This is a genomic window from Ferrimonas sp. YFM, from assembly GCF_030296015.1.
GTDB lineage: Bacteria > Pseudomonadota > Gammaproteobacteria > Enterobacterales > Shewanellaceae > Ferrimonas.
On sequence record NZ_AP027368.1, the window covers coordinates 3,897,140 to 3,953,618 of the forward strand.

The following is a 56,479-nucleotide window of genomic DNA, read 5'->3' on the forward strand; positions in this document are numbered from 1 at the left end:
AACCTGGGGCCAGCGCGCCAGGCAAGGGAAAAACCGCACTCGGTGGCCAGTCGTTGCATCCGCGCTCCAGTCTCGGTGCCCAGGTAGCTGTCGTCGGCCACCAACGCCTGAACGTCTCTGTCCAGCCGCACCTCACCATGAACCTGAGCCTCAATGTAGTGGTCCAGACTGCGCACCGCGGGTTGCTCAAGCTGCCACTTGAGAGGCTGGGACAGAGCCATCGTCAGATGATCCAGCAGACGGGGCGGCCGAGCTGGCCACCCCAGGGCGCTGTCGCTTTCGAAGCTCTCCTCCAGCATGGCCGCCAGCACGTCGTCCACCAGATTCAGGGTGCCGCGCTCCAGCGGCGAGCGGTAGGAGTCCCGGTAGCTGAAACTGCAGCGGGCCAGCACCGCAGGCTTAAGTCGGAAATAGCAGCTGCCAAACCTGGGACTGGGGCCATCGGCCCCACGCACCAGGTCCAGGGCGCCATACTTGGGCCGCTCACCGCCCTCTCGGCAGTGGTGACCGAACAGGGCATTTTCCCAGTTGTCCCTTGGCCCACCGGGTTCAGGGGACAGGTGGCCGTTGGACAGGCCGGTGTCGAACTGACTGAGGTAACATCCACGCTGCGCCATCCCGGCGATCACCGTCTGCCCTTGGGGATCGGGACGATCCGGATGAAAATGCAGCGCGACGGCCCCCTGCAAACGGAGCCGCTCTTTTAGCCGCTCCACCTCATCAGGCAGTCGATTGCTCATGGCCAGCACCTGGGCGATGCGGTCCCTTGCCTGGGCCTGCCTGGGCCTGGCATGGCGCTCAACCGCCTCCAACGCGGGGTAGGCTTCCATGGGTTCTCCTTAACACCTCTCTCCCCCTACCTTGGCAGCATTCATTGAGGATTGAAATGGAGCCAAGGGGAAAGAAAGAGGTTTCGGCATGAAAATAAGTCAATTGCCATTGAATTTTTAATCAATTAAATCAACTAACTGACTAAGGAACCGAACAATCCAAAAGGAAGCTCAATGAAACCGATACTGATCGCATTGACCATCACCGGCCTCACCGCCTGCAGCGGCATCCGGGTCACCACCAACGCCGGCCCCTATCTAGAGAGCCGGGTGCTTGCCCATGACGTAGAGGAGTACAGCCGCGAGGAGTTGGAGCGGCATCAATACCGTTTCCTCGGCACGGTGGACACCGAAGCCTGCCAGGAGGAGAGGACAGATTCGGCGCCGTCGGAGAAGGGGCTGAAAAACGTGTTGCGCAGCGAGGTCGCCAAACTGGGCGGCAACGCCATCAGCTACAATGGCTGTGAATCGAAGCGCGATTACTACGGCTGCCGCATCTGGCTGCGCTGTGAAGCCCTGGGCTATGAGGTTCAGGACTAGAGCGCGAGTCCGACAACACGTACAATGCCCGGGCCCCCAACTTTGGAGAACCTCATGTCCCTGGATGACGCACCACAGGAGATAAAACTGGCTGTGGACCTGATCTATCTGCTGGAAAGCAATGAGATCGACCCGGAGGTGGCGCTCAAGGCCCTGGCCATCGTGGAGAAGGACCTGCGCAGCAAGCTGCCCGCAGAGCCCGCCGCCTCAGCCCCCTAGACGGCCTTCTCCCGAAGGCCTTGACTCACAGCCCCAGTACCCGCTCCAGCCAGTTGCGCTCCCGTCCCGCCCCGTCACAGCCGCTGGGGTTGGGCCAGCTGCCAGCATCCGCTGGCAAGGCCCTGGCACCATGGCAATCTTCGGCCACCGCCACGCCACGCTCGTTGAAGTAACCCTGCAGAGTACCCTCCGGCGGGGTCAGCACCAGTGACAGGGGATCCCGCTGAGTCAGGTAGCGACGATAAAGCGGCAGGGCGGCACTGGAACCATAGAGGTTGGCCGCTCCATTGTCATCGCGCCCCACCCAGGTGATCACCACATCCCGGTCATCGAAGCCGGCAAACCAGGCATCACGGCCGTTGGAGCTGGTGCCGGTCTTACCCGCCAGGGTCACCCCGGGGAACGCCTTGGCCAGGCGTCGGCCTGTCCCCCGGGCCACCACCTGAGTCAACAGGTGATCCACCAGATAGGAGGCCTGCTCGGACAACGCCTGACGGCTGCGCTCCCGGTGTTCCGCCAGAGGCGCATTGTCCTGATCCAGCACATGACGCACCGTGTGCAGCTGTTGATAACGGCCGCCGTTGGCCAGAGTCTGATAGATCTGGGCCAGCTCCAGCGGGGATCCCTCCATCGAACCCAGCAACATGGAGGGCACCGGGTTGATGGGCTCCTGCCAGCCGGCTTCCATCAGGCTGCTCTCCACCGCCTCCAGCCCCAGATTCATCCCCAGGTTCACCGTGGGCACGTTGTAGGAGCGCACCAGGCCTTCGGACAGGGGCACCTGGCCCCGATACTGCTTGTCGTCGTTCTTGGGTGACCAGGTGGAGCCGCCACTGCTCTTCAGGGTGATGGGCTCATCCTTCACCGGCGTAGCCAGGTTGAAGCGCTGGGGCTGGGCCAGGGCGGTCAGATAGACAAAGGGTTTCACCAGAGAGCCGATGGGACGCCGGGCATCCCGGGCCCGGTTGAACCCCTTAAACTCGGGATTGCGATCGCCGACCATCGCCAGTACGCCTCCCTGATAGCGGTCCACCACCACCATGGCGCTCTGCAGGCTGTCATCCTGGCGGTCCCGGCTGAGCTGGTCCATCCCCTTACTCACCGCCTGTTCCGCCGCCTTCTGGGCCAGGGGATCCAGGGTGGTGTACACCTTGAGCCCGGATCGTTTCAGGGTTTGCGGGCCGTAACGGTTGGCCAGCTCGAAACGCACCTGCTGCATGAAGGCGGGCACCCGATGGCGTTGCCGCGACTTGGCATCGCGCACCCCCAATCCCTGGCCTGCGGCCTGCTGATACTGGCTGCTGGAGATCAGCCCCTCCTCCAGCATCAGTTTGAGCACCAGATCCCGCCGCTGAGCCACCCGCTCGGGAAAGCGCCAGGGGTTGTAGTAACTGGGTCCCTTGATCATCGCCACCAGGGTGGCTTGCTGGCCAATGGTCAGCTCCTCAATGGGACGATGGAAGTAAAAGCGCGACGCCAGCCCGACACCGTGCACCCCAATGCTGCCATCCTGGCCCATGTACACCTCGTTAAGGTAGGCCTCGAGGATGGTGTCCTTGTCGTAGCGGTAGTCGATGATCAGGGCCATCAGCGCTTCCCGAACTTTACGCCACAGGGAGCGCTCCCGGGTGAGGAAGAAGTTCTTCGCCAGCTGCTGGGTCAGGGTGGAGCCACCTTGAACGGTTCGGCCCGCCTTGAGGTTGACCACCAAGGCCCGGGCGATGGCCAGGGGGGCCACACCATGGTGGTGGTAGAAATCTCTGTCTTCGGTACGCAGCAGGGCATTCACCAGGCTCTCAGGGATCTGCTCCCTGGGAATAAACAACCTGTCCTCCCGGTCGCCGGCGACAATGCGGTCCAGCAGCAAGGCTTCCAGATGAACGAATCCCAGATCCCGGCCATCGCTGGAGCGCTGCAATCGGGTGATGCGGTTGTCGCTGAAGCGGATCATCACCTTCTGGGCCGGTTCAAAACCGCCCGGACCATCGTAGGCCCGTTTGAACAGCTCCACCCTGTCGCTGGCCACGGCAAACTCCCCTTCTTGTCTGGGGTTGCCTGTGTTGCGATAACCCAGCAGCGACAGCTCCTGCTTGAGCTGGGCATGGGTAATGGGCGCACCGGGGTAGATGGCCATGGGACGGGCGTAGATCTGCGCCGGCAGGTGCCAGCGCTGCCCCTCGAACTTATCGGCAATCACCTTATCCAGATAGACACAATACGCGGCGGTGAGGCCACTCAAGGCCAACAGGCCTACCAGGGCGAAGCCCAGCAGGCGACGCCCCCAACGGCGCGGCTGAGGCGCCCGCTTGCGGGCCGGAGCTTTGCGGGTCGTACCCTTTCGTTGTGTCGGGCGGCGGGTTGTGCGACTGGGCTGTTTGGCCATCTACTGCTGTTGCATCCTCTTTTTGGTCACTCGGGTCGCCTGGGCGTTGGCGGGGTCATCGGGCCACAGGTGTTTGGGGTAGCGCCCCTTCATCTCTTTCTTCACCTCATTCCAGGCCCCTTTCCAGAAAGCGGCCAGATCTTCGGTCACCTGCAGCGGCCTGTGCGCCGGCGAGAGCAGCTCCAGGGTCACCGGCAGCTGCCCACGGGCCAACCTGGGGGTGGCTGCCTCACCATACATCTCCTGGACCCGAACCGCTAACTTCACCCCTTGTGCATGGTATTCAAGCTTCAGACGACTGCCGGTGGGAGCCTGCCAGTGGGTCGGCAGAAGATCATCCAGCTGTTGCTGCTGAGTCCACTCCAGGCTGGCCTGAAGGATCCCTTTGAGATCCAGCTTCTTCAGCTGAGCCACCCGCGTCAAGCCAGTCAGATAGGGCCCCAGCCACTGCTCCAGTCCGTCCATCAGCGCCGGATCGCTGAGATCCGGCCAATCCAATTCAGGGCAGAGCCGGCGGGCGTGGTGCAGCCTCAGGCGCCACTGCTCAATGGACTCACTCCATGGCAGCAGCCCCAGTCCCTGGCGACGAACCGCCTCCAGCAGGGCCTGGCAGTAATCTTCATCGCTGATGTCAGTCAGTGGCTCTCTTTTCAGGGTCAGACTGCCCAGCATCTGTCTCTTCTCTGCCACCAGCTCGCCGGTTTTGCTGTCCAGGTGCTGGGCGCGTTTGCTGGCAACCAGGTGGGGCAATGCCCGGGTCAGCAACGACAGCTCCACCTCCGCGGCGAGATGAATCAGGGCATCCCCCTGCCCCTGGCGCTCAGACAACTGGGCCGCCACCAGCAGGGTATGGCGTCCCTGCCAGGGGTCATCCTGGGGAAGGACGGCACCACTGCCGCCGCTGAGTTGATAGCGGCCATCTTTGCCCCGGGCCTGAGCAATACGATCCGGGTAGGCCAGGGCCAGCAGCAAACCGGCATGGTCGCCGGAGGCGGGGGCCTCTTTGCAACCCAGCTGATTGCGCCACTTTTGCGCCTGCTGTTTGGCAGGGCCGGCCAGCTTACCCAGGCGCAGCTCGATATCCACCCCCACGCGACGTCCACGAAGGGGATCCGCTTCCTCGAGCAAGGCCGCCAGCTCGCACGCCAGAGCCTGCAACCCGCAGACGCCGAGACTCAGCTCCAGCTCCGCCGCCTTGAGCAGCATATGGCCGAGGCGGGGATCGCTGCCGAGGCGATGCACCTGGCGCCCCATGGGGGTCAGCTGATGCTGTTCATCCACCAGTTCAAGTTGCGCCAGCAGAGTCCAGGCGCCGTCCATGGCCGCCTTGGGAGGTTCGGTCAGCCAGCTCAGGTCCGTCGCCTGCCGGCAGCCCCAGGCCGCCAGCTCCAGCGCCAGATGGGTCAGATCCGCCGTGGTGATCTCCGGGGCATCGCTCTCTCCCAACCCCTGCTGCATCCCCTCGCTCCACAGACGCACCCCGTGGCCAGGCATCAGTCGTCCGGCCCGGCCGCTGCGCTGAGCCGCAGAGCCCTGGCTGATGCGCACCGTCTCCAGTCGGGTCAATCCACTGCGCAGGTTGTACCTGGCCTGACGCTGCCAGCCACCATCCACCACCACGGAGATGCCATCGATGGTCAGGCTGGACTCGGCGATGTTGGTGGCCAACACCACCTTACGGGTGCCCGCTGGGGGCGGGGCGATGGCCTCATCCTGCTCCCTGGGAGAGAGCTGGCCATAAAGGGGACAGAGCCTGACCCCATCCGCCAGCCCGTGTTGCAGCAGCTCCTGGGCCCGGCGAATCTCGCCCTGACCGGGGAAAAACGCGAGAATGTTGCCCTCTCTCTGGGTCAGTTGCCGACGAATCTGGGCCACGGCGTGATTGACCCAGGGTTCCCCCTGAGGCACCGGCTGATACTCCAGGGATACCGGATAGCTGCGGCCCTCACTGCTCACCTTCACCGCGTCGCCCAGGCACTGCTCAAAATTCTGCCCCTCCAGGGTGGCGGACATCAGCATCAGGGTCAGATCCTCACGAAGCCCTCCCTGAACCTCCAGGGCCAGGGCCAGGGCCAGATCCGTGGCCAGGTGACGCTCATGCACTTCGTCAAACAGCACCAGCGCCACCCCCTCCAGTTCGGGATCGCTCTGGATCTGCCGGGTCAGGACGCCTTCGGTAACGATCTCCAGCCGGGTTCGGGCACTGACTTTGGTCTCCCCGCGGACTCGCAGCCCCACCGTTTCCCCCACCTTCTCCCCCAGCTGCGCCGCCAGGTAACGGGCAATGGCCCGGGCAGCGATACGCCGCGGCTCCAGCAGAAGAATGCGCCCCTCCACCTCGGGCCAGCCAAGCATGGCTAAGGGCAGAGCCGTGGACTTACCGGCGCCTGTGGGGGCCTGAAGGATGACTTGATTGTGGGAGGCCAGGGCCTGGCGCAGCGGGCCAAACACCTCCTCGATGGGCAGAGCGGACAAGGGGACAGCGTTCCTCAAAAGAATAGAAACCGACAGTGTACCGCCGGGGTGCAGCGGGGCCAAGGGGGTGGTCGCTTTCACCAATCACCGGGAATATACTGAGCTTAAAGGAGTTCAATGAAAGAGAGCCATGGCCGAACGACTGTTTTTCGCCCTGCCCGTCAGCATCAGCAACCAGATGGCACTGATCAAACACCAGGCCCACCTGGGGCAACTGGGCAGAGTGGTGCCCGCCACCAACTTTCACCTGACCCTGGCCTTTCTGGGCCAGGTGACCCAGAAGCAGAAAGAAGGGCTTATTGACCGCTGGCAGGAGCTGGAGGTGCCCAGGCTGAGTCTGACCCTGGACCGCTACCTGCATTTTCCCAAGGCAGGGGTTGTCTGCCTCGGCTGCGATCAGTCCCCCATCGCCCTAAACCGGCTGGCGGGGCAACTGAGGCGGGATGCTGCCCAGCATGGGCTGCACAGCCACAGGGCGCCATTTCGCCCTCATGTCACCCTGTTCCGCGGTGTGCATGAGGTCACCGAACTGCCTGAACCTGCCCCGGTCACCCTGGAGCTCAACGAGGTGCAGCTGATGCGCTCTCACAGGGAGATGGGCAAGCTGGTCTACAGCCCTCTGGTACGCTGGCACGCTCGGTAAAAAAATCGATGATCTCTCATCGCCCAACCGGCCTCTCTTGAGCCGGTTCACAGCCCTCATATATTTCTTTACACATGTGAACCGCATAACAGAATCAAATACTTAATTTCAGGAGTATGGTTTTAGGAGGGCCTAGCCCGAAGACGGAGCCATCAAGATGAGCATCCTGTTTCCCCTGATGGGCAACACCATGGTGATACTGGGCATCACCATGCTTGCCATCGCCTCCTTTAAGGTCGGAGATCTGCTACAGCGTCTTCCCAATCAACAGCTGCACCGCAGCTGGCAATTTCTGCGCCTGCTTATCTTGTTGTTTATCCTCGGCTATACCGGCTTCAGCCTGATGAACTGGAACAGTTATGTCGACTGGACCCATATGCTGGTGCCCGTGGTGTTCTTCGGCGGTGCCATCTTCGTGTTGCTGGTGTGCTCCCTCTCCCTGAAGACCACCCGAGTGGTTCAGCAGGTCTACAGCCTGCAGAAGCAGGCAATCACCGATCCGCTGATGGGGATCTTCAACCGTCGCTATCTGGACCGACGCCTGGGGGAAGAGGTGTTGTTGTGCCGGGATAGCCATCGTCCCCTGACCCTGATGATGCTGGACATCGACCACTTCAAGCGGGTCAATGACACCTATGGGCATCCGGTCGGAGACTTGGTGCTCAAGGCCCTGGGCCAGACCCTGATTCGTCATACCCGCAATTCAGACGTGGTCGCCCGTTACGGTGGCGAAGAGATCGCGGTGCTGCTGCCCGGCACCAGTGGTGCAGAAGCCAGGGTGCTGGCAGACCGGCTGCACCAGGAGATTGGCAAATTGCGCGTCCCCTTACCCGAGCAGGGGAGCCAACCCAGGCCACCGCTGCGGTTCAGCGTCAGTATTGGGGTGGCCGGCTGCAATGCGGGCAACGCGGATGCCGGACACCTGCTGCAGGCCGCTGACCTGGCCCTCTACCAGGCCAAGGAGACCGGCCGGGACAGGGTCGCCTGTTGCCCGGATCTCAGGCTGGCGGTGGCCAGCGCCAACTGAAACACCCCCGCATAAAAAAACGCCCCGCAGTTGCGGGGCGTTGTCATTGTCCTGCCGGGGCAGAATTACTTAAGCAGCTTGGCCAGAGTCAGCATGCCCACACCGGTGGCGCCTTCGGCCCACAGGCCATTGGCGGAGTCTGCGTAGCAGGCGGACAGGTCGAAGTGCAGCCAGCCCTGTTCAGGCTCACCGGCGAATCGGCTCAGGAAGCCCGCCGCATTGGAGGCACCACCGAAGCCACCGCCCTTCTGCGCCTTGGAGTTGGCGGTGTCTGCGAAGGCAGAGGGGCACTTGCCCTGATGGAACTTGGCCAGGGGCAGACGCCACAGACCCTCATCCACCTCGGCAGCGGCGGCCATGGCATCGGCACAGGCGCCATCATGGAGACCGAACAGGGCGTTATAGTCATCACCCACCGCCACCATGGCGGCACCGGTCAAGGTGGCCGCATCGATGATGCGCTTGGCACCGGCCTCATTGGCGGCCATCAGGCCGTCGGCCAGCACCAGGCGACCCTCGGCATCGGTGTTGACGATCTCAACACTGGTGCCGTTTTTGTAAGTGAGGACGTCACCCAGCTTGTAGGCGTGACCGGAGATCAGGTTCTCGGCGCAGCAGAGGAACAGTTTCACTCTCTCGTTCAGGCCGGAGCTGATGGCCAGGTGCAGGGCACCGGCCACGGTGGCGGCACCGCCCATGTCGCACTTCATCGCCACCATGGAGGCGCTGGGCTTGAGGCTGTAGCCACCGGAATCGAAGGTAATGCCCTTGCCCACCAACGCCACTTCAACCGGGGCATCGGCTTCGCCAGTGGGGTTGTAGTCCAGCTCCAGCAGAACCGGAGGGCGCTCGGAGCCGCGGCCCACGCCATGGATGCCCACCCAACCGGCGGTCAGCAGGGCTTCGCCCACCCACTGCTTGGATTTCACCCTGTCCGGGGCCAGGGCGGTGATCTTCTCGGCCACTCTGTCCGCCAGGGCTTCCGGGCTGAGATCTTCCGGCGTCATGTTCACCAGCTCACGCAACCAGTTGGCGGATTGCCACTGGCGCTGCAGCTGCTCGGCCTCGCCGGCCCAGCGAATCTCGCCATCGAGCTTGGCGGTCTGGAAGCCGTTGGCGAAGTGCCACTGCAGGGCGGGAGTCCAGCCTTCGCCACACAGCTCAGCCCGGCGGATTCCCTGGCCGGTTAGCTTGCGGGCGGCCCCCTGAACCTGACGCCCCAGGTCATCGTCACCCAGGTGGATGCGGGCGGTGTCACCCTCGAAGCTCAGAGAGGCTTCCCCCCAGTGGGCGGGGGCGCTGTCCTGGGTCAGGACCACTTTCATAAAGTTGCTCATGCGTTGTTCCCTTGCATTTTGTTATCCGACGCAGTGTATCATTGTGGCTCAACCGGCGTAACTGTCGGTCATTTCTTGAGGTCTAAAGGACTAAGCCATGAGTCAAACCGCCGTCGTCATCGGCGCCACCGGAGTGGTGGGCCGGGCCCTGGTCGACCAACTGAGTCGTCAGCCCAATATCCAGCAGGTTCGCACCCTGACCCGACGCCCGGCCCCCCATTCCAGCCCCAAGGTGGACAACCGGGTGATCGATTTCGACCACCTCAGCCAGTACGCCGACCTGATGAAGGGGGATCTGCTGTTCTCCTGCCTGGGCACCACCAGAAAACAGGCGGGCTCCATCGACGCACAGCGAAAGGTGGATTACAGCTACCAATGGCGGGTGGCGGAACTGGCCGCAGAACAGGGGGTCGGTCATTACCTGCTGGTCTCCTCCAGCGGCGCCGACCCGAAATCCAAATCCCCCTACCTGAAGATGAAGGGAGAACTGGAGCAGCGGGTGCGCTCCCTGCCCTTTAACCGCATCAGCGTCTTCCAGCCCTCCCTGCTGCTGGGCCAGCGCAGCGATTTTCGGGCCGGGGAGGCGCTGGCGGCCCTGGTGATGCCCACCCTCTGCCTGCTGCCCGGACTGCGCCGATTCCGCCCGATACGGGGCGAGCAGGTGGCGGCCAAAATGGTGGCGGTCAGCCAGAGCCCCGGCCACCCCGTTGAGACCTTTCGCCTAGACGAGATATTTGATTATGAAGTTTGATGCCCCCTTGAAGCCCGCCACCCTGATCAAAAGGTACAAACGATTTTTGGCGGACGTGGAGCTGGCTGACGGCAGCGTCTTTACCCTGCACTGCGCCAATACCGGTGCCATGACAGGTTGTGCCACTCCGGGCGACACCGTCTGGTACAGCACCTCGGACAACCCCAAGCGCAAATACCCCTGCAGCTGGGAGCTCACCGAAACGGCCGCAGGCCACTTCATCGGCATCAATACCGCCAGCGCCAATACCCTGGCTCAGGAAGCGGTGGAGGGAGGACTGATCCCTGAGTTGACGGGATACGCCAGCTTGAGACGAGAGGTTCGCTACGGCGTGGAGAACAGCCGGATCGATCTGCTGTTGGAAGATGAACGTAAACCTTCTTGTTACATTGAGGTCAAAAGTTGCACCCTGTTGCATCAGGGCCGGGGCTACTTCCCCGATGCGGTGACCGCCCGGGGCCAGAAGCACCTGAGGGAGCTGATGGAGATGCTAGACCAAGGTCATAGAGCCGCCCTGTTGTTTTTGGTGCAACATACAGGCATAGCCCAGGTTTCCCCGGCAGATCATATTGATCCCGCCTACGCCAGGTTGTGCAGAGAAGCCGCCGACAGGGGTGTCGAATTTTACGCCGTGGGGACTGAGATCTCGCCCGATGGCATAACTGTGATGAAGCCACTGCCCGTGCTTCTCACCCTGTGACTAATGCTTGTCAGCGTTACTGAATGGTGTTATACGGGTAAAAAGGAACTGGAGCAGTACAGATTTTCAGACGCTGTTTGCTTTAGCAAAAGCGTTCTGCTATAGATACCGCCCACTTTTTCTGAGGAACGCCTCGCGCTTGGAAATGACAGGAGACGCGTGATGCCGGACGGCAAAGCGAAAAAGATCGGTGTACTTGCCTACGCCAATGTGGAACCTTACCGCGAAGAAGCTGGTGAGGAGTACATGAACGAGAAGCAGCTGGCGCACTTCAAAGCCATTCTTGAAGGTTGGCGCACCATGCTGCGTGAAGAGGTAGACCGCACGCTGAACCACATGCAGGATGAAGCCGCCAACTTCCCTGACCCTGTGGACCGCGCCGCCCAGGAAGAGGAGTTCAGCCTCGAACTTCGCACCCGGGACCGTGAGCGTAAGTTGATCAAGAAGATCGAGAAGACCCTCATCAAGGTTCAGGAAGATGACTTCGGCTTCTGTGAATCCTGCGGTGTCGAGATCGGCATCCGTCGACTGGAGGCGCGTCCCACCGCTGACCTCTGCATCGACTGTAAGACACTAGCCGAAATCAAAGAGAAACAGATGGCTGGCTAAGCCGACAGATGAAACGGGAGCTCAGGCTCCCGTTTTCCATTCCAGAGCACCATGACAGACTATATCGGGCGCTTCGCCCCCTCCCCCTCCGGCCCCCTTCACTTTGGCTCCCTGGTTGCTGCCCTGGGCAGCTGGTTGCGTGCCCGCAGCCAGAACGGCCAATGGTTGCTGCGCATGGAGGACATCGATCCCCCCCGGGAAATGGCGGGCGCCGCCGACGACATACTGCGCACCCTGGAACGCTTCTCCCTGACCTGGGATGGCGACGTGCTCTACCAGAGCCAGCGTCATCAGGCGTATGATGCCGCGCTGACCTGGCTGCAGCAGCAGGGACTGGCCTACTACTGCAACTGCCCCCGCAAGCGCATCAAGGCTCTGGGCGGCGTCTATGACGGCCACTGCCGGGACCGCGTTCTCGATGGTCAGGACTGCGCCATCCGCCTGGTCAATGACCGGGGCGTCGCCCGTTTCGTCGATGGCTTGCTGGGCCCCATAGTCACCGACGCCAGCTTTGCCGAGGAGGATTTCATCATCCACCGCCGTGACGGCCTCTACGCCTACCAGTTGGCAGTGGTGGTGGACGACGCCTTTCAGGGGATCACCGAGGTGGTGCGGGGCAATGACCTGCTGGAAACCACGGTTCGCCAGCAGACCCTGCAGCAGGCTCTGGGGCTACCCATTCCGGCTTACCTGCACCTGCCTCTGGCGGTGTGGTCCGACGGAAACAAACTCTCAAAGCAGAATCATGCGCCCCCCATAGGCGAGACCGCACCGGAGCTGGCACTGAGCCGGGCCCTGGCGTTTCTGGGGCTGACGCCGCCGCCGGAGTTGTGGCAAGCGCCCTGCCCCACACAACTGGCCTGGGCTGTGAGCTGCTTTGAGCTCTCCTCTCTGCCGAGGGAGAGGAAGATCCTGTTACAGGAAAGCTGACGCCGGCCACCATACCCACAATAGAGCTGCGGCTTATCATTTCGGCAGCGATGGGGTATCATGGCGCGCCGATAATACCTTCAACCCTTACAGCCTGAAATTCAGTCGAGGTGTACCATTCTTAAGCGTCTGACCAAACTGGCAAAAAAACTTGTTAGTCGGGAACAAGAGATCCAGTTAGAACCCGAGCTGCAGATCTACCCCAGAAAAACCCATGGGGTATCACGCTCAGACATCAGCGAAAACGCCCTGAAGGTGCTCTACAGGCTGCATAAGGCGGGGTATGACGCCTACCTGGTGGGTGGCGGTGTCCGCGACCTGCTGCTGCGTCACCAGCCCAAAGATTTCGATGTGGCCACCAACGCCACCCCGGAGCAGGTTCGTCGCCTGTTCCGCAACTGCCGACTCGTGGGCCGCCGGTTCCGCCTGGCCCACATCCTCTTCGGTCGTGACGTCATCGAGGTGGCCACCCTGCGCGGTCACCACGAGGAGGAGAGCAAGCACGCCAAGAAGGACGACAGCGGCCGCCTGCTGCGCGACAACGTCTACGGCTCCATCGATGAAGATGCCGAGCGCCGTGACTTTACCGTCAACGGTCTCTACTACGACATCAGCGATTTCAGCATCCGTGACTACTTCGGTGGCATGGAAGATCTCAAAGCCCGCCGCCTGAAACTGATTGGCGATCCGGTAAAACGCTACAGCGAGGATCCTGTGCGCATGCTTCGCGCGGTGCGCTTTGCCACCAAGCTGGAGTTCGACCTGGACCCCAGTGTAGAGAAGCCGATCCACAAGATGGCTCACCTGCTGAGCGACATCCCGGCCGCCCGCCTGTTCGAGGAAACCCTCAAGCTGTTCATGTCCGGCAAAGGCCTAGAGAACTTCCGCATGATGCGTGAGTTTGACCTGTTTGCCCCGCTGTTCCCCATGCAGGACAAGATGATGAACGGTGAAGAGGGCGACAAGGTGGTGAGCCTGGTGGAGGCGGTGCTGCGCAACACCGACGACCGGGTCAACGCCGACAAGCCGGTGACTCCAGCCTTCCTGTATGCGGCCATGCTCTGGTACCCCATGCAATCCATGATGGCCAAGCGCACCAGCAAGGGCGTGAGCCACTACGACGCCATGATGGCCGCCTGCGGTGAGGTGGTCAGCGCCCAGAGCAAGACCATCTCCATGCCACGACGCTTCTCCAGTCCGGCCCAGGAGATCTGGCAGATGCAGTCCCGCCTGGAGAAACGCGCCGGCGCCCGCGCCTTCCGAGCCTTCGAACACCCCCGCTTCCGCGCCGCCTATGACTTCCTGGTGCTGCGTGGCGAGGCCGAGGGCGGCGATGTGGCCGAACTGGCCCGCTGGTGGACCAAATTTGTGGAGTCCGACGATCAGGCCCGCCGCCTGATGGTGCGCAACCTGGGCTCAGAGGGTGGCCAGCGCCGCCGTCGCCGTCCACGCCGGCGCAAGCCCGCAGGCCAAAGCAAGCCGGACGCCTGATGATCACCCGCGCCATTGTCGCCCTGGGCAGCAACCTGGGCGACTCCCCAACCATCCTGGCAGAGGCACTGCAGGCGATTCACCGCCTGCCAGCCACCCAGGTGGTGCGCGCCTCCTCCCTCTACACCAGTCCCCCCATGGCGGGGATGCAACAACCGGATTACTGCAACGCCGTGGCGGCCATCGACACCGAACTGGCCCCCCTGGCACTGCTGGACGCCCTGCAGGCCATCGAACTGGCCCAGGGGCGAGAAAGGCACGAGCGCTGGGGCGCCCGTACCCTGGACCTGGATCTGATCGGTTTCGGCGATCAGTGCATCGACAGCGAACGGCTGACCGTCCCCCATTATGGTGTGGCGGAGCGGGCCTTCGTGCTGCTGCCCCTGTTTGAGATCGATCCCGGCTACCAGTTTGCCGACGGCCGTCAGCTGACCACACTGCTGGTCGCCTGTCCCCCCCAGACCCTTTACAGAAAACCGGATTCTCTCCTGTTTTCAAGCGGTGACAGCCCGGCTTAAGAGCCTTCTCATTTGCAAGCCGGCCGTCATTAGAATATAAACTCCGATCCAACATCGAGCATTTGATGAGCAATCTGATGAAAGCGATCACCACTGCCACCCTCAAAAAGTGGAAGCAAGAGGGGAAAAAATTTGCTTCCTTGACCGCCTACGACGCCAGCTTTGCGGCGACGTTTGAATCCCAGGGCGTACCCGTCATGCTGGTGGGCGACAGCCTGGGCATGGTTCTGCAGGGACACAAAGACACCCTGCCGGTCACCGTGGAGCAGATCGCCTATCACACCCGTTGTGTCCATGCCGGCGCCCAGAAAGCGCTGATCATCGCCGACATGCCCTTTATGAGTTACGCCACCAAAGAGCAAGCCTTCGAGAGTGCCGCCGCCCTGATGCAGGCCGGTGCCCAGATGGTAAAACTCGAGGGCGGCGAGTGGCTGCTGGACACTGTCCGGGGCCTGACCGAACGGGGCATTCCTGTGTGTGCCCACCTGGGCCTGACCCCGCAGTCGGTGCACCAGTTTGGGGGCTTCAAGGTCCAGGGCCGCGACAGTGAGCAGGCCCGCCAGATCCTGGAACAGGCCCAAGGCCTGGAAGCCGCCGGCGCCAGCCTGCTGGTACTGGAGTGCATCCCCAGCACCCTGGCCCGCCACATCACCGAAAACCTCAGCATCCCGGTCATCGGCATCGGTGCGGGCCCGGATACCGACGCCCAGATCCTGGTGATGCATGACGTCCTGGGGATCACCAGCGGGTACATTCCCAAGTTCTCCAAGAACTACATCAAGGAGCACGGCACCATTCAGGCGGCGGCCGCAGCCTTTGTCCGTGAGGTGGAGGAGGGGATCTTCCCTGCCAAGGAACACGGCTTCGAGTAAGGAGAAACCATGCAAACCATCAGTGACATCCATCGGCTGCATCAGCAGCTGAAGCAGTGGCGAAGCCAGGGGCAGACCATCGCCTTCGTGCCCACCATGGGCAACCTGCACAGTGGTCACCTTTTGCTCGTGAAAGAAGCCAAGCAGCGTGCGGACCGTGTGGTGGTCAGCATCTTCGTCAACCCGATGCAGTTCGGGGCCGGGGAAGATCTGGACGCCTACCCACGCACCCTGGAACAGGATCAGGCCTCCCTGGTGGACCTGGGCGCCGATCTGCTGTTCACCCCCACACCGGATCTGCTCTACCCCAAGGGGCTGGAGAACCAGACCTTTGTGGAGGTGCCCGGCATCTCCATGCTCTACTGCGGTGAAAGCCGTCCCGGTCACTTCCGGGGGGTTGCCACCGTGGTGTGCAAACTGTTCAACCTGGTGCAGCCGGACCTGGCTCTCTTTGGTATGAAGGATTATCAGCAGTTGGCTGTCATCCGCACCATGGTACGAGATCTCAATATGCCCATTGAGATCCTGGGCATCGAAACCGTTCGTGACAACGACGGACTGGCCCTGAGCTCCCGCAACGGCTACCTGAGCGCCGACGAGCGCCAACTGGCCCCGGAGCTGAAACGTACCCTGGACTGGATGGCTGAAAAACTGAAAGAAAAGAATGATCTTCGTGCACTGGAACAGCAGGCGGCCGAGCGTCTGAACAGTGCCGGATTCAGCACCGATTACATCCATATCTGCCACGCCCACAGCCTGGAAAAGGCCGGTTCCGACGACAGGGAACTGGTGATTCTGGCAGCCGCCCAACTGGGCCGGGCGCGGCTCATCGACAACCTGCGGGTGGATCTGGCCGACTGATTTGGCTATAGTGCTCAGGTTAAAAAGGTGTAACAACCTGACTCAAAAGCCCAGCGACGCTAGGGGAACAGGCTTTCCCGGGCGTCGTTGTGCCACTTGAGCTGGCCGACGAGCCATCGCCCGAGAGGCGAAGTAGACGGTTCGCCCTCAGGGGCTGGATCTTACCCAGAAGTAATTAGGGAATAACTAGATGCAACGTATCATGTTGAAGGGGAAGCTGCACCAGGCTCGCGTTACCCACGCGGAGCTGGAGTATGAAGGCTCCTGCGCCATTGATCAGGATCTGTTGGACGCCGCCGGCATTCTCGAGTACGAGAAGATTGAGATTTACAACATCGACAACGGTGAGCGGTTCAGCACTTACGCCATCAGTGGCGAGCGTGGCTCCAAGATCATCTCCGTAAACGGCGCTGCCGCCCACAAGGCGAAGCCCCAGGATCGGGTGATCATCTGTGCCTACGTGGTCATGGACGATGAGGAAGCGAAAGCGCACAAGCCTCAGCTGGTTTACCTGAACCAGGACAACGACATCAAGGGTACTGCCAACGTCATTCCGACCCAGGCAGCCTGATCCACAGGATCATACCTTGTCAGGAAAGCGTCGCCTCGTGCGGCGCTTTTTTGTGGGCTTCTGCCAGGAGATTTGAGCGAAGCCATGGGTTGAGGCATCAGGCAGCGGCCACTCAGTTGACGACAGGCGCAGCGCTCCTGCGTCGAAGCCGGACGACGCACGGTGGGTTTGCGGAAGCAGTGCTCCCCAGGTGTCTCAGCGACCTAGAGCACCGCCAACCAGAGGATCGCCCCTTCCGAGGCCATCACCAGGCTCATACCGACACCAATCACCAACCACTTCTGCTGCACTCTGCTCATTACGCTGCTCCTTCGGGTAACCGCTCCAATACAGGAGGGGATTGCGAAAGCCATGCCAGAACTGTGTCTATGTAAAATCATAGACTTAAACAGAGTGATAACAAGTGCAACGGACTGATATTAGTGAATAAGGCTAACTTTTAGCGGGATTCGCAGGCAGCAGCAAACTCTGCTGCCAGGGCAGAGAAAACTCTTTCAAGTCTGCCCTCAATTGGTGAAGGGGCTGTCCGCTGAGTCGATACTTACGCTCGAAGGGAGTCAGATCCTCACCATCGAACTCCAGGCTATTCACTGTCGCGTCGATGCCGGCGATGGCCAGGGCCTGGGCAAACTCCTGCAGGTAGAGAGGCCAATTGGATCGCATCTCCAGTTTGCCCCCCAACATCAGCAGGTAGGGAAACACCGCCGCCCCATGCCAGCGACGCTGCAGGTGAGCGGACTTGGGCCAGGGATTGGGGTAGAGCAGGTAGTGATGGCTCAGGCGCCAGTTATCCGCCACCGCCAGCCGCCAGAAGTCATTCAGGTCTACACGGGCCAGCAGGTAGTTATCCGCCTCCTGACGATACCCTTCATGCTTGCCCAGACGGTGGGCGGACTTATCCATGCCGATCACCACCGCCTCCGGGTGGCGCCTGGCCAGGTTGGCGGTGCTCTCCCCTACCCCGCAGCAGGAGTCGAAGATCAGCGGCCGGCCATCGGCACGCACCCACTGCCGTATCCGGTAAAAGGTCTCAAGGGTGGCGTCGTGGAACGGCTTCTGGAAGGGCCTGGCCAGGTGCTTGTGCACCAGGGAGTCCAGGCGGTCATGAACACCGGTCTGGTTGGAGACGATGATGCGGGAGTTGGCGTCGTGCATAGCAGGTTCCGAAACAGGCTATAAGGGCAGCGGCCAGGCCGCTGCCATCGGGGATCAGTGGCGCAGGCCGGTGCCCTTGTTGATCAGGTGATAGGCGACAGCGAAGAACAGGGCCACGAAGGTGAGGATCACCGCAAACGCGCTGCCCAGGCCGATGTCGCTGCTTCCCAGGAAGCCGTAACGGAAGGCGTTGATCATGTAGACGATGGGGTTGAGCTTGGAGACCCCCTGCCAAAACTCCGGCAGCATGCTGATGGAGTAGAACACCCCGCCCAGGTAGGTCAGCGGCGTCAGCACGAAGGTGGGGATGATGCTGATGTCATCGAAGCTGTTGGCGAAGATGGCGTTGAGCAATCCTGCCAGGGAGAAGAGCACCGAGGAGAGTAGCACCACGGAGACCAGCACCCAGGGGTTGTGCACCTGAATGTCCACAAACAACAGGGCCACTGCGGTGACAATCGCCCCGACAATCAGCCCCCGGGTCACGCCGCCGCCGACGTAGCCAAGAATGATCAGCACATTGGGCACAGGGGCCACCAGCAGCTCCTCGATGTTGCGCTGGAACTTGGCGCTGTAGAAGGAGCTGGCCACATTGGAGTAGGAGTTGGTGATCACCGCCATCATGATCAGGCCGGGCATGATGAACTCCATGTAGCTGAAGCCCCCCATCTGGCCGATGCGGCTGCCCACCAGATTACCGAAGATCAGGAAGTAGAGGGTCATGGTGATCGCCGGCGGCACCAGAGTCTGCACCCAGATGCGGGTAAAGCGGTTGATCTCCTTGCGCAGCAGGCTGCTGAACGCGATGTAATAGGGGTGACTCACGCCTGGGTCTCCTTACGGCCATTTTCCACCAGGGAGACAAACAGCTCCTCCAGCCGGTTGGCCCGGTTTCTCATGGACAACACTTCAATCTTCTGTTCGGTCAGCTTGGCAAACACCGCATTGAGCCCATCCTCCTTGGCCACATCCACCTCCAGGGTGTGATCGTCCAGGCGACGGTGGGAAAACGGCGCCAGGTCGGCCTGGGGGCTGCCCGGGGCCAGATCCAGGATAAAGGTCTCCACACTGAGCTTGGCCAGCAACGCCTTCATGGAGGTGCACTCCACCAATTCACCCTTGTCGATGATGCCGATGTTGCGACACAGCATCTCCGCCTCTTCCAGGTAGTGGGTGGTGAGGATGATGGTCACCCCCTGGCCGTTGATGCGGCGCAAAAACTCCCACATGGAGCGGCGGATCTCGATGTCCACCCCGGCGGTGGGCTCATCCAGGATCAGCAGCTTGGGATGGTGCATCAGCGCCCGGGCGATCATCAGTCGGCGCTTCATCCCCCCGGAGAGGTTACGGGCCGGCGTATCACGCTTGTCCCACAGCTCCAGCTGATCCAGGTACTCCTTGGCCCGCTCCTCGGCCAGGGCACGGGGCACGCCGTAGTAACCCGCCTGATTGATGACAATCTGCTTCACCGTCTCGAACTGATTGAAGTTGAACTCCTGAGGCACCAGGCCGATGTGGCGCTTGGCCGCTTCCAGTTCACTGTCCAGCGGATGACCGAACACCTTCACCGAGCCGGAGCTCGTGTTCACCAGGGAGCTGATGATGCCGATGGTGGTGGACTTGCCGGCACCGTTGGGGCCGAGCAGGGCAAAAAAGTCCCCCGCCTCCACGGACAGGTCGATCCCCTTCAGGGCGTTCACCCCACCGGGATAGGTCTTCTTCAGGTCGGTAATTTCGAGTGCGGGCACGCGCGAGGTCATGATTGGCTCCAAGCTGATAAGGCGGCCATTATACCCCCGCTACCAAAAGATAAAAGCGATTACGCAGTGCGGCTTTGTCGGTAAAACTCACCGGCGGATGAGGCGGGAAACACAAAGGGCGCCCCGAGGCGCCCTTGCTGTCAATCGCGGTCCGGGATCACTCCTCGGAGGGGATCACCTTGGCGATGTAGGGCAGCTGGCGGTAGGCCTCGGCGTAATCCAGACCATAGCCCACCACGAACTCGTCGGGGATGGCCACACCCACGTACTTCACCTCCACGTCGACGACACGGCGGCTTGGCTTGTCCAGGAAGGAGGCGATGGCCAGGGAGGCGGGCTCACGGGAGTTCAGCAGTGCCAGCACCTTGGACAGGGTGCGACCGGTGTCGATGATGTCTTCCACCACCAGCACGTGACGATTCTTGATGGAGCGGGCCAGATCCATGACGATCTTCACGTCGCCACTGGACTCGGTGCCCTCGCCGTAGGAGGAAGCGGTCATGAAGTCCAGGTGAACATTGCCGTCCAGGCGGCGCACCAGATCCGACATCACGATGACGGAGCCTTTCAGCAGGCCCACCACCAGCAGGGAGTCCACACCGGCGTAGTCACGGTTGATCTGCTCGGCCATCTTATCCAGGGCTTGGTTGATCTCCGCCTCGGAGATCATCACTTCCAGGGTATGTTTCATAATTATTCTCTGTTTGGTTCTGTAGGGGTGCCATAGCCCCAGCGGGGCAACAGCTGATGTTCAATATCCAGATGATCCAGAATCCTTGCCACCATAAAGTCCACCAGATCCTCGATGGACTTGGGCTGATTATAGAAACCCGGGGCCGCCGGCATGATGGTGGCCCCAAGCTGACTCAGCTTGAGCATGTGTTCCAGGTGAATGGCGTGGAACGGCGTTTCACGGGGCACCAGAATCAGCTGGCCCCGCTCTTTCAGTACCACGTCTGCGGCCCGCTCGATGAGGTTGTTGCTCATGCCGGTGGCCACTGCGGCCAGGGTTCCGGTAGAGCAGGGGCAGATAACCATTTGCCGGGGAGCGGCGGATCCGGACGCCACCGGTGAAAACCACTCCTCCTTGCCAAACACCTGCAACTGCTCTTCGCTGACGCCGAAATGGGCCCGGAGCAGGTCACCACAGGCTTTGGGGTTACCCGGCAAGGCAAACTTCTGCTCCTCAACGAACACCACCCGGGCGGCCGCGGAGATCATCACAAATACCTTGCGGCCGGATTGTAGCAAACACTCCAGCAACCGCAGCCCGTAGGGCGCGCCGGAGGCGCCGGTAAAAGCCAAAGTGATAGTTTGATCACATTTTTTCATTACAGCGCCTCCAGTGCGCTCAGCAACTTGCCGTGGATGCCGCCAAAACCGCCATTACTCATCACCACTATGGTGTCTCCCGCCCGGACATCTTCCATCAGTGTAGCCACCAGGGCGTCAACACTGGGACTGAGGGTAACCGGTACCGGCGCCTGCTTCATCGCCGCGGCCATGTCCCACTCAAGCCCGTCCGGCTGCAGCAGGAAGGCTTCATCGGCGTCCTTGAGGGCGTCCGCCAGAGTATCCTGGTGCACCCCGGCCTTCATGGTGTTGGAGCGGGGCTCGAGCACCGCCAGCACCCGACCATAGCCCACCTTGGCGCGCATTCCCGCCAGGCTGGTGGCCACGGCCGTAGGGTGATGGGCAAAATCGTCATACACCCGAACGCCATTGGCCTCTCCCTTGAGCTCCATGCGCCGCTTGGGCCCCTGGAACCGACCCAGGGATGCGATGCCGTCGGCGGGGCGCACCCCGACGTGGCGGGCAGCCGCCAGGGCCCCCAGGGCGTTACTGATGTTGTGATCGCCAATGAGATCCCAATTCACCTCCCCCTGAAGCTCTCCGTCCAGCCACACCTGAAAGCGGCTGCCGTCGTCGGTGAGCATCACCGCCTTCCAGCCAGCTTCGCCCACAACAACCTGTTCGCTCCAGCAGCCCATCTGGATCACCTGGGCCAGATTGGCATCCTGCTGAGGCCAGATCACCTGGCCACTGCCGGGTACGGTGCGCATCAGGTGATGGAACTGACGCTGAATGTCCGCCACAGAGCCGAAGATGTCGGCGTGGTCGAACTCCAGGTTGTTCATCACCAGGGTGCGGGGGCGGTAATGGACAAACTTGGAGCGTTTGTCGAAAAACGCGGTGTCGTATTCGTCCGCTTCCACCACGAAGAAGGGGGTGTCACCCAGGCGGGCGGAAACGCCGAACTCCCGTGGCACACCGCCAATCAGAAACCCCGGGGCCAGATCATTGTCCTCCAGCAGCCAGGCCAGCATGGAGGCGGTGGTGGTTTTGCCATGGGTCCCGGCCACCGCCAGCACCCAGCGCTCGGGCAGGATGAACTCCGACAGGAACTGAGGGCCACTGGTGTACCTCAGCCCTCTGTCCAGCACCGCTTCCACGCAGGGGTTGCCCCGGCTCATGGCATTGCCGATCACCACGATGTCTGGCTGGGGCTCCAGTTGCTCCGGCTCAAAGCCTTGAATCAGCTCGATCCCCTGCTCTTCGAGCTGAGTGCTCATGGGTGGATAGACGTTGGCGTCACTGCCGGTGACGGTGTGGCCGAGACTGCGGGCCAGCAGGGCGATGCCGCCCATGAAGGTGCCGCAGATCCCCAGAATATGAACGTGCATGGTGAGATCCCGATATCAAACTGGCGTCAGTGTACCTTCTGCGCCTCCATGGCGGCAAAAACAATCAGTTATGGCCACCAAGATGCAAAAACATCAAAACGTCTAGACGTCTAGATTGACAGAATTGGGGAGATCCGACACAATGCGGCCATTGCCCACTCGACATGGGGTGTCGAGTTCACGCCGCAGACCAGGATGGCCGCAGGTTGCAAGAGATAAGAGAAAGCATGAGTCAGTCCCAAACCCTTACCGCCACCCAGCCCCAGAGCAGCTCCGTCGTTGCCCTGCTGCCGCTGTTGCTGTTCCTGGCCACCTTCGTGGGTGCCGGCCTGTATCACCAGAGCCAGGGGGCAGACTTCGCCTTCTACCAGCTCTCCCCGGTGATCGCCATCCTGCCCGCCATCGTCCTGGCCTTTGCCCTGGCTCGTCAGGCCATCGACAAGAGCCTGGATCAGTTCATTGCCGGCATTGCCGACAACAACATCATCGCCATGTGCCTGATCTACCTGCTGGCCGGCGCCTTTGCCTCCGTAGCCAAGGCCACCGGTGGTGTGGACGCCACCGTGGCCCTGGGCCTGACCCTGATCCCCGCCTCCCTGCTGCTGCCCGGCTTCTTCCTGATTGCCGGTTTCATCGCCACCTCCATGGGAACCTCCATGGGCACCATCGGCGCCCTGGCGCCCGTGGCCTATGGCATCGCTCAGCAGGCAGGCATCGATCCTGCCCTGATGGCCGGTGCGGTGATCTCCGGTGCCATGTTTGGTGACAACCTCTCCATCATCTCCGACACCACCATCGCCGCCACCCGTACCCAGGGGTGTGAGATGAAGGACAAGTTCCGTGAGAACATCCGCGTTTCCGCGCCTGCCGCCGCCATCACCTTCGTGCTGTTCCTGGTACTGGGTTCCGGCCAAAGCGCCGTAGAAGCAGGCAGCTATGACCTGATCAAGGTCCTGCCCTACCTGACCATCCTGGTGCTGGCAGTAGCTGGTGTGAACGTATTCCTGGTGCTGCCCGCCGGCATCCTGCTGGCCGGCGTCAGCGCCATCGCAGGCAGTGACTACAGCGCCATGCAACTGGGTAAGGATGTGTACGCCGGCTTTACCGGCATGCAGGAGATCTTCCTGCTCTCCATGCTGGTAGGAGGCCTGGCGGCTCTGATGAAGCAGCAGGGTGGCCTCAACTGGCTGGCCAACAACGCCGCCGCCGCCATCGCCCGCTTCAGCAAGAAGGAGCAGTCTCCCCGCGCCGCCGAGCTGGGCATGGCAGGAATCGTCTCCGCCACCAACCTGTGCACCGCCAACAACACGGTCTCCATCATCATCACCGGCTCCGTGGCCAAGGATCTGGCCGAGCGCCACGGGGTGCGCAAGCGTCGTGCCGCTTCCATGCTGGACATCTTCTCCTGCATCACCCAGGGCCTGATCCCCTGGGGTGCCCAGGCGCTGCTGACCGGCGCCACCTTCAAGCTCTCCCCTCTGGTGGTGGTGTCCAACGCCTGGTACTGCCTGGTGTTGGCTGCGGTGGCCGTTGTCATGGTGAGCCTGCGCAAGGCATAATAACCCCTTCAGTTACCTGTTAAAAAAGCCGGGGCACTGCCCCGGCTTTTTCGATCTGCAACAGCGGGAGAGATCTGTGAACCCCACCAACCACGGCCTGAAACGCTTCGGCATCGCCATGGCCCTGTACCTGACTGCCTTCTTCGTCGCCTTCGCCCCCTATGTCTTCGTTCAGACTCCCGAGGAGGTGGCCAATATGATGGGTGGCGCCGGCGGCTGGGCAATGATTGCCGCCCTGGTGGTGGCGATGATCGGTTTTCTGGTGAACCTGATGGGCATTGGCAGCAGCCTCAACGCCCTGCGTAAGGGCGCGGGTAGCAGCGGCGTGTTCTCCCTGCTGGCCAACCTGCTGCCCGTGGTGCTGATTGGGCTGATCCTCTACAGCAACCGCATGCTGATGTTCTAAGGATGGACAGCACAACACTGGCGCTGCTTTATGGTTTTACCGGGCTGATGGCGATTGTCGCGCCCTATCTGCTGATGGTGTTCCTGTTTGCCGGCCCCTGGTGGACACCGATTATTGGCCTCGCCCTGTTTGTGGGCATTCTGACCTTTCTGCCACCACCGGTGGCCCTGGTCTCCTGCTACCTGGCCGCCGCCGGCATCGTCCTGACTCTGGGGTGGCGCTGGTGGAAGAAACGCCGCCAGGCCGAACAGCAGCGATAAAAAAACCGCCTTTCGGCGGTTTTTTTTGCTCCTCATCCGTTACAAACGGCGGTTGAGGAAATCCTCGATGGTGGCCATCAGATGCAGGCCGACACTCTTGCCGCGCATAGAGTGTTTGGAGCCAGGGTAATCCTTGGACTCATACAGCTTACCGGCGTCCTGCAGCACCTTATACAGCTGAGTGGAGTTCTGGTAGAGCACGTTGTCGTCCGCCATGCCGTGATAGACAAACAGCTGGCCCTTGAGATCCTTGGCATAGGGGAACACCGCCGACACCTGATAACCTTCGGCGTTTTCCGCCGGGTGGGCCAGGTAACGCTCGGTGTAATGGGTGTCGTACAAACCCCAGTCGGTCACCGGCGCCCCGGAGACACCAGCGGCAAAATAGTCTCCCGCCTTGAACAGCCCCATCAGCGCCATGTAGCCGCCGTAGCTGTGGCCGTAGATGGCCAGGCGATCCCCATCCACCCACTCCAGGGTACGCAGGAACTTGGCGCCGGTGATCTGATCCTCGACCTCCACCTTACCCAGGTGACGGTAGATCTGACTTTCAAACTCGTGGCCACGGGCGGTAGAGCCGCGGTTGTCCAGTTGGAACACCCCGTACCCCTGCTGCACCAGATACTGGGTGAAGTAGTCGTGGCGGCTCCAGGCGTCCTTCACCGTTTGCGCACCCGGCCCGCCGTAGACCCGCACCACCACAGGGTAGCGCTTGCCCGGCTCCACCTGGGGCTTGAACAGACGGTAGTGCAGGGTCATACCATTGTCCGCCTTGAGGGTGCCATACTCGGGCTGAGTCCAGTCACCCCAGTAGCTGGCCAGTGGGTGGCCTTTGTCGATGGCGTTCTCCTCAATCCAGGTTAGCTGCTCGCCGTTGGCCTTGTGCAGGCTCAACTGAGGGGGCTGACGGTTGGAGGAGAAGTGATCCAGGTAGACGCTGCCATCTTTGCTGAACACGGTTGCGTGGAAGCCCTGACGCTGGCTGAGCTTCTCCACCTTGCCCCCTTCCAGGGAGACCCGGTAGAGATGGCGCTGGGTGGGGGTGTCCTTACGACCGCTGAAATAGACCCAGCCACCGGCTTCATCCACCGCTTCCAGGGCGTCCACCGCCCAGTCGCCGTCGGTGAGCTGGCGTACCAGCTTGCCGCTGGCATCCATCAGGTAGAGGTGGCGGAAACCGCTGCGCTCTGAGCTCCAGATGAAGCCCGGGCGCTGCTTGAGGAAATGCAGATCATCGGCCAGATTCACCCAGCTGTCGCTGGTCTCGGTCAGCAGCAGGCTGCGCTTGTTGGACTCCGGCAGCCATTGCCACAGCTGCAGGGTCTGCTGATCCCGGCTCTGCCACTGCCAGGTCAGGGCCTGGCTGTCGGCGCGCCAGTTGACTCTGGGCAGATAGCCGCCCTTGTCTTCGGCTCCTGGCGCCCAGGTCAGCTTGCCATCACCCAGGCTGACTACACCCACACGCACCTTGGCGTTGTCTTTACCTGCGTAGGGGTAGCGCTGCTCGGTAAGCTTGATGCCGTCGGCGTAGATCTCGTTGCGGATCACCAGCTCCACCGGGGATTCATCCACCTGCAACAGGGCGATGGCGTGCTCATCAGGCGCCCACCAGTAGCCGCTCATCCGGTCCATCTCCTCCTGGGCGACAAACTCGGACATGCCATGCTTGATGGACCCCTCACCACCCGTGGTCAGGCGCCGCTCTTCGCCGCTGGCGAGATCGATGACATAAAGGTCCTGATCGCGAATGAAGGAGACATAGTTGCCCTTAGGCGAGAAGCGGGCGTCGGTCTCAAACGCCTCGGTGCGGGTCAGTTGACGGGGTTTGTCCCCGTCCAGGCGGTACAGCCACAGGTCGCCCCCGATGGGGAACAGCAACGCCTTGCCCTGAGTGTCCCAGTCATACTCAAGCAGTCCCTTGCCATAGATGCGCTGGCGCTCCCGGCGAGCCTTCTCCTCTTCGGACAGCTCCCCCTCTTCAAACAGGGTGGAGTCCAGCAGACGGCTGCGCTGACCGCTCTTGAGGCTGTACTGCCAGAGGTCAAAGCGCTCGATGTCATCTTCTCGGGGGGCGAGCCAGGTGACTCGCTGGCCATCAGGAGAGAGGGCGGGTTTAAAGGGCTGGGATCCGGCCAACGCCGGCTCGCTGACAATGCGTTCCAGAGTCAGCGGTTGGGCCTGAGCCAGGGCGGACACCAGGGTCAGCCCGGCCAGAATCAGTGGTTTCATGGTCTGTCGTCCTGCAGAGTCGAATGGCAGGATTGTCCACAAAACCGGAGGGAATCACAAACCGGCTCCCCCGAGGCGTTACCTTGGATTGCCGGTTTTTATCGTCAGATATCAGGCTTCTTCCGCCTCTTCCTGCTTGTTCTCCAGCAGCTTCGGCCCATCTTTGACCCGGGTGCCGATAAACTGACCACCGTTAAAGATTTCGATTTTATCTGTAACAATTTCCCCTTCGACGGTACCTGTGGCGCTGATGGTCAGACGCTGGCATTGCACTTTGCCATCAACGCGCCCCTCCACCTGCAGCTGATCTGAGACGACGCGGCCACGGATCTCACCCTGGCTTTCAACGACGACCAGGCCCGTCGCGGTCAACTCACCTTCGATGCGGCCGTCGACAACGCAGTCCCCTTCAATGTGGAGGCTGCCCTCCAAACGGCTGGATTGGGCGAAATAGGTCAGGCCAGAACGGCTTTTCTTATTGGCTTTCCCAAACACGATGGCATACCCCTAATCTAATAATTGTGTCTTTCATCAGCGGTGCTCAATCACCCTGCTTTCCATCCCTAGGCGACCTGTTATAAACAAAACTGTTACCCGCCTCAAGCGAATAAAATTCACACAGTTCGTTTTTTTCGGTCAGATCGCGCTGTCTCACCATCTTAAGCGGCGTTTAACGCTGCATCTCATCACATTTTTCGCTATCATTGCCGGTTAATTAATCCAGCCAATCATAAAGATAGGACCCTGCATGCAACGCCTACACGAGTCCCTGGTTAAACAGGGCTTAACTACCGAGTTACAACAACTGATTATGACCCTGGCCGAGTGCGGCGTAGAGATCAGCCGACTGGTTCGTGGTGGCGCCCTGGCCGGGGTGCTGGGCGTCGCCGAAACCGAGAACGTACAGGGTGAAACCCAGAAGAAGCTGGATATCATCGCCAATGATCTGATCAAGGAGAAGCTGGCCGCCAACCCGCTGGTGAAGGGGATCGCCTCCGAAGAGGAGACCGAGGTGGTGCCCGCCAACGACGCGGGTCAGTACCTGGTGTGCTTCGACCCCCTGGATGGCTCCTCCAACATCGACATCAACTCCCTGGTGGGCACCATCTTCTCCGTGCTGCCCGCCCCAGAGGGTGAGGTGAATGAGCAGGCCTTTATGCAGCCGGGCATCAACCAGAGCTGTGCCTGCTACATGCTCTACGGCCCCGCCACCGTGCTGGCCATGACCACAGGCAACGGCACCCTGATGTTCAGCCTGGATCCCAGCTCCGATGAGTTCATTCTCATCGATGAGCGTGTTGAAGTTCCTGCCGAGACCGGTGAGTTTGCCATCAACATGTCCAACCAACGCTTCTGGCAGGCGCCGATGCAGAGCTACATCGCCGACCTGATCCAGGGCAAAGAGGGCCCTCGCGGCCGCAACTTCAATATGCGCTGGATCGCCGCCATGGTGGGCGACGTGCACCGTGTGCTGAGCCGTGGTGGCCTGTTCACCTACCCTCAGGACACCAAGAACCCAGCCAAACCTTTCAAGCTTCGTCTGATGTACGAAGCCAACCCCATGAGCTTCCTGGTTGAGCAGGCTGGCGGCAAGGCGTCCACCGGCTATGAGCGCATCATGGAGATTCAACCGGATCAGATCCACCAGCGGGTGGCGGTGATCCTGGGGTCGGCGGACGAGGTCGACACCTGCCTGCGCTACCACAGCGAAGGCTGACCCAATCAACACTCTGGCTGTTTAAGGAAAAATCTATGAGCCTGAATCACGTACCTGCGGGTAAATCTCTTCCGGACGATATCTATGTGATCATCGAGATCCCGGCGAACCACGACCCCATCAAGTACGAGGTGGACAAGGACAGCGGTGCGCTGTTTGTGGACCGTTTCATGAAGTCGCCCATGTTCTACCCTGCCAACTACGGCTATGTGAACCAGACCCTGAGCCTGGATGGTGACCCTGTGGATGTGCTGGTCCCCAGCCCCTTCCCTCTGGCCCCAGGCTCGGTGATTCGCTGCCGTCCCGTTGGTGTACTGAACATGACCGATGAGTCCGGCGAAGACGCCAAGATCATCGCGGTGCCCCACACCAAGCTGACTCAGGAGTACGACCACATCCAGGACGTGGATGATGTCCCTGCCCTGCTGAAGGCGCAAATCACCCAGTTCTTCGAGCGTTACAAAGAGCTGGAACCCAACAAGTGGGTGAAGGTAGAAGGCTGGGCCGATGCGGCCGCAGCCCGTGAGGAGATCCTCTCCTCCGCCAAGCGTTATCAGGATCAGGGCTGATACTCAGCCAGACAGAGAAAAGGTTGGCCGAGGCCAACCTTTTTTATTGGCACCGATTCAGTGCCCGAATGCCCTGAGCTTGAGCTGATAGCGCTCCTTCTCAGTGCGCGGTGCCAGTTTGATGGCATCGGTGAGGGCCCGCTGGCTGTCGTCCAGCTGACCCAGTTGGAAATAGGCCCTGGAAAGCCCGAAATGGAACTCATGATGATAATCAGCGAGTTTCACCGCTTTGCGGTACTGGCTTAGGGCCTGGCTAAAATTGCCTCGATCGTAGGACGCTTCCGCCATATCGAAGTAGTAAAAGGGGTTGTCCAAACGACTCAGCTCTATCTGACGATGCAGTTTGGCCCACTCGGTGAGCCGCCCCTGGGAGGCGAGCAATACCGCCAGGTTGTGCATGCTGTGCAGAGGGTCGGTGCCCAACTCCATCACATAGCGATACACCTGCTCCGCTTCCTCCTCCAACCCCTGACGCTTGTAGAGTACCCCGAGGGTATTCCAGGCGGCGCTCATCTGAGGGGCAAGGGCCAGGGCCTGCTTCAGGTAGTGGTAAGCGTGATCCGGCTTCTCGTCCACCATGTGCTCTGCCGCCAGGTTGCTGAAGAACCGGGCCAGAACCTCGGATTCAGACAGCTTCACCACCCGGTAGCCGCGCACCTGGCTCCCCGGCAGGAAATCGATCACCTTGCTGCTTCCCCCCAGGGGAGACCAGTCGCCGGGCTGAGGCGGGGCCTCAAGCTTGATATTAACGTGGTCATTGACCAGATAGATGCCGCCACGGCGATCCCAGATGGGGGGCGATTCCACCAATTGGTACTCCACTTCAAGGTGAAGCTCTTTGGCCAGTGCCGCGGTCATCACCACCAGAGACATGCAGTTGCCAGAGCGCAACTGATAGGTTTGTGAAGCGGTCTGGGTGACGCTGTTGTCGTACTCAAAGCCGCGATCGGCGCTGACCAGCTGCGCCAGCATGTCGATGCGCATCGCCTTGCTGCTTGAGGTTCGACCGGCCTTTGAGGTGAACCTGAGCATATCCCGGTCCAAGGCAAACAGTTGCTTCGGCGTGATCGCATCCTCCACCTGGGCGAAAGCGGAATCCGCCAGCACCGGGGCAGGCACGCTGGGCTCTGGGGTGGACATGCACCCGCAAAACAGCACGCTTATGAGGCCGAGCATCAAAGATCTCATACCCCTAATGCTAGCCCGGCCCTGATGCGTTAACAAAACCGACCACAACTTTGTTACAAATTGGGTTCTGCAAGATTCAGTTACTCAATTGATTCAGCCGGTTTTAAAAAGCCTTTGTTCAAGCCCCGGCAACGCCCTAGGATAGAGGCCCCCCACTGATTTATGGATAAGGCCCCCGATTTTGACTCCAACCCGCCCTCAACTGCTGCTGATGATGACCTTTATCATGTCCCTGGTGTTTGCCGTCTGGCAGGTACTGCTGAACAACTTTGTGGTGGAGGTGGCGTCGTTTACCGGCAAGGAGATTGGGCTGCTGCAGTCCCTGCGCGAAGTGCCAGGCTTTCTCGCCTTCACCGCCATCCTGGTGCTGTTGGTGATTCGGGAGCAGAGGTTTGCCCTTATCTCCCTGCTGCTGCTCTGTGTCGGTGTGGCACTGACCGGCTGGTTCCCGTCGGTGCTGGGCCTCTACTGCACCACGGTGCTGATGTCTGTGGGCTTCCACTACTACGAGACCTGCAATCAGTCGCTGACGTTGCAGTGGTTGCCCAAGGGGGAAGCCGCCGCGTTTATGGGCCAGGCGCTGTCGGTCAAGGCCGCCGGTGCCCTGTTGGGGTACGGCAGCATCTGGCTGCTGATGACCGGCCTGAATCTGCCCTATGAATGGGTGTACACCCTGGTCGGCGGACTGGGTTTGCTGATGGTGCTCTACTGCATGGCGCGCTTTCCCCAGTTCAGGGAGGACGCCCCCCAGCAGAAGCGACTGCTGCTGCGCAAACGCTACAGCCTCTATTACCTGCTGACCTTCCTCTCCGGCGCCCGCAGGCAGATCTTCATGGTGTTTGCCGCCTTCATGATGGTGGAGAAGTTCGGTTACAGCGTCACCGAGATTACCGCCCTGTTCCTGATCAACTACCTGTTTAACCTGCTGTTTGCCAAGCGCATCGGACAGTGGATCGGCCGCATCGGCGAGCGGCGAACCCTGATGATTGAGTACGTCGGCCTGATCCTGGTGTTTGTCAGCTACGCCAATGTGGAACACCCCACCCTGGCCGCGGGCCTCTATGTCATCGATCACCTGTTCTTCGCCATGGCCATCGCCATCAAGACCTACTTCCAGAAGATCGCCGACCCGGATGAGATCGCCGCAACCGCAGGAATCAGCTTTACCATCAACCACATCGCAGCCGTGGTGATTCCTGCTCTTCTGGGACTTGTGTGGCTACACTCTCCGGCTCTGGTGTTTTATATTGGGGCGGGGATCGGCCTGTGCTCCTTGCTGGCCGCCCTGAGCCTGCCGGCGACGCCTGCGCCGGGCAATGAGACACGCTGGGGCGCCCTGTTCCCCGCCACACAGACCTGAGCCTATGACTGACAAGATCATGGCCGCACCGCCCAAGCGGGAGAGCAGCCGCACAGCAAGACAGCAAGCCGTGACCCTGGCGCGGCGAATCGGCCTGACCGGCAATGATGCAGAAACCGCCGGCGCCCTGGCCCAGCGTACCGAAATCCGACTGAAAAACTGGCAGGAGCAACGTCAGCAGAACCTGGAAGCCGTGGTGAAGCAAGCCATAGGCCTGGCGGGCAATGCGGTGAGTAACAAAGAGTTGGATCCGGACTGGCAGTTCCAGTTTTGCCAGATGGCGGAGCAGATCCACAACAGCAGCATGCAGAAGCTTTGGGCTCAGATTCTGGCCACCGAGCTGAGTCTGCCCGGCAGCTTCGGCCTGAGAACCCTGGAAACTCTGAAAGGAATGACCCAGAGAGAAGCGATGCAGTTCGCCCGGACCGTGGCGATCTCCTGCCAGCTTAATGGCGACCCCAGCCACAAGGTTGTGCTGGGCTATCGCCGGGAAGCAGGCTTCGGCGGCTTCAGCTCCGCTCGCCAGGAGACAATGAACCTCTCCGGCCAGGGGCTGCCCTACTCGACAGTGCTGACCCTGAGAGATCTCGGTTTGCTGTTTGCCACCGAACTGGAAACCGGCCCCCTTCCCGCCAAGCAGCCCATGCTGATCCGCTGTCAGGGCCATACCATGAAGTTTGTGCCCAAAAGCGCCCGCCTCAGGCTGAGGTATTACCGCTTCACTCAGGTAGGGGATGAGCTGGCCCGGCTGATCACCGAGCCCGCCAATGAAGAGTACTGCGAATCGCTAACCAAACTGCTGCTGGACGATTTCCTGCCCCAGTAGTTCGGCGCTGAACCAATCCAGCGAGTGGTGCAGAGACACCACATCACCGACGATCAACGCCGCCGGCGTCTGCACGCGAGGATCGGTAGCCATCTGTTCCAGTTCGGCGAGGCGGCCTGTCACCACCGTCTGCTGAGGCTGGCTGGCGCGGCTGACAATGGCCACCGGGGTGTCACCAGCCAGGCCGCCCTCCATCAACCCATGTGCTATGGTCCCGGCCCGGGCCACGCCCATGTAGATCACCAGAGTGTGGTGGCTGAGCGCCAGCTTATGCCAGTCGGAGATGGGCTCGCCGCCCATGCCATGACCAGTGACAAAGGTGACCCCGCGAGACAGGGTCCTGTGGGTCAGGGGGATGGCGCCATAGGAGGCGCAGGCAGTGGCGGCGGTAACACCGGGCACCACCTCATAGTCGATGCCCGCCTCTCGCAAGGCCTGCATCTCTTCGCCGCCTCGGCCAAACATCAGAGGATCGCCCCCTTTCAACCGCACCACGGAGCGGTCCCCTGAGGCGGCCTTGGCCACCAGCAATCGATTGATCTCCTCCTGAGACATGGAGTGACGCCCGCAGCGCTTACCGACGGCAATGCACTCCGCATCCGCATTGATCAGTGCCAGGATAGACTCACTTACCAGGGCATCGTAAAGCACCACGTCGGCCCCTTGAATGGCGCGCAGTGCCTTGACGGTCAACAGTTCAGGATCGCCGGGGCCAGCGCCCACTATGGCCACCCTGCCGGTACGATTGGGTAAAGTTATCAGGCTCACCAGATTCCCCCTCTAGAGTATCCGAACAGCTTAGAGCCTCTTTTAATAACCACAAAGAATCAGTTTGGAACTTTTAATTCGTTTTAGAGATATCAATTTAACGGAGAAAAAACATCGGTCTGTAAAATCACCACTTAGCACAATTACCTAAAAGATCCCTTGCGCATCCAAAGAAAATCGCTATTATAGGCCCCCGTCGAGTTCGGTAACCGAACGAAACGAAATCGGTGATTAGCGCAGCCTGGTAGCGCATCTGGTTTGGGACCAGAGGGTCAGAGGTTCGAATCCTCTATCACCGACCACATTCAAGAGCCCTGTTCGCAAGAACAGGGCTTTTCTCGTTTTAGAGCCGCTACGCGACTCGGTCAGAGGGCTGGGCGCCCCCGTACCAATCCTCTATCACCGACCACCTTACGAAGCCCCGCTCTCTGAGCGGGGCTTTTTCGTTTTAGAGGTGCTGCGCACCTCGGGTCAGAGGCCTAGGCGGCCCCGCCCGAACTCCTCTATCACCGACCACATTCAAGAGCCCTGTTCGCAAGAACAGGGCTTTTCTCGTTTTAGAGCCGCTACGCGACTCGGTCAGAGGGCTGGGCGCCCCCGCCTGCGCGGCCCGGAACAATCCCTATCACCGACCACCTTACGAAGCCCTGCTCTCTGAGCGGGGCTTTTTCGTATCTGAGGCACAACGGCGTTGTGCGCATCAGAGGCCGGTCCCCCGCTTGGGCGAAGCGTCTGACGCCCAAAGGAAGCATGAGGCAACAGACAGAAAACAGACTGAATTTCAGTTCTTTGTCGAAGAGCTATACTCTGGGTAAATCAGAGCCATACCCATCATTCAATCAAGGACAGACCATGATCGACTTTCAGGAATCCTCCGTCTTTAAGCTCAAGCCCATAGAGATCGCCGACGCCAGAGAAGACTTTCACAAGTTCATCATCGAAGGCGAGTCCATCTTCGCCGCCTTCAAGACCATTCGCGATCAGGTGGTGTTTACCAACAAGCGCATCATTGCCGCCAATGTGCAGGGGCTGACCGGCTCCAAGGTGGACTACACCTCCCTGCCCTACAGCAAGATTCAGGCGTTTTCGGTGGAGTCCTCCGGCACCCTGGATATGGATTGTGAAATCGAGGTCTATCTCAGCGGCCTGGGAAGGGTGCGGTTCGAGATCCGAGGCTCCTTCGACCTCATCTCCTTCAATAAGTACATCAGTGAGTGCATCCTCAGCTGAACAGGCCGTCCCCACCTTCAGAGCCACATCGGCTTGAGTCGGGAGCTTCGCTATTACAGCGAAGCTCCCGTCGTTTCCAGGCTTTGGAAACTCCCAGATGCGCGGCTCAGCAGAGCCCAAACCGGGCAACGCTGAAAAGACGTACTAATGTTTAATGGTTTGATTCCACACTCAGTCATCGGGAAAAACCATCATGAAGCGCCTCTACCTTGCATTCTCTGTCGTCATCTCTGCGCTCTTAGCCATTGTCTCCTACCCGTCGACCGCCAGCCTGGCAGCCAAGAACTGGCCGGCGTCGGACAAGGCCAAACAGTTTGTCAAAGAGAACATCGTTATTGGCATGATGGCCAGCCCCTACGGGACCGGGTGGACCAAAAAAGAGCAGTTGCTGGAGTACTACCGTGAATCCAGAGCGGCCGGCATCACCGGCCACGAGATCACCCTGACCGCCGCCTCCCACAACTGGGATGAACTGGTTCGACAGCACCGGGCCTTCCGGGACGCCATGGCGGAAGAGCCGGAAAACTACGTGTTCGTCAAATCCACCCGAGACATCGAAGCCGCCCACATCAAGGGGCAGACAGCGGTTATCTGGAACTCCCAGACGTCAACAATTCTGGAGGAGGATGTCTCTCGCATGGCCCTGCTCAAGGAGATGGGCATCGCCAGCATGATCCTCGCCTATAACGACCGTTTCAGGACAGGCTCCGGCTCATTGGCCGCATACAACGGCATGGACGATGGTCTCACCGATTGGGGACGGACGGTGATCGACGCCATGGTCCGTTATGGCACCATCCTGGATCTCAGCCACACAGGTCAGAAGACCGCCATGGACGCCATGGATTATATGGATGAACACTACCCAGGGGTCCCCTACGTCTTCACCCACTCCATTCCCGCAGGCCTGTACAAAACTCAGCCTGACGCTTCCCCCAAGGGTTGCTACCGGAACATCTCCGATGAGGAAGCCAGGCGAGTGCTCAAGGCTGGCGGCTACGTCTCTCCCACCTTTACCGAATGGATGATGGACGGCATCTGGCCAGATGACATCACTCCCTCTCAGGCTGCCGACATGATCGATTATTACGTCAAGCTTCTGGGGGAGGACCATGTTGGGCTGGCGACAGACGATATGTTCGATGTCAGCCTGGTGGTCGACTTCGCCAAGAAGAATGCCACCATGTATAACGACGGCGGCTACATGATCACCGCCTTCGAGCGTGGTGCCGATGACTCTGCCATGCTGTCCCGGATTCTGCCGGCCATCACCGATGAGCTATGGAAGCGCGGCTACACCGATGAGCAGCTAATCAAGATCTACGGCGCCAACAAGATGAGAGTCTTTCAGCAGGTCTGGGAGGGCGCAGCGCCCGGACAGTGGGGTAAAGAGTACCCTCAGCGCGTCAAACTTCGGGAAGCCTTTATGAAGCAGTTCGGCACCAGATAGCCGAAAAGTTTGATCGGCCCCCAGCCAACCCGGGGCACTCACCCCTCCCCCTGGCGCCTCGTCTGGCCAGGGGGTTCCCCCATCAGGCTGCGATACGCCTTGCGAAACGCCACCTCCGACTGATAACCGCACGCCTCGGCGATGTCCAGCATGGAGCGCTCTGTGGTAAGCAGCAGCTCCCGGGCACGTTGCATCCGCCAAAGAGTGAGGTACTTCATCGGCGTCTGCCCCACCAACTGGTGAAAGCGCTCGGCGAAACTGGTGCGTCCCATGGCGGCGGCTTGCGCCAGGGTCATCAGAGACCATTGGGCTTCGGGCCGAGTGTGGATGGCATCCAGGGCCCGGCTGATGCGGCGGTCGAACAGGGCCGCCAGCAGGCCGGTTTCCAACCCCTTGGCAATCTGCAACCTGAGTACCTGGATGAACAGCAGGTAACACAGCTGATTCACCACCGCATAACTGCCCGGCTCGGAGAGCTCCAGCTCCGCCACCATCAACTGAATCAGGGTGCGGATGTTGGGGTGCCGCCCCTGCTCCCCCAGTTCCAGCACTATCACCTGAGGCAGACCATCCAGCAATGGCGAGCTCCCCAGGTTATCGAAGTCGAAGAAGCCGCACAGAAGATTGGTCGCCGGTCCATCGGACTCGCTGCCGGGGTCATTCAGGCGGGTCTCGGCATCGGGTTGAGGCTCACTGGAGACCAGGTGTTTGACATCATGGGGAAACAGCACCAGGTCACCGGCTCTGAGCAGCCTGGGCTCGCAGCCCTCGATATGGAGCCACCCCTGGCCGGACCCCAGCATATGAAAAGGGATTCTTCGCTGGCCCGATGTATCCACCGCCCAGTGGCCACAGAAGTCGGCGTGGACATAGACCTCCGCCCGCAGCTTGAGGCTGCGCAGCAGTTCACTCAATGAGTCCTGGTTCTTTAACATGGCCTTCCGTACTCGTGGTTATATTTTGCGGACTAATAGGCATTATTAATACACCACTATCGAACTATAGTCTCTCTCGAACGGAAACAAATCTATCTGATACCCCTGACGAGAGGACGACTCAATGACCATCTTCAACATCCTGAAACGCGCCACCGCAGTCCTGGCCATCGCCTTCGCCGCCGTGGCCGGTGTGCAGGCGGACACCCCCACCACCCGGGCCGACGGCGTAACTGTGATTCACCTGGATGAGTACAACGGCTACTTCTCTGCCAAAGAGACCGTGGCAGGCCTGAAAGCGGGTGAGTACGAGTTCGTGATCACCAACAAGGCGGACAAGCTGGTGGGCTTCCAGATCCAGAGTCTGGCCGATCGCGAGACCCTGGACATGTTCCCCCTGGAGCCCGGCGAAACCCGCACCAGCCGAGTCACCGTGGGTGAAGATGGCGTGCGTTTTCGCTGCCCCATCAACCCCACGCCCTGGTATGACCTGGACGTAATCAAGAAGGGTTAATCCCAGTTCCCTGTTCTCATCCCTCCTTTTGCAGCCCGGTGGTTATAAGCTTCCTTCCGGGCTGCTTTTTTGTGCCTGCTTCCCTGCACTCGCACCTGCCAACAAGCGTTTCATAAATAAAGAAAAAAGTATAAATTGAGCCATCACGCCAGGCGTGCAGGCAACGCCGGCGCTCCCCAAAAAGCCACGTTGGATGACCAAGATGTACAGCAGACCCAATTACGATGATTACACCCTGGCAGAGTTGTTCGATGCACTCCACAGCGTAGATAAGGAGGAGTATCCGGAGAATCACCAGGGGATCAAAGACGCACTGGCACGGCGCCAGGGCAGCGAGTTCAAATGCGTAAAGTGCGGATTCGGGGGCTATCAGACATCGGATATCTATGTGTCACTGAGCCGGGAGGAGAGCATCATGGACGTTGAGTCCGGCAAGTTCTTTTCGGTCAGTTGCATCGAGTGCGGCTACACCGAGTTTTACCGGCGACAAGCCAGCATTGCCGGAGCGATGATGGATCTGTTCATACGCTAGCAGAGAAAACAGAGGCTCCCGAAGGAGCCTCTGTTTTTTTGGGATCCGAGATCACCGGCTAGATGTCGTAGTGGAGTCCGCACTCCCGACGGAAACCGGAGAAGCGGCTGTCCTCTTCGCTCATCCCCAGCTCCATGGGGCGGCTGGTGTGGATGTCCCCCACCGAGGCGTAACCCTGATGCCACAGAGGGTGGTAAGGCAGGCCATGCTCCTCCAGGTAGTAGTGCACATCCTTGTTGGTCCAATCCAGAATGGGCAACAGCTTGAACCGGCCTGAGCGGATCTCCAGAAACGGCAGATCTGCTCTGGAGCTTGCCTGCTGACGGCGCAAGCCAGCAAACCAGGTGCCCACATTCAGCTCGTTGAGCGCCCGCTGCATCGGCTCCACCTTGTTGAGGCGGTTGTACTGATTGAGTCCCTCCTGCCCCTGCTCCCACAGCTGGCCAAAACGGGCCTCCTGCCAGGCCGGGTTCATCTCTGAGCGGTACACCTTCAGATTCAGCTTCAGCTTGTCGGTGAGCTCGTCGATAAAGCGGTAGGTCTCAGGAAACAGATAGCCGGTGTCGGTGAGCACCACGGGAATCTCGGGCTTGGCCTGGGTCACCAGGTGCAGCATCACCGCCCCCTGAATGCCGAAACTGGAGGAGAGGATCGCCTCACCGGGCAGGTGCTCCAAGCCCCAGGCCACCCGCTCCTGGGCGCTCAGCGCCGCCAGGGTGTCATTGGCCCGGGCCAGCCAAGCCTGATGCGCCTCTAACTCTGGGTTGGCCGCCACGGCGGCCAGATCGATGTCAGCCATGAAAGTCCACCTTTGCCGTGATCACCTCGGGCACCACCTGGGCACGGATCAGGAAATCGCCGAAGCCCTCTCCCTGGTGACGTTCCCCCACCCAGCGGCCCACCAACTGATCCAGCTCGGCCAGGATGCTCTCCTCGTCCAGGTTTTCCTTGTACATCTTGGGTATCCGGGTACCTTCGCGGTTGCCCCCCAGGTGCAGGTTGTAACGGCCCGGGCCCTTACCCACCAGACCCACCTCCGCCAGCATGGCGCGGCCACAGCCGTTGGGGCAGCCGGTGACCCTAAAGATGATCGACTCATCACCGATGCCGTGAGTGGCCAATACCCCCTCGATGCGATCCACAAAGCCGGGCAGGAAGCGCTCCGCCTCCGCCATGGCCAGGGGACAGGTGGGCAGGGAGACACAGGCCATGGAATCTTTGCGCTGATTGGAGACACTGTCATCCATCAGCCCATGCTCCCGCGCCAGGGCCTCAATCTGCGCCTTATCCTGCTCCGCCACTCCGGCCACCACCAGGTTCTGGTTGGCGGTCATGCGGAACTCCCCCTGGTGAACCTGGGCAATGGCCGCCATGCCGCTTTTCAGGGGCTTATCGGGGAAGTCCAAAATGCGACCATTTTCGATAAACAGGGTCAGGTTGTGCTTACCGTCGATGCCGGCGGTCCAGCCGAAGCCGTCGCCTCGGTCGGTCAGCTCATAGGGGCGAATGGGCTCGAAACGGATGTCGGCGCGGCGCTCCACCTCCGCCTTGAAGGTATCGACCCCCACCCTGTCCAGGGTGTACTTGGTCTTGGCGTTCTTACGGTTCACCCGGTTGCCCAGGTCCCGCTGGGTGGCCACCACCGCTTCGGCCACCGCCAGGGTGTGCTCCAGGGGCAGGTAGCCGAACTCATCCGCCTTGCGGGGATAGGTGCTGGTGTCGCCATGAGTCATCCCCAGGCCACCGCCCACCAGCAGGTTGAAGCCCACCAGCTTGCCGTTGTCGGCCACGGCGATGAAGTTCATGTCGTTGGCGTGGATGTCCACGTCATTGTGAGGGGGCACCACCACGGTGGTCTTGAATTTACGGGGCAGGTAGGTGCGACCGAGGATCGGCTCCTCCTCCTGGGTGCTCTCCACCTTTTCACCATCGAGCCAGATCTCTGCATAGGCCCGGGTTTTGGGCAGCAGGTGCTCGGAGATCCTCTTCGCCCACTCGTAGGCTTCGGCATGCAGCTCTGACTGCTCCGGGTTGGAGGTGCACAGCACATTGCGATTCACGTCGCCGGCGGTGGCGATGGAGTCGATACCGATGCTGTTCAGCATCTGATGCATCGGCTTGATGTGACGCTTGAGCACCCCGTGAAACTGGAAGGTCTGACGGGTGGTCAGTCGAATGCTGCCGGCGTGGGTGTTGCTGGCGGCGAACTCGTCGATGGCCAGCCACTGCTGCGGGGTGATCACCCCGCCGGGCATACGTGCCCGCAGCATCACCGTGTGCAGCGGCTCCAGCTTCTGCTCGTTACGCTCGGCGCGGATATCACGGTCATCCTGCTGATACATGCCATGGAAACGGATCAGCTGGAAGTTATCGGCGGTGAAGCCACCGGTGAGGGGATCGGCCAGATCCGCTTCGATGGTGCCCCGAAGCAGCTGGCTCTCACCCTTGAGGCGCTCGTTGTCCGCCAGCTTACCCTGCACCTGCAGTTCGCTGAGATCTGGGGTTTTCTGGTCACTCATCAGTACACATCCTTCTGGTATCTCTTGCTTGCGCGCAGCGCCTCAAGGTATTGCTCTGCCTGTTCACGGCTCTTGCCGCCATGTTCTGTCACCACCTCAATCAGGGCAGCTTCCACATCGACGGCCATGCGTTCGGCGTCACCACAGAGGTAGAGGTGAGCGCCCCGCTCCAGCCACTGATAAAGATCGGCGCCGGCTTCCCGCACCCGGTCCTGAACATAGATCTTGTGCTCCTGATCCCGGGAAAACGCCAGGCTGATGCGGCTCAGCAACCCGCTCTTCACATAGCCCTGCCACTCCACCTGATAGAGGAAGTCCTCGGTAAAGGTGGGGTTGCCGAAGAACAGCCAGTTGTCCCCTTCGGCGCCCTGGGCCTCCCGCTCCTGCATAAAGCCACGGAAGGGGGCAATGCCGGTCCCGGGACCTATCATGATCACCGGAGTGTCGCCGGATTCAGGCAGGCGGAAGTTCTGGTTAGGCTCCACATAGACCTTCACCTCATCCCCCTCCTGCAGACGACGGGCAAAGGCACCGGAGACGGTACCCAGGCGAGACTCGCCGTCACGCTCCGCTTCCACCAGAGCCACGGTCAGGTGCACCTCCTCCTCCACTTCCGCCTGACTGGAGGCGATGGAGTAGAGGCGCGGCGTCAGCTTGCGCAGCAGGCCGACCAGGGTCTCGGCGTCCGGCTTGGCCGGATAGCGTCTGGCCAGGTCCAGCAGCTGGTGCTGGTGGATAAACTGCTTGAGCGCGTCGCCATCGTCGGCGATCTGAGCCAGTTCGCCGCTGTCGGCCAGCTCCGCCCAGCCCTTCACCAGGGCCGGATGCAGCAGGGTCAGCTCAAAGGTCTCGGTAAGGGCCTGGGACAGAGGCACGCTGGCCTCTTTAACCTGGACACTCTCCTCACCACTGAGGCCAACCGCAGTCAGAATCTCGGCCACCAGGGCGGGATCGTTGTCCATCCACACCCCCAGGGCATCACCGGGCTGATAGCTGATGCCGGACTCCTCCAGGCTCAGCTCCACATGTCGGGTGTCTTTGATGGACTCTCGGCCGGTGATCTTCTGGCTGGCCAGGAGAGTGGCCTTGTATGGATTGCTGCGGCTGTAACTGCTGACGGCGGAGGCCTGAGCCGATGCCGGTGCTACGGCGGTGGCCGGGGCCAGATCCGCCAGTTTGGCCAAAGCCTGGGCTATCCAGGCCTCGGCGCTGTCTTCGAAGTCCACATCACAGTCTGCCCGCTCGAGCAGGCGATTGCCGCCGAGCTCCGCCAGCCGGGCATCGAACTCCTTACCGGTCTGGCAGAAGTGCTCGTAACTGGAATCGCCCAGTGCCAGCACCCCAAAGTGGATGCCGTCGAGCTTGGGGGCCCGGTTGGAGAACAGGAACTTGTGCAGGGCAATGGCGTCATCGGGCGGCTCACCCTCCCCGTGGGTGCTGACCACCACCAGCAGTTGCTGCTCCTCCTTGAGCCGCTTGGGCTTGTACTCGGACATGGAGACCAGGGCCACCTCCCTGCCCTGCCCCTTGGCGGCGTCCGCCAGTTGCTGGGCCACAGAGCGGCTGTTGCCGGTCTGGCTGCCATAGAGGATGGTCAGTGAACTCTGGGCCGGAGCCTGAGGCTGTGGTTGACCGCCAGCAAGATTGGCGGACGCGGCCAGATAACCGCTGACCCAGGCCAGTTGAAGGGGGGAAAGATCGGAGGTCAGCTGCTGTAACTGGGACAGCTTCGCCGGCTCCAATACCCCGGCCCCTGCGTGTAACTCGGATAACTGCATGCTCTGCGCTCGTGACTGTGGACAATTGCAACAGGGTAGGCGCCGGGCTTCTTTATAAAAAAGAATTAAAAAATTTTTTTTATACGATAAATGAATATGCGGTGATCGACGAAAAACTGTTCACATTTCACAAAAAATGCATTAAATGTAATAAGGCCGGAATATTTGATAAAAATGTGACCAATAACAGAGAGGTTGATGACGCCAGTGTGACAGGGGCCCTTTTGGGACCAGCATACTCTGCCATAAATTCCGGCGGCAACGGCGCAATGACACAACGACCTCCATTCATTGAGACGATTGTGGTGATTCAATAAATCGACTTAGCATTGGATTTCTAATAGTCCACAATGCTCAGTGATTTACGCTTTGGTATCACCAAGATAGAACCGATAAACCTAATTCTGCTAGAGGATAGCGTTGTGAAGATCGCCGTGATCAAGGAGCATCTCGTCGGGGAAACCCGCGTGGCCCTGTTACCCGCCAACGTTGCCAAGCTCGCCAAGGCGGGCTGTGAGGTAACGATTGAAACCCAGGCCGGTTTTGAAGCCGGTTTTACCGATCAGGACTATCTCGACAGTGGAGCTCGAATCGGTGCTGACCGCGCCCAGACCATTGAGGGTGCCGAACTGGTGCTGACTCTGCACGCCAAGGGCGAAGAGTTTGACCAACTGCTTAAAGATCTCAAATCAGGCCAGACCCTGATGGGGATGATGGATCCGCTGATGCACCCGGAGAGCGCCCAGAAGGCAGCCGAACTGGGCATCAACACCGTCGCCCTGGAACTGATTCCCCGTATTACCCGGGCCCAGAGCATGGATGTGCTCTCCTCCAACGCCACCATTGCCGGCTACAAGTCGGTGATCCAGGCGGCGGAGCTGACCCCCAGACTGCTGCCGATGATGATGACCGCCGCAGGCACCCTGAAGCCCGCCCGCACCTTTATCATGGGTGCCGGTGTGGCCGGCCTGCAGGCCTGTGCCACCGCCAAGCGCCTGGGCGCCGTGGTGGAAGCCTACGACATCCGTCCCGCCGCCCGGGAGCAGATCCTCTCTGTGGGCGCCCGTCCGGTTGAGCTGGAAATCGAGGATGCCGACACCGAGTCCAGCGGCGGCTACGCCAAGGAGCAGTCCGCCGAGTTCATCGCCAAGCAGCAACAGGCGATGGCCAATGTACTGGCTCAACAGGATATCGTCATCACCACCGCCGCCATTCCCGGTCGCAAGGCCCCGACCCTGATCACCAAAGAGATGGTGGCTCAGATGAAGCCCGGCTCGGTGATCGTCGACCTGGCCGCAGAAACCGGCGGCAACTGCGAACTGACCCAGCTGGGTGAGGTGATCAACGTCAATGGCGTCATCATCTCCGGCCCGGCCAACATCGTGGCCTCCACCGCCAACCACGGCAGCCAGATGTTCGGCACCAACCTGGAGAACCTGATCCGTCACCTTATCGACGACGAAGGCAAGCTGGTGTTCGACTTCGAAGATGAGATTGTCCACGACACCGTTACCGCCTATCAGGGCGAAGTGGTGAACCCTCGCATCCGGGATCTGCTCGGACTCAACGCTGAAGTGAAGGAGGAGGCGTAAATGGAAACCCTGCTGTTACTGCTCACCCTGTTCGTGATCGCCATCTTCCTGGGCGTAGAGCTGATCACCAAGGTGCCACCCACACTGCACACCCCGCTGATGTCCGGCTCTAACGCCATCTCCGGCATCACCCTGGTGGGTGCCCTTCTGTCCGCGGGCAGCGGCTCCGGCATTCTGGTGAATGTTCTGGGCTTCATCGCCGTGACCCTGGCCACCATCAACGTGGTGGGTGGCTACATGGTCACCAACCGCATGCTGGGTATGTTCAAGAGGAAGTAACCGACCATGAATACTGCTGTAATTTACCTGGCCTACCTGGTGGCCGCGGTCTTCTTCGTGCTCGGCATCAAGAACATGACCAAGCCCCGTACTGCGGTACGTGGTAACCAGATCTCCTCCATCGGTATGCTGATCGCCGTTGTGGTGACCCTGCTGGACCAAGCCATTCTGAGCTTCGAGTGGATCATCGCCGGCATGGTGCTCGGTGGTCTGATTGGCGCGACTCTGGCCAAGAAGGTACAGATGACCTCCATGCCACAGATGGTGGCGGCCCTGAACGGCTTCGGTGGTGGTGCCTCCCTGTTCGTGGCCCTGGCCAACTACATGGATCCGGCGGCGGCCACCTCCCTGGTGGCGCAGATCTCCGTAGGCGCAACCGTGCTGATCGGTGCCGTGACCCTGTCCGGCTCCTTTATCGCCTTCGGCAAGCTGCAGGAGATCATCTCCGGCAAGTCCATCGCCGTACCGGGCAACACCATGGTCAACGCCCTGCTGGCCATCGTGTCCGTGGCCCTGGTGGTCGCTCTGGTGGTGAGCCCCTCGCCGATGCTGATCTACGCGCTGGTGGCGGTGGCCCTGCTGCTGGGTATCCTGCTGGTGCTGCCCATCGGTGGTGCCGATATGCCTGTGGTGATCGCCCTGCTGAACTCCTACTCGGGTATTGCCGCGGCCACCGCAGGTTTTATCTCCAACAACACCGTGCTGATCGTGTCCGGCTCCCTGGTAGGTGCCTCCGGTCTCATCCTGACCCAGATCATGTGTAAGGCGATGAACCGCAGCCTGACCAACGTACTGTTCGGGGTAATGGCGGAAGGTGGAGAGATCATCGATGCCGACGAGGTGTACCAGGGCAAGGTGAAATCCTCCGCACCGGAAGAGGTCTCCATGATGCTGGAAACCGCCGAGCGCGTAGTGATCGTTCCCGGTTTCGGTCTGGCCATGGCCCAGGCTCAGCACGCCGTGCGCGAACTGGCCGACGTACTGGAAGCCCGTGGCACCGACGTGAAGTACGCCATCCACCCGGTTGCCGGTCGTATGCCCGGCCACATGAACGTACTGCTGGCAGAGGCGGAAGTGCCTTATGAGCAACTGGTGGAGATGGATGCCATCAACCCCCAGTTTGAGCAGACCGACGTGGCCATTGTCATCGGTGCCAACGACGTGACCAACCCCATGGCTCGAGAGGACAAGGGCAGCCCCATCTACGGCATGCCTATCCTCAACGTCGACAAGGCCCGCACCGTAGTGGTGGTGAAGCGCTCCCTGAGCCCAGGCTTTGCTGGCCTGCCCAACCCGCTGTTCGCCAAGGACAACACCCTGATGCTGTTTGGCGACGGTAAGAAGGCAATCATCGATCTGACCTCCAGTCTCAACGAAGCTGACTGATGATTTGCTAGCGCAGCAACATCCCAAAACGGAGCCAACTGGCTCCGTTTTTATTTGCCCTGTACTGACAAGAAAACAAACCAAACATCAACTACCGCCTCCCCCGATTCTGAAACCCTTTATTCCCAGATTACAATCTATAAACGAACCCTCACAAAGTCGCCAAAGAGTCATTACCCCATGTGACTCTTTATGTAAACTGCTCATAGCCAAACTATCTGTCCAATCATACTTAGGTGCTCAACCTAGGGCGGAGCTTGCCCCAGGGTTTTCTCAAGAGCAAGAACAGCCCATTTAAATCAAAAACTTAAATGCTTGTGAGCACTTACATACATGGAGCTGAAAAGGATTCTTTCAACGTATATGCGGTGCCTTAAACAACATTCATCAAAGGCATCATGATATTTATCTAACGAAGAGCATTCATAGAAAAATAATCTTGAGTTTTTCCACTGACTCTTTCGATTACCGTCAAGGCACTTGGTCGCTTATCAGCATTTAACATCATCCAATACAGGATCAATGATCTATATGAAAAACTTCATGATAAGAAATTCCCTAATAGCACTATTCCTAGTAATCTCAGGTTGCTCTGCAGGTATTAGTGGCCTAGACAGAGACTTTTCTGTCAAGAATGAGAAGAGCGAAGCAATTGCTATTATAAAGATAGATTCTTCTAGTGAGGGAGCTGAAGTAACAAAAGTCCGCTTCAAGAAATTCGGCCTAGATAAAGACGGACTGTATGACCGTTTTATATTCACTGACAAAGATAATATTTCCGATGTTGTATCAACAGCGGATGGGTATTTTGTTTTCAAGGTTAATGTGGTTTCCGATGGCGCCGCCAACACTTTTGACTCCATATATGAGACAAATAAGAGCAATTCAAATGAAAAGCTCTATTACAGTACTGATTGTGGAGGAGAAATGATGGCATTTCAAATAAAAGAGCCTGGCATTCATTACCTTGGGGAGTTGTCTTATAAAGAAGAGATATCGCCCATAGGTGAGATTAAGCTCGCATATAAAGTAAACTATAACCAAACAGAGCTTAAGCAATTTCTAGCAAAACACCACCCGAACATAAACGTCAATAACATCAAAAAGTCGGAAATCAAAAAATACTGGAACAGAACCCAGTGCCCCCCCGGAACAACATATATAACTATTACCATTTAAGAGGAATTTGAAATGAGACTACTTCTAATGGCACTCATGGTTTCCATTTTATCAGGTTGCGCAGGAGTTCATTATCAGTATGGTGACATAAAGCCAAAAGATAATGAAATAGCAAAATTAAGGAAATCTCCAGAAAACAGCATGTGGACCCCACTGCTTGCGGATTATATTGAGTTGGAAAATAAGCCCTTAAAGTGGAAGACGGTTGGCGACGAATGGATAGGGTACCCTGTTGGAATGAACATGTTGCCCGGGAAGTACCGAATCAGATTCAAGTGCTCAAGTGCGAGCAATTATGCATTCCCATATGCTGATGTTCATGCTGAGGCAGGCAAAACCTATACGGCCAGGTGCTTTAAGGCTGCAAATGACATGGTCGGTGTGGAGATTAAGGAATCACCAAAAACGTAAATTAGAAGCCAAAATACAGAAGACAATGCTCATATGTCTTCATGATCACTGAGCGACTACATGCTCAATTACCGACAGCACGGTTCAACTGGTTGAAAACGGAGCCAACTGGCTCCGTTTTTTTGTCTGATCGGGTCCATTGCGCCGTGTCACCTCTCGAGTCTCATAGATGAGCATTTAGGGACGATGGTTCGTACCAATTCGTCATGGCAATCAAATACCGAATAACACTCGCTTTCCATGGCATTTCGCCATTCCTCGACTAGGCTTTTTATCCGAGCCCTACTCATTAGGGGTTAGTGCACAGCCGTGACCCCGGATTAAGATCGTCGATCTGCTTATCGAGGACCAGCCATGCTGAATACTCAACGCCTCCCTCCCCTGCTTTTCGTCCTATTGCTGCTACCAGCCATACGCCAGACCCAGGCCAGCGACACCAACTTCGGCGGTCCGGACGCCGTCGACAATCAGATCAGTGCCGACAAGGGCGACCAGCAAAAGCCCCTGCGGGAACAGTGGTCCACCAAAGGAATTGAGCTGGGTCTGGACTACTCGGCTGTGGGCCTGTACAGCGACACCGTTCTGCCTGGCTCTGACAAGGAGGCCTTCAGCGGCATGGTCCGCTTTTACGGTTCCTGGCGTCCTCAGGGACAGCAGGAGAATGCCGGCGGCTCCCTGGTGTGGAAGGTAGAACACAGGCACAGCTACACCGACACCTCAGTGAAAAATTTCGAGTTTGGGGCCGGCGGCCTGGGGCTGGTCACCCCCAACTTCAGCGATGAGAAAGGCCGGCTCACCAACCTTTACTGGAAACAGAAGCTGTCTGATGGCCAGGGCACCCTGATCACCGGCTTTATGGATGTGACCGACTATGTGGATGTGTACGCAGCCGCCAGCCCCTGGACCGGCTTCATGAACTTCGCCTTCAGCACCGGCACCAACACCATCGCCCTGCCCAGTGATGCCACCTTCGGTGTCGCCATGGGTCATATGCTCACCGATAGCCTGTTCGTGATTGCCGGCATCAGCGACATGGAAGCAGACCCCACCAAACCACTTGAAAGCGCCGACAACTTCTTCAGCGACAACCGCTACTTCAAGAGCCTTGAGCTTGGCTGGACCTCCTCCCAGGAGCAGATCTACCTCAATAACCTTCACCTGACCCTGTGGGAATCGGACCGCAGCGACTTTCTCAATCAGGCCGCCGATAAGGGTTTCAACCTGTCGGCCTCGATGATGAAAGACAACTGGCTGCCCTTCATTCGCTATGGCAACGCCCAGGATGGCAGCCTGCTGGGCATCAAGGAATCGGTCAGCCTGGGCTTCGTCTATTACGGCATGCTGGCCCCCCAGAACAACTTCGGCTTCGCCCTCAACTGGGCAGACGCAGGCAGCGATCAGTACACCGCCGAAGCTTTCTACTACATGAAACTGGGCCAACATTTCGAGCTGACTCCGGACATCCAGTTGATCGTCGACCCCGCCCTGAATCCGGGTAAGGACCAGATCTGGATCGCCGGCATTCGGGCCCGCCTCTTCTGGTAAGGTGCACCGGCGTCAACGCCAGCCCCCAGTGTTGGCAAGGTAAAACGGAGCCAATTGGCTCCGTTTCTGCCTGTGAAGCTCATGCTACCGAACCTGCTCGATGGACACCCGATGGCAATCATTGAACTCGGCGAAGCGTGACAACTCCTGCTCCAGGGCCAGCATAAAGGCATCGCGACGACGAAGGCCGGGCTCGATGTGCAAAGAGATCACCTGCAGATGCTTCTGCTGGCGGTGCGCCTTACAGTCTGCCCTGGCCACCAGGCGACCATCCCAGAGGACAGGCAGGCAGAAATAGCCATACTGACGACTGGCTTTGGGCAGATAGCACTCCAGCTGGTAGTCAAAGCCAAACAGGGCAGTGGCACGCCTTCTCTGAATCAGCAGGTTATCGAAGGGGGAGAGAATTCTGGCCTCCTTCCTGGACAGGCGACGCTCAAGCAATGCCAGCGCCAGATCTGTGGTGAAGTAGGGGGCACCACCTACCTCCACCGGCCGAAGAACCCCCTCCTCCACCATCTCGGCGACCGCCAGAGCCACGCAAGGTTTCACTCCCTTCAGCAGATAAGTGAACTCCGCCAAAGACCCCAACCCATGAGCACGAAGATAACCAAGCACCAGAAACCGGGCGTACTCGGAGCTGTCCGGAGTTCGGGTATCCACCCCATCAGGCAGCGCCCGCTCGGTGAGGTCATACACCTTGTGAAACTTCTCCCTGGCCACCACCATCAGATCCCCCTGCATAAACAGATTCTGCAGGGCAGCCTTATATGGCGTGCCACTCCACTCATGGCGCTGACTGCCGGGGGAGTCGAAGTCCTTCGCCATCAGGGGCCCCTCGGCCCGGATCCTGTCCAGCACCTGAGTCATCAACCGGGGATCTTTCCGGTGCCAATGATTCTGCTCACCGGAGCGCAGGGCCGCCTTTCTCGGCAGGGAAAAACGGTACTGAGACATGGGCAGGTAGGCGGCGGCGTGAGACCAGTACTCAAACACCTGCTTACGCTCGATCAGCGCATCTAGATGCTCCAGACGGTATCCAGCGTTGCGGCTCCAAAGCAGATGGTGATGGGCGCGCTGGACCACGGAAAGGGTGTCGATCTGCACATACCCCAGCTTCTCGATGGCCGCCAGGGTCTTGTTGATTCCCGCCCCCTTAAAGGCGCCCGCAGACAATCCCTGACTCAGCAGGGCCAGCTTGCATGCTTCGGGAAGGGAAAGTGAGGTCATTAAGTCTCAGAATCAAAGAGATGATTCTGAAGGATACTGCGATGATGCGCACTGAGGTGTCAACCTTCTTGCAAACAGGACGGCATCAACAAACTCGATTCTCCTTACTCCTTCGGCAGCCCCTGAGGCAGCTCGTCGAAGATGCGGTGGAACTGCTCCCGCTCCTCGGCCAACGCAGCCTGTTTGAGAGCAAAGGCGCGCTTGCACTCCTCCACCCAGGCGGCGCGGCTGGACTCGCCGCTTCTGGCCAGGGCTTCCACCGCCTTGCGATAAGCTTCCCCCGCCTCCTTCGACGCCTGGCGACACTCAATCAGCTGTTCAAAATCCGCAGGATCGATCTCCACTTTGCTCATGCCACTGCCCTCGATGTCAGGTGTCTCTACACCTTATAGTCGAGGGCGTTGGCATAGTCGAAACTGGTTGGGCCGGATCTGCAGCCAGGGCTACATCTGACGAAAAGCTTCCCGCGTCTGGTAGCCGCTGTCGGTGATGAGACGCTCCAGGGTTTCAATCCGCGCCCGGTCCCGCTCAGCCTGAGCCTTCAACTGATCCAGCTCTTTCTGCAGCTCCTCCAGGCGTCGGTCGGCGCCGTTGCCCATACCGTCATCCACTCCCGAGTCATCACCCATGCCTCCAAGATCCAATGCCTTGTTGGCCTTGGCGGCGTATTTATCATACAGGGCTTTGAGTTTGTTCTTGTTGCTGTCGTTGAGAACGACGCTGCCGACGCCCCAGAGCACCAGCCCAGCAAACACCAGAAATAGAATTAACGAATCCATTGGGGCTCCTTATCCCAGTCGGGAGATCTCCTCACGCAAATCAAACCCAGAGTCGGTGACGATCTTCTCCAGTACCACCACTCTCTCTTCCAGAGCTTTGCACTGGGCTTGGGTGCTCTTCAACTCACCCTCCAGCTGCTTGAATTGCTCAAGATTCGCCTGAGCCTCACTCTTATGCTTACTCCTAGTCATGGCAACCAGGCATCCCATCACAATGGCTACGATGGCTACGATGGATCCTGAGGTCAGCATCTAATTCTCCTTATGCTGTTGTTATTCTGGGGCGCCAACCGACACCGAACATTGGGCTCGGTGTCGGAGGGCGATGGGTGTCGTCAAAGTCTGGGTTTTCCCAGTCACCATCAGGGGTCAAGCCGATGGTTACTTCAATGTAGCAAGTTCCGAACCAACTGACTAAGTCATTGATTTATATGAATAGCACAAAAAAGCATTGGCCGAAATAAGGATAATTGACCGCTAGTTAGCGGATTTCGCCAACATCAGGCGATGGTGATGCTGTCGGTAATCACCGAAGTCGTTCCCCATCAACAGCGTCAGACTGGGCGTCAGCATCTGCCACCAGCGCTCCACCAACCTGGGAGGCACATAGGGATAGGCACCACGGCCCGGCCCAAACTGACGGCGACCCAGGGTGCGGAAATGGGGAAGGTCAGAGACGGGAATGACACTCTGCGCCAGAACCTGTTCAAAGCTCAGTTGAGCCAGTTGATCACTGCGCTCCGGCGACGCCAGCCAGGGCAGCAGCACCGGAGTGGTCCAATGGGCCCAGTCCGGCGCCGCCCCCATCAGATTGAAGTTGCGCAGGTGCACCAGATTCCACCCCAGGTGCAACTGACCTTGCCGCGCCAGCAACCAGAGGGCGTGCAGGTCGGCAATCACCTCCTCTTCCCACAGTGACGGCCAGTAGGCGAAGCGAAAAGGCAGACGAAGCGTCTCAGGAACATTCAGAAGGTGTCCCCGCTCATGAAGCAGAGCCAAAGAGAGGGAGTGCACAGAGGGCCGCTCATACACCTTATGACCCAGCAGAAGAATGTGTGGCTGACTGATGCGCCTGGCGTCGGTGAGGATCAGTGAATGGTTATCCAGAGTGAGGGTGACCGCTCCCTGTCCTGCCAGTTGCTGGCTGAGCGTCGCTGCAAGTTCGTCAGGGGAGTGCTGCCAGTGGTCTGAGAAGGCGGCCACCAGGGGCTTGGGCAGACGCTGAAGGCACTGCGGCAGTTCACTGCGATCGCACACCGGCGCCGCAGCCACCAGGCTCGCCGCCAGCAGCAGGCTCAGCACCGCCGCCTCCAACCGGGGTAATCAGCCGGATGAATGGCAAATTTCTTCAGGATCTGAGAGAAGTACATGGCGCCAAAGTGTATCACAGGGGCCATTTCGGCTGTTAGAATAACCGGCTCACTGATTGTTACGGAAACACCATGGTTACCTCAGCTGAATTCGACCGGGCCTTCTACCACCCCAGATACTGGCCAATGTGGCTGGGCCTCGCCCTGATGAAACTGCTGACCTTCCTGCCTCTTAAAGCACAGTGGTGGCTGGGCAGCGGCCTGGGCAGGCTCCTCCAGGCGACCCTGAAGAAGCGGGTGCACGTGGCGCGCACCAATTTACGCCTCTGTTTCCCTGAGAAGAGCGAGGCGGAGCGGGAAGCGCTGCTGCGGGATAACTTCAACCAGACCGGCATGGCCCTGTTCGACAGCGTCAACGGCTGGTGGTGGAGCGACGAGCGCATCCAGAAACACATGACCATCAAGGGCATCGAGCATATCGAACAGGCCAAAGCCGATGGCCAGGGGGTGATCCTCTTTGCCGCCCACTGCCTGATGTTGGAAGCCGGCGCCCGGGTGTTCGGTCAGAAGTGCCCGGGCGTGGGTGTCTACCGCCCCCACAACAACAAATTTATGGAGTACCTGCAGGTGCAGGGCCGACTGCGCTCCAACAAGGGGCTGATCCCCAAGCGGGAGGTGCGGCAGATGGTCAAGGCGCTGCGCAGCGGCGAGGTGATCTGGTACACCGCCGATCAGGATGCCGGTCGCAAAGGGGCGGTATTTGCCCCCTTCTTTGCCGTGGAGGAAGCGGTGACGGTCACCGGGGCCAGCACCCTGGCGAAACTGGGTAAGGCCAAGGTGATGCCTTTTTTTGTTGAGCGCAACAAGGACAACTCAGGCTACACCATCGAGATCCTGCCTCCGCTGGAGGATTTCCCCAGTGGGGATGAGATGACCGATGCGGTGCGTGGCAACCAGATTCTGGAGCAATTGATCCGCCACCGACCTGAGCAGTACATGTGGCTGCACCGCCGCTTTAAGACCCGGCCGCAGAAGAGCGATCCCAGCCTCTATTGAGCCGCGGGTATAACCAACAGAAAACAGAGGGCGGAGCACCTGGGTGCTCCGCCCTTTTTTAATGTTCTATCCTGGCCAGGTCCGCTCAAGCACACCGTCGGATTCGAGGCTCAGCCCCTCACCGGCTTTGGAGGCCAACGGTCAGCTCGGTGAATCCCGTGTGCGGGTCCGGCTCTCGACCGAAGCTGAGGTTGTGGTACTGGTGAAGAATCAGTTCCGCGGTGGTATCGATGAGACACCCCTCCAGCAAGTGGCCACCGATGACTTCGCCATCTTGCCTGGCAACGCTAAGATGAACATGCTGATGATCCGGGGTGAGGGTTCCCATCACGGACACGATCTCGACAGGTTCGTTCAGCAACAACGTCTGCGTTGCTCCCGCCAAGCGAACATGAAAATGGGTCAAACACCCGACACAGGAGGCGATACTGCCTGCCTGAATCCCCTGCTCTGTCACCAGCCGCTGAAGGGATCGTTTCAGGTCATCGCCCTTGGTTAAGCGGACCGCTATGGGAGTGATCACTGAGTGCCTCACCTGTCTGAAGAAAGGCATCAGTCTACTGGCTTTGGCCCGCCTTCGGCCACAATAACGACAGGCTCCCCCTTTGGAACCGCCGTTTACCTCTAATGCTTCTTGGGCTTTTCCGACAGCCACAGGTTGATGGTGCCCTTGACCACCACGGTGCCCTGATCGTCGTAGGCGGTCACCCGCACCGGCAGATTCCCAGGCTGCCAGGCATCAGGGTCGGTCTCCGCCACGCAGCGAATGTCGCTGCCCGCCTTGGCGGTGTATTGCACGTCCATCCCTTTGGGGATCCAGCGCAGGTGTTTGGGAATCGAGGCCTCGGCCATCATCCCCATGGCCAATTCCAGGCCATTGCAGATGGCAATCACATGGACGGTGCCTATGTGATTCTCCACCCTGCGCTTCTTACTGATGATGCAGCTGACGTGATTGGGGCGCAGCGCCTCCAATCGCGTCGGTATGGTCTTAAAATAGGGGGCCTTGTTGGCGACAATGCGGGTCATCAACCAATCACTGAAAGGCAGCTTCTGCACCTTCTTGTGAATGTTCAGCAGGTAGTTATCGGACATCCTCTTCCTCACAACTGGTCTGATCAGTTATGAGCCGATTATTCACTCTTTATGTGATCATTGTCAAAAATTCGTGACCACAGTGCCGCCACCGCCTCGCACCCTGAGGGCTTGTGCGCCTGAGGCAGCAACCCGCTCAGGCCCGCCAACACCCTGTGGTGATTGGTGTCCCGAATCTCGGTGTAGGTGCGCACCAGCAGATCCGCCTCCTCCGCACTGAGCAGCGCCTGCTGCAGCGCCACCTCCAGGATGCGAACGTTATCGGACCAGCGGGTCATCTGCGGCATCGCTTCGCTGTGGGCCAACACCAGATACTGGGTGATGAACTCGATGTCGGTGATGCCGCCTGGCCCCTGCTTGAGATCGAACTCTGTGTCATTGCCTTTATGCAGGTGGTTGCGCATCTTCTCCCGCATCTCGCTCACCTGGGTGTTGAGCTCGGCCTCCTCCCTGTGCAGCGACAACACCGACTCACGAATTTCATTGAACCGCTTCACCATAGCCGGTTCGCCGTAGACCACCCGGGCCCGCACCAGGGCCTGATGCTCCCAGGTCCAGGCCTCTTGAAGCTGGTATTCATAGTAACGGTCGATGTGGCTCACCAACAGACCGGAGGCGCCGGAGGGGCGCAGCCGCATATCCACCTCATACAGAATCCCCGACAGGGTTCGGGTGGAGAACAGGTGCAGGACCCGCTGGGCCAGCTTCAGGTAGAAGTGGTTGTTGTCTATTGCCTTATCACCATCGGTGTAGCCGCTGTCAGCCCGGTGCAGGAACACCAGGTCCAGATCCGAGCCATAGCCGAGCTCCAGCCCCCCCATCTTGCCGTAGGCGACCACGGCAAACCCCTTGTGCTCCCCGGCACAGGAGGGCACACCATGGCGGGCAACCAGCTGGTTCCAGGCCAGTTGCACCACCTGATCCACTATGGCTTCCGCCAGCCAGGTGAGGTGATCGCTGACCTTCATCACCGGCAGGACTCCGGTGACGTCGGCGGCGGCGATGTGCAGCTGACTGATCTGCTTAAACTGCCGCAGCGCCTCCATCTGCTGCTCCAGATCCTCCTCGGGCACCCGCATCAGGAACTCCCGCAATCCGGCGGCATAGCCATCCGGCGGCAGCACCTGATAGAGGGACATGGGATCGATCAGCTCATCCAGCAAAATGGGATAGGCCGCCAGCTGATCCGCGATCCAGGGACTGGCGGAACACAGGCGCACCAGTTGCTGCCGGGCCGCAGGATTTTCCAGCAACAGCTCCAGGTAGGTGGTGCGGGTCAAGATGGTGCCCACCACCTTCATCACCCGACTCAGCAGCTCAGGTTGATTCTGCTTGCCCGCCAACTCCCCCAGGAGCCTGGGCATCAGCTTATCCAGGGTATCCCGGCCACGGGGTCCGATGGTGCGCCGGGCAAACTCACTGCGGCACTGCATCAGCGGCTCGGCCAGGGCGATATCCAGGCCGCTCTCCTGAAGGATCTCTTCCACGTCGGGGTCCGGGTGCTGCCACAGGGCGGGCAGCTCTCCCAACTCCTCCTCCTCCTGCTCGTCGCCACCGATGGTCTCCTTGAACACCAGATGGATGTTCTCCATGTGTTCGGCCAGGGCCTGACGCAAGCTGCCCCACTCCTCGAAGCCCATACTCAGGGCCAGACGCAGCTGATCTTCGGCACCGTCAGGCAGGGTCTGGGTCTGTTTGTCATCCAGGGCCTGCAACAGGTTCTCCAGCCGGCGCAGGAAGCGGTAGCCGTCGAGCAGCCGTTTGTGATCACGGCCATTGATGCAGTTGCTGCGGGTCAGTTCCGCCAACACCGGCATCAGGGGCTGACGACGCAGCGCAGGCTGACGACCGCCGCGGATCAACTGATGGGTTTGCACCACAAACTCCACCTCACGGATGCCGCCCCGGCCCAGTTTGATGTTATTGGTCAGGCTGCTGCGACGCAGCTGAGATTCGATCAGTGCCTTCATCCGCCGCAGGGCATCGATGGCGGAGAAATCCAGGTAGCGGCGGTAAATGAAAGGACGAAGCAGGCTGTGCAGATCGGCGGCATCGTCGCACTTCCCCATCACCCTGGCCTTGACCATGGCGTAGCGCTCCCACTCCCGCCCCTGCTCCTGATAATAGTCCTCGACCGCATCGAAGCTCACCGCCAGGGGGCCGGCCTCGCCAAAGGGGCGCAGTCGCATGTCCACCCGGAAACAGAACCCTTCCGGGTCCACGTCCGCCAGCAAGCCGATCAGCTTCTGTCCCATGCGGATAAAATACTGCTGGTTATCCAGCTGCTTGCCACCGTCGGTGCTGCCATTTTCCGGGTAGGTAAAGATAAGGTCGATGTCGGAGGAGAAGTTCAGCTCCCCACCGCCGAGTTTGCCCATTCCCAGGATCAAAAGCGGCTGCTGTTTTCCCTCGGGACCTCTG

At 59.9% G+C, this 56,479-nt stretch carries 57 protein-coding genes and 1 tRNA gene (2 of these 58 cut by a window edge); 32 read left to right on the plus strand and 26 right to left on the minus strand.

What is annotated here, in order from left to right:
* Positions 1-830, minus strand: the 5' portion of a protein-coding gene (locus QUE41_RS17940; RefSeq protein ID WP_286340346.1) for a DUF3626 domain-containing protein. 250 nt of this gene lie to the left of the window's left edge; the window shows 830 of its 1,080 coding nt (coding positions 1-830); it begins with the start codon at positions 828-830; its stop codon lies off the left edge, out of view.
* Between the two features lie 174 nt (positions 831-1,004).
* On the opposite strand from QUE41_RS17940, the gene QUE41_RS17945 reads away from it, so the two are divergent.
* Positions 1,005-1,370, plus strand: coding sequence for a hypothetical protein (locus QUE41_RS17945; protein WP_286340347.1), 366 nt, complete (start codon positions 1,005-1,007; stop codon positions 1,368-1,370).
* 54 nt (positions 1,371-1,424) lie between these two features.
* Positions 1,425-1,589: a pleiotropic regulatory protein RsmS gene (gene rsmS / locus QUE41_RS17950; RefSeq protein WP_286340348.1), complete on the plus strand. Its 165-nt coding sequence runs from the start codon at positions 1,425-1,427 to the stop codon at positions 1,587-1,589.
* A 25-nt stretch (positions 1,590-1,614) separates the two neighbouring features.
* On the opposite strand, the gene mrcB is transcribed toward rsmS, so the two are convergent.
* Together mrcB and hrpB are read right to left on the minus strand one after the other, a co-directional pair.
* Positions 1,615-3,972, minus strand: a complete 2,358-nt coding sequence (gene mrcB / locus QUE41_RS17955) for a penicillin-binding protein 1B (protein WP_286340349.1) — start codon at positions 3,970-3,972, stop codon at positions 1,615-1,617.
* Positions 3,973-6,447 carry an ATP-dependent helicase HrpB gene (hrpB, locus tag QUE41_RS17960; protein WP_286340350.1) on the minus strand — a complete coding sequence of 825 codons (2,475 nt, stop codon included), beginning with the start codon at positions 6,445-6,447 and terminating at the stop codon, positions 3,973-3,975. It lies immediately after the preceding gene.
* Between the two features lie 130 nt (positions 6,448-6,577).
* Between hrpB and thpR the strand changes: the two genes are divergently transcribed.
* Positions 6,578-7,090 (plus strand): RNA 2',3'-cyclic phosphodiesterase, encoded by a 513-nt coding sequence (gene thpR / locus QUE41_RS17965; RefSeq protein WP_286340351.1) that lies wholly within the window; start codon positions 6,578-6,580, stop codon positions 7,088-7,090.
* Between the two features lie 157 nt (positions 7,091-7,247).
* Positions 7,248-8,117 (plus strand): GGDEF domain-containing protein, encoded by an 870-nt coding sequence (locus QUE41_RS17970; RefSeq protein WP_286340352.1) that lies wholly within the window; start codon positions 7,248-7,250, stop codon positions 8,115-8,117.
* A gap of 65 nt (positions 8,118-8,182) precedes the next feature.
* On the opposite strand, the gene pepB is transcribed toward QUE41_RS17970, so the two are convergent.
* On the minus strand, positions 8,183-9,454 hold the full coding sequence (gene pepB / locus QUE41_RS17975; protein WP_286340353.1) for an aminopeptidase PepB: 1,272 nt from the start codon (positions 9,452-9,454) through the stop codon (positions 8,183-8,185).
* A 97-nt stretch (positions 9,455-9,551) separates the two neighbouring features.
* Here pepB and QUE41_RS17980 point away from each other — a divergent pair, with 97 nt between their 5' ends.
* From QUE41_RS17980 to panD, 9 genes are all read left to right on the plus strand, one after another.
* Positions 9,552-10,205 carry an NAD(P)H-binding protein gene (locus QUE41_RS17980; protein ID WP_286340354.1) on the plus strand — a complete coding sequence of 218 codons (654 nt, stop codon included), beginning with the start codon at positions 9,552-9,554 and terminating at the stop codon, positions 10,203-10,205.
* On the plus strand, positions 10,195-10,905 hold the full coding sequence (gene sfsA, locus QUE41_RS17985) for a DNA/RNA nuclease SfsA (RefSeq protein ID WP_286340355.1): 711 nt from the start codon (positions 10,195-10,197) through the stop codon (positions 10,903-10,905). The genes QUE41_RS17980 and sfsA overlap by 11 nt, the downstream gene beginning before the upstream one ends.
* 162 nt (positions 10,906-11,067) lie before the next feature.
* A complete protein-coding gene (gene dksA / locus QUE41_RS17990; RefSeq protein WP_286340356.1) occupies positions 11,068-11,514 on the plus strand; it encodes an RNA polymerase-binding protein DksA in 447 nt (148 codons plus the stop codon).
* A 51-nt stretch (positions 11,515-11,565) separates the two neighbouring features.
* On the plus strand, positions 11,566-12,444 hold the full coding sequence (gene gluQRS / locus QUE41_RS17995; RefSeq protein WP_286340357.1) for a tRNA glutamyl-Q(34) synthetase GluQRS: 879 nt from the start codon (positions 11,566-11,568) through the stop codon (positions 12,442-12,444).
* Between the two features lie 255 nt (positions 12,445-12,699).
* Positions 12,700-13,935 carry a polynucleotide adenylyltransferase PcnB gene (pcnB, locus tag QUE41_RS18000; RefSeq protein ID WP_502875908.1) on the plus strand — a complete coding sequence of 412 codons (1,236 nt, stop codon included), beginning with the start codon at positions 12,700-12,702 and terminating at the stop codon, positions 13,933-13,935.
* On the plus strand, positions 13,935-14,453 hold the full coding sequence (gene folK / locus QUE41_RS18005; protein ID WP_353506859.1) for a 2-amino-4-hydroxy-6-hydroxymethyldihydropteridine diphosphokinase: 519 nt from the start codon (positions 13,935-13,937) through the stop codon (positions 14,451-14,453). Before pcnB ends, folK begins: the two co-directional genes overlap by 1 nt.
* 77 nt (positions 14,454-14,530) lie before the next feature.
* Entirely contained in the window at positions 14,531-15,325 is a 795-nt protein-coding gene (gene panB / locus QUE41_RS18010; protein ID WP_286342969.1) for a 3-methyl-2-oxobutanoate hydroxymethyltransferase, read from the plus strand.
* Between the two features lie 9 nt (positions 15,326-15,334).
* Entirely contained in the window at positions 15,335-16,186 is an 852-nt protein-coding gene (gene panC, locus QUE41_RS18015; protein ID WP_286340358.1) for a pantoate--beta-alanine ligase, read from the plus strand.
* A 190-nt stretch (positions 16,187-16,376) separates the two neighbouring features.
* Positions 16,377-16,757, plus strand: a complete 381-nt coding sequence (panD, locus tag QUE41_RS18020; protein WP_028111008.1) for an aspartate 1-decarboxylase — start codon at positions 16,377-16,379, stop codon at positions 16,755-16,757.
* 432 nt (positions 16,758-17,189) lie between these two features.
* On the opposite strand, the gene trmB is transcribed toward panD, so the two are convergent.
* The 6 genes from trmB to mpl all read right to left on the minus strand — a co-directional run bounded on the left by trmB (position 17,190) and on the right by mpl (position 22,356).
* On the minus strand, positions 17,190-17,912 hold the full coding sequence (trmB, locus tag QUE41_RS18025; RefSeq protein ID WP_286340359.1) for a tRNA (guanine(46)-N(7))-methyltransferase TrmB: 723 nt from the start codon (positions 17,910-17,912) through the stop codon (positions 17,190-17,192).
* 54 nt (positions 17,913-17,966) lie between these two features.
* The gene (locus tag QUE41_RS18030; RefSeq protein ID WP_286340360.1) at positions 17,967-18,737 is read right to left on the minus strand and encodes an ABC transporter permease; all 771 of its coding nucleotides are present in this window, start codon (positions 18,735-18,737) and stop codon (positions 17,967-17,969) included.
* Complete coding sequence (locus QUE41_RS18035; protein WP_286342970.1) at positions 18,734-19,660, minus strand: ABC transporter ATP-binding protein; 927 nt, start codon at positions 19,658-19,660, stop codon at positions 18,734-18,736. Before QUE41_RS18035 ends, QUE41_RS18030 begins: the two co-directional genes overlap by 4 nt.
* A gap of 169 nt (positions 19,661-19,829) precedes the next feature.
* The gene (gene hpt / locus QUE41_RS18040) at positions 19,830-20,363 is read right to left on the minus strand and encodes a hypoxanthine phosphoribosyltransferase (RefSeq protein WP_028111011.1); all 534 of its coding nucleotides are present in this window, start codon (positions 20,361-20,363) and stop codon (positions 19,830-19,832) included.
* A 2-nt stretch (positions 20,364-20,365) separates the two neighbouring features.
* Positions 20,366-21,004: a flavin prenyltransferase UbiX gene (locus QUE41_RS18045; protein ID WP_028111012.1), complete on the minus strand. Its 639-nt coding sequence runs from the start codon at positions 21,002-21,004 to the stop codon at positions 20,366-20,368.
* On the minus strand, positions 21,004-22,356 hold the full coding sequence (gene mpl, locus QUE41_RS18050) for a UDP-N-acetylmuramate:L-alanyl-gamma-D-glutamyl-meso-diaminopimelate ligase (protein ID WP_286340361.1): 1,353 nt from the start codon (positions 22,354-22,356) through the stop codon (positions 21,004-21,006). Before mpl ends, QUE41_RS18045 begins: the two co-directional genes overlap by 1 nt.
* A gap of 227 nt (positions 22,357-22,583) precedes the next feature.
* Here mpl and QUE41_RS18055 point away from each other — a divergent pair, with 227 nt between their 5' ends.
* From QUE41_RS18055 to QUE41_RS18065, 3 genes are all read left to right on the plus strand, one after another.
* Positions 22,584-23,915, plus strand: a complete 1,332-nt coding sequence (locus QUE41_RS18055; RefSeq protein WP_286340362.1) for a Na+/H+ antiporter NhaC family protein — start codon at positions 22,584-22,586, stop codon at positions 23,913-23,915.
* A 76-nt stretch (positions 23,916-23,991) separates the two neighbouring features.
* Entirely contained in the window at positions 23,992-24,321 is a 330-nt protein-coding gene (locus QUE41_RS18060; RefSeq protein ID WP_286340363.1) for a hypothetical protein, read from the plus strand.
* A 2-nt stretch (positions 24,322-24,323) separates the two neighbouring features.
* Positions 24,324-24,581, plus strand: a complete 258-nt coding sequence (locus QUE41_RS18065) for a hypothetical protein (RefSeq protein WP_286340364.1) — start codon at positions 24,324-24,326, stop codon at positions 24,579-24,581.
* A gap of 39 nt (positions 24,582-24,620) precedes the next feature.
* Here the strand turns inward: QUE41_RS18065 and QUE41_RS18070 are convergent, their stop codons facing one another.
* Positions 24,621-26,810, minus strand: a complete 2,190-nt coding sequence (locus tag QUE41_RS18070; protein WP_286340365.1) for a S9 family peptidase — start codon at positions 26,808-26,810, stop codon at positions 24,621-24,623.
* A gap of 111 nt (positions 26,811-26,921) precedes the next feature.
* Complete coding sequence (locus QUE41_RS18075) at positions 26,922-27,305, minus strand: bactofilin family protein (RefSeq protein ID WP_286340366.1); 384 nt, start codon at positions 27,303-27,305, stop codon at positions 26,922-26,924.
* A 253-nt stretch (positions 27,306-27,558) separates the two neighbouring features.
* On the opposite strand from QUE41_RS18075, the gene QUE41_RS18080 reads away from it, so the two are divergent.
* A complete protein-coding gene (locus QUE41_RS18080) occupies positions 27,559-28,527 on the plus strand; it encodes a class 1 fructose-bisphosphatase (RefSeq protein WP_286340367.1) in 969 nt (322 codons plus the stop codon).
* Positions 28,528-28,562: 35 nt separating this feature from the next.
* Positions 28,563-29,096 carry an inorganic diphosphatase gene (gene ppa / locus QUE41_RS18085; protein WP_028111019.1) on the plus strand — a complete coding sequence of 178 codons (534 nt, stop codon included), beginning with the start codon at positions 28,563-28,565 and terminating at the stop codon, positions 29,094-29,096.
* 57 nt (positions 29,097-29,153) lie between these two features.
* Here ppa and QUE41_RS18090 read toward each other — a convergent pair whose 3' ends face one another.
* Positions 29,154-30,272 carry a tetratricopeptide repeat protein gene (locus QUE41_RS18090; RefSeq protein ID WP_286340368.1) on the minus strand — a complete coding sequence of 373 codons (1,119 nt, stop codon included), beginning with the start codon at positions 30,270-30,272 and terminating at the stop codon, positions 29,154-29,156.
* A gap of 223 nt (positions 30,273-30,495) precedes the next feature.
* Between QUE41_RS18090 and QUE41_RS18095 the strand changes: the two genes are divergently transcribed.
* A complete protein-coding gene (locus QUE41_RS18095) occupies positions 30,496-31,644 on the plus strand; it encodes an MFS transporter (RefSeq protein ID WP_286342971.1) in 1,149 nt (382 codons plus the stop codon).
* Between the two features lie 4 nt (positions 31,645-31,648).
* Entirely contained in the window at positions 31,649-32,470 is an 822-nt protein-coding gene (locus QUE41_RS18100) for a TIGR03899 family protein (RefSeq protein WP_286340369.1), read from the plus strand.
* On the opposite strand, the gene cobA is transcribed toward QUE41_RS18100, so the two are convergent.
* Entirely contained in the window at positions 32,432-33,238 is an 807-nt protein-coding gene (cobA, locus tag QUE41_RS18105; RefSeq protein WP_286340370.1) for a uroporphyrinogen-III C-methyltransferase, read from the minus strand. The two genes, QUE41_RS18100 and cobA, sit on opposite strands and share 39 nt — an antisense overlap.
* A gap of 225 nt (positions 33,239-33,463) precedes the next feature.
* On the opposite strand from cobA, the gene QUE41_RS18110 reads away from it, so the two are divergent.
* The 3 genes from QUE41_RS18110 (at position 33,464) to QUE41_RS18120 (ending at position 35,918) form a co-directional block, all read left to right on the plus strand.
* A tRNA-Pro gene (locus QUE41_RS18110) sits at positions 33,464-33,540 on the plus strand.
* A 550-nt stretch (positions 33,541-34,090) separates the two neighbouring features.
* Positions 34,091-34,468: a PH domain-containing protein gene (locus tag QUE41_RS18115; protein ID WP_286340371.1), complete on the plus strand. Its 378-nt coding sequence runs from the start codon at positions 34,091-34,093 to the stop codon at positions 34,466-34,468.
* 193 nt (positions 34,469-34,661) lie between these two features.
* Entirely contained in the window at positions 34,662-35,918 is a 1,257-nt protein-coding gene (locus QUE41_RS18120) for a dipeptidase (RefSeq protein ID WP_286340372.1), read from the plus strand.
* Positions 35,919-35,956: 38 nt separating this feature from the next.
* On the opposite strand, the gene QUE41_RS18125 is transcribed toward QUE41_RS18120, so the two are convergent.
* A complete protein-coding gene (locus QUE41_RS18125; protein WP_286340373.1) occupies positions 35,957-36,853 on the minus strand; it encodes an AraC family transcriptional regulator in 897 nt (298 codons plus the stop codon).
* Positions 36,854-36,977: 124 nt separating this feature from the next.
* Here QUE41_RS18125 and QUE41_RS18130 point away from each other — a divergent pair, with 124 nt between their 5' ends.
* Both QUE41_RS18130 and QUE41_RS18135 read left to right on the plus strand, forming a co-directional pair.
* Positions 36,978-37,367 carry a hypothetical protein gene (locus QUE41_RS18130; RefSeq protein WP_286340374.1) on the plus strand — a complete coding sequence of 130 codons (390 nt, stop codon included), beginning with the start codon at positions 36,978-36,980 and terminating at the stop codon, positions 37,365-37,367.
* 202 nt (positions 37,368-37,569) lie between these two features.
* Positions 37,570-37,899, plus strand: a complete 330-nt coding sequence (locus tag QUE41_RS18135; RefSeq protein ID WP_286340375.1) for a zinc ribbon domain-containing protein — start codon at positions 37,570-37,572, stop codon at positions 37,897-37,899.
* A gap of 58 nt (positions 37,900-37,957) precedes the next feature.
* Here QUE41_RS18135 and QUE41_RS18140 read toward each other — a convergent pair whose 3' ends face one another.
* From QUE41_RS18140 to QUE41_RS18150, 3 genes are read right to left on the minus strand one after another with little or no spacing between them, the layout of a single operon-like run.
* Positions 37,958-38,698 (minus strand): phosphoadenylyl-sulfate reductase, encoded by a 741-nt coding sequence (locus QUE41_RS18140; protein ID WP_286340376.1) that lies wholly within the window; start codon positions 38,696-38,698, stop codon positions 37,958-37,960.
* Positions 38,691-40,418 carry an assimilatory sulfite reductase (NADPH) hemoprotein subunit gene (gene cysI, locus QUE41_RS18145; RefSeq protein ID WP_286340377.1) on the minus strand — a complete coding sequence of 576 codons (1,728 nt, stop codon included), beginning with the start codon at positions 40,416-40,418 and terminating at the stop codon, positions 38,691-38,693. The genes QUE41_RS18140 and cysI overlap by 8 nt, the downstream gene beginning before the upstream one ends.
* Positions 40,418-42,196: an assimilatory sulfite reductase (NADPH) flavoprotein subunit gene (locus QUE41_RS18150; RefSeq protein WP_286340378.1), complete on the minus strand. Its 1,779-nt coding sequence runs from the start codon at positions 42,194-42,196 to the stop codon at positions 40,418-40,420. The genes cysI and QUE41_RS18150 overlap by 1 nt, the downstream gene beginning before the upstream one ends.
* Positions 42,197-42,618: 422 nt before the next feature.
* Between QUE41_RS18150 and QUE41_RS18155 the strand changes: the two genes are divergently transcribed.
* The 6 genes from QUE41_RS18155 (at position 42,619) to QUE41_RS18180 (ending at position 48,588) form a co-directional block, all read left to right on the plus strand.
* Positions 42,619-43,788 (plus strand): NAD(P) transhydrogenase subunit alpha, encoded by a 1,170-nt coding sequence (locus QUE41_RS18155; protein WP_286340379.1) that lies wholly within the window; start codon positions 42,619-42,621, stop codon positions 43,786-43,788.
* Entirely contained in the window at positions 43,789-44,067 is a 279-nt protein-coding gene (locus tag QUE41_RS18160; protein WP_028110007.1) for an NAD(P) transhydrogenase subunit alpha part 2, read from the plus strand.
* 6 nt (positions 44,068-44,073) lie between these two features.
* Complete coding sequence (locus tag QUE41_RS18165; RefSeq protein WP_286340380.1) at positions 44,074-45,453, plus strand: NAD(P)(+) transhydrogenase (Re/Si-specific) subunit beta; 1,380 nt, start codon at positions 44,074-44,076, stop codon at positions 45,451-45,453.
* Between the two features lie 531 nt (positions 45,454-45,984).
* Complete coding sequence (locus tag QUE41_RS18170; RefSeq protein ID WP_286340381.1) at positions 45,985-46,632, plus strand: hypothetical protein; 648 nt, start codon at positions 45,985-45,987, stop codon at positions 46,630-46,632.
* A gap of 12 nt (positions 46,633-46,644) precedes the next feature.
* A complete protein-coding gene (locus QUE41_RS18175; RefSeq protein WP_286340382.1) occupies positions 46,645-47,043 on the plus strand; it encodes a hypothetical protein in 399 nt (132 codons plus the stop codon).
* 354 nt (positions 47,044-47,397) lie between these two features.
* Entirely contained in the window at positions 47,398-48,588 is a 1,191-nt protein-coding gene (locus QUE41_RS18180) for a carbohydrate porin (protein ID WP_286340383.1), read from the plus strand.
* Positions 48,589-48,672: 84 nt separating this feature from the next.
* Here QUE41_RS18180 and QUE41_RS18185 read toward each other — a convergent pair whose 3' ends face one another.
* The 5 genes from QUE41_RS18185 to QUE41_RS18205 all read right to left on the minus strand — a co-directional run bounded on the left by QUE41_RS18185 (position 48,673) and on the right by QUE41_RS18205 (position 51,899).
* Positions 48,673-49,818, minus strand: coding sequence for a winged helix-turn-helix domain-containing protein (locus tag QUE41_RS18185; protein WP_286340384.1), 1,146 nt, complete (start codon positions 49,816-49,818; stop codon positions 48,673-48,675).
* Between the two features lie 104 nt (positions 49,819-49,922).
* Complete coding sequence (locus QUE41_RS18190) at positions 49,923-50,171, minus strand: hypothetical protein (protein ID WP_286340385.1); 249 nt, start codon at positions 50,169-50,171, stop codon at positions 49,923-49,925.
* A 90-nt stretch (positions 50,172-50,261) separates the two neighbouring features.
* Positions 50,262-50,597 carry a hypothetical protein gene (locus QUE41_RS18195; protein WP_286340386.1) on the minus strand — a complete coding sequence of 112 codons (336 nt, stop codon included), beginning with the start codon at positions 50,595-50,597 and terminating at the stop codon, positions 50,262-50,264.
* A 9-nt stretch (positions 50,598-50,606) separates the two neighbouring features.
* On the minus strand, positions 50,607-50,849 hold the full coding sequence (locus QUE41_RS18200; RefSeq protein WP_286340387.1) for a hypothetical protein: 243 nt from the start codon (positions 50,847-50,849) through the stop codon (positions 50,607-50,609).
* A 225-nt stretch (positions 50,850-51,074) separates the two neighbouring features.
* Complete coding sequence (locus QUE41_RS18205; RefSeq protein WP_286340388.1) at positions 51,075-51,899, minus strand: hypothetical protein; 825 nt, start codon at positions 51,897-51,899, stop codon at positions 51,075-51,077.
* Positions 51,900-52,039: 140 nt separating this feature from the next.
* Between QUE41_RS18205 and lpxL the strand changes: the two genes are divergently transcribed.
* Positions 52,040-52,963: an LpxL/LpxP family Kdo(2)-lipid IV(A) lauroyl/palmitoleoyl acyltransferase gene (gene lpxL, locus QUE41_RS18210; RefSeq protein ID WP_286340389.1), complete on the plus strand. Its 924-nt coding sequence runs from the start codon at positions 52,040-52,042 to the stop codon at positions 52,961-52,963.
* Positions 52,964-53,081: 118 nt separating this feature from the next.
* Here the strand turns inward: lpxL and QUE41_RS18215 are convergent, their stop codons facing one another.
* The 3 genes from QUE41_RS18215 to glnE all read right to left on the minus strand — a co-directional run.
* Positions 53,082-53,486, minus strand: a complete 405-nt coding sequence (locus QUE41_RS18215; RefSeq protein WP_286340390.1) for a PPC domain-containing DNA-binding protein — start codon at positions 53,484-53,486, stop codon at positions 53,082-53,084.
* A 101-nt stretch (positions 53,487-53,587) separates the two neighbouring features.
* Positions 53,588-54,058, minus strand: a complete 471-nt coding sequence (locus QUE41_RS18220) for a hotdog fold domain-containing protein (protein ID WP_286340391.1) — start codon at positions 54,056-54,058, stop codon at positions 53,588-53,590.
* 38 nt (positions 54,059-54,096) lie between these two features.
* A protein-coding gene (gene glnE / locus QUE41_RS18225) for a bifunctional [glutamate--ammonia ligase]-adenylyl-L-tyrosine phosphorylase/[glutamate--ammonia-ligase] adenylyltransferase (protein ID WP_286340392.1) crosses the window boundary here: on the minus strand, positions 54,097-56,479 show its 3' portion. The gene runs 461 nt beyond the window's last position; only the last 2,383 of its 2,844 coding nucleotides appear in the window; the start codon falls outside the window, past its right edge — the gene reads right to left on this strand; the stop codon is at positions 54,097-54,099.

Bases quoted from the DNA above. Each gene is read 5' to 3' on its own strand.
- folK (WP_353506859.1), top strand. From the start codon at position 13,935: ATGATCACCCGCGCCATTGTCGCCCTGGGCAGCAACCTGGGCGACTCC.
- QUE41_RS18170 (WP_286340381.1), top strand. From the start codon at position 45,985: ATGAAAAACTTCATGATAAGAAATTCCCTAATAGCACTATTCCTAGTA.
- QUE41_RS18125 (WP_286340373.1), bottom strand. From the start codon at position 36,853: ATGTTAAAGAACCAGGACTCATTGAGTGAACTGCTGCGCAGCCTCAAG.
- QUE41_RS18065 (WP_286340364.1), top strand. From the start codon at position 24,324: ATGGACAGCACAACACTGGCGCTGCTTTATGGTTTTACCGGGCTGATG.
- QUE41_RS18090 (WP_286340368.1), bottom strand. From the start codon at position 30,272: ATGCTCGGCCTCATAAGCGTGCTGTTTTGCGGGTGCATGTCCACCCCA.
- QUE41_RS18100 (WP_286340369.1), top strand. From the start codon at position 31,649: ATGACTGACAAGATCATGGCCGCACCGCCCAAGCGGGAGAGCAGCCGC.
- sfsA (WP_286340355.1), top strand. From the start codon at position 10,195: ATGAAGTTTGATGCCCCCTTGAAGCCCGCCACCCTGATCAAAAGGTAC.
- mrcB (WP_286340349.1), bottom strand. From the start codon at position 3,972: ATGGCCAAACAGCCCAGTCGCACAACCCGCCGCCCGACACAACGAAAG.
- panD (WP_028111008.1), top strand. From the start codon at position 16,377: ATGCAACGTATCATGTTGAAGGGGAAGCTGCACCAGGCTCGCGTTACC.
- QUE41_RS17970 (WP_286340352.1), top strand. From the start codon at position 7,248: ATGAGCATCCTGTTTCCCCTGATGGGCAACACCATGGTGATACTGGGC.
- QUE41_RS18135 (WP_286340375.1), top strand. From the start codon at position 37,570: ATGTACAGCAGACCCAATTACGATGATTACACCCTGGCAGAGTTGTTC.
- QUE41_RS18070 (WP_286340365.1), bottom strand. From the start codon at position 26,810: ATGAAACCACTGATTCTGGCCGGGCTGACCCTGGTGTCCGCCCTGGCT.
- QUE41_RS18150 (WP_286340378.1), bottom strand. From the start codon at position 42,196: ATGCAGTTATCCGAGTTACACGCAGGGGCCGGGGTATTGGAGCCGGCG.
- QUE41_RS18175 (WP_286340382.1), top strand. From the start codon at position 46,645: ATGAGACTACTTCTAATGGCACTCATGGTTTCCATTTTATCAGGTTGC.
- rsmS (WP_286340348.1), top strand. From the start codon at position 1,425: ATGTCCCTGGATGACGCACCACAGGAGATAAAACTGGCTGTGGACCTG.
- lpxL (WP_286340389.1), top strand. From the start codon at position 52,040: ATGGTTACCTCAGCTGAATTCGACCGGGCCTTCTACCACCCCAGATAC.
- QUE41_RS18220 (WP_286340391.1), bottom strand. From the start codon at position 54,058: ATGTCCGATAACTACCTGCTGAACATTCACAAGAAGGTGCAGAAGCTG.
- QUE41_RS17945 (WP_286340347.1), top strand. From the start codon at position 1,005: ATGAAACCGATACTGATCGCATTGACCATCACCGGCCTCACCGCCTGC.
- QUE41_RS18120 (WP_286340372.1), top strand. From the start codon at position 34,662: ATGAAGCGCCTCTACCTTGCATTCTCTGTCGTCATCTCTGCGCTCTTA.
- QUE41_RS18195 (WP_286340386.1), bottom strand. From the start codon at position 50,597: ATGGATTCGTTAATTCTATTTCTGGTGTTTGCTGGGCTGGTGCTCTGG.
- ppa (WP_028111019.1), top strand. From the start codon at position 28,563: ATGAGCCTGAATCACGTACCTGCGGGTAAATCTCTTCCGGACGATATC.
- QUE41_RS18180 (WP_286340383.1), top strand. From the start codon at position 47,398: ATGCTGAATACTCAACGCCTCCCTCCCCTGCTTTTCGTCCTATTGCTG.
- dksA (WP_286340356.1), top strand. From the start codon at position 11,068: ATGCCGGACGGCAAAGCGAAAAAGATCGGTGTACTTGCCTACGCCAAT.
- thpR (WP_286340351.1), top strand. From the start codon at position 6,578: ATGGCCGAACGACTGTTTTTCGCCCTGCCCGTCAGCATCAGCAACCAG.
- QUE41_RS18160 (WP_028110007.1), top strand. From the start codon at position 43,789: ATGGAAACCCTGCTGTTACTGCTCACCCTGTTCGTGATCGCCATCTTC.
- QUE41_RS18200 (WP_286340387.1), bottom strand. From the start codon at position 50,849: ATGCTGACCTCAGGATCCATCGTAGCCATCGTAGCCATTGTGATGGGA.
- QUE41_RS18165 (WP_286340380.1), top strand. From the start codon at position 44,074: ATGAATACTGCTGTAATTTACCTGGCCTACCTGGTGGCCGCGGTCTTC.
- hpt (WP_028111011.1), bottom strand. From the start codon at position 20,363: ATGAAACATACCCTGGAAGTGATGATCTCCGAGGCGGAGATCAACCAA.
- QUE41_RS18115 (WP_286340371.1), top strand. From the start codon at position 34,091: ATGATCGACTTTCAGGAATCCTCCGTCTTTAAGCTCAAGCCCATAGAG.
- QUE41_RS18095 (WP_286342971.1), top strand. From the start codon at position 30,496: ATGATGACCTTTATCATGTCCCTGGTGTTTGCCGTCTGGCAGGTACTG.
- QUE41_RS18055 (WP_286340362.1), top strand. From the start codon at position 22,584: ATGAGTCAGTCCCAAACCCTTACCGCCACCCAGCCCCAGAGCAGCTCC.
- QUE41_RS18140 (WP_286340376.1), bottom strand. From the start codon at position 38,698: ATGGCTGACATCGATCTGGCCGCCGTGGCGGCCAACCCAGAGTTAGAG.
- panB (WP_286342969.1), top strand. From the start codon at position 14,531: ATGAAAGCGATCACCACTGCCACCCTCAAAAAGTGGAAGCAAGAGGGG.
- panC (WP_286340358.1), top strand. From the start codon at position 15,335: ATGCAAACCATCAGTGACATCCATCGGCTGCATCAGCAGCTGAAGCAG.
- QUE41_RS18130 (WP_286340374.1), top strand. From the start codon at position 36,978: ATGACCATCTTCAACATCCTGAAACGCGCCACCGCAGTCCTGGCCATC.
- QUE41_RS18045 (WP_028111012.1), bottom strand. From the start codon at position 21,004: ATGAAAAAATGTGATCAAACTATCACTTTGGCTTTTACCGGCGCCTCC.
- QUE41_RS18080 (WP_286340367.1), top strand. From the start codon at position 27,559: ATGCAACGCCTACACGAGTCCCTGGTTAAACAGGGCTTAACTACCGAG.
- cysI (WP_286340377.1), bottom strand. From the start codon at position 40,418: ATGAGTGACCAGAAAACCCCAGATCTCAGCGAACTGCAGGTGCAGGGT.
- QUE41_RS18190 (WP_286340385.1), bottom strand. From the start codon at position 50,171: ATGAGCAAAGTGGAGATCGATCCTGCGGATTTTGAACAGCTGATTGAG.
- QUE41_RS17980 (WP_286340354.1), top strand. From the start codon at position 9,552: ATGAGTCAAACCGCCGTCGTCATCGGCGCCACCGGAGTGGTGGGCCGG.
- QUE41_RS18185 (WP_286340384.1), bottom strand. From the start codon at position 49,818: ATGACCTCACTTTCCCTTCCCGAAGCATGCAAGCTGGCCCTGCTGAGT.
- pepB (WP_286340353.1), bottom strand. From the start codon at position 9,454: ATGAGCAACTTTATGAAAGTGGTCCTGACCCAGGACAGCGCCCCCGCC.
- gluQRS (WP_286340357.1), top strand. From the start codon at position 11,566: ATGACAGACTATATCGGGCGCTTCGCCCCCTCCCCCTCCGGCCCCCTT.
- trmB (WP_286340359.1), bottom strand. From the start codon at position 17,912: ATGCACGACGCCAACTCCCGCATCATCGTCTCCAACCAGACCGGTGTT.
- mpl (WP_286340361.1), bottom strand. From the start codon at position 22,356: ATGCACGTTCATATTCTGGGGATCTGCGGCACCTTCATGGGCGGCATC.